The sequence below is a fragment of the Candidatus Rokuibacteriota bacterium genome (assembly GCA_016188005.1).
GTDB lineage: Bacteria > Methylomirabilota > Methylomirabilia > Rokubacteriales > CSP1-6 > UBA12499.
Window position 1 is genome coordinate 1 of sequence record JACPIQ010000116.1, and the last position, 57,671, is coordinate 57,671.

Here is a 57,671-nt window from a genome sequence, read left to right on the forward strand (position 1 = left end):
GCCCCGGCGGTGGCCTGGACGGCCGCCGCCGAGGCGCGGCTCGGGCGCGTCCCGGCGGGCTTCATGCGGGAGCGGGCGCGCCAGGAAATCGAGCGGGCGGCGCGCGCGGCGGGGCTCGACACCATCGAGCTCGGCAGCTGCGAGGAGTGGCTGGCCGCGATCCGCGCCACGATGTGCCAGGGGCGCGGCGGCCACCCGGAGGCCGGGGCGTGACGGCAGGCCCGGGGCGTGAGGCCGTGGGCCCCCGGGACGGTCCCACGGCCTACGCGGTATCGTGGAATCTCACTCGGCGCTGCAACCTGCACTGCGACCACTGCTACATCTCGGCGGGCCCGGGGCCGCGCCCGCCGGACGAGCTGTCCACGGCCGAGTGCCGGCGGGTGATGGACGAGATCGCCGAGGTCAACCCGGACATCTTCCTGATCCTGACTGGCGGTGAGCCGTTGCTGCGACCGGACCTGCCGGAGATCGCCTCGGCGGCCCGGGCCCGCGGCTTCACGGTGGTCGTGGGCACCAACGGGGTGCTGCTGCGGGAGCGGCAGGCGCAGAGCCTCCACGCGGCCGGCGTCCAGGGGGTGAGCCTGTCCCTGGACTCGACGGTGCCCGCTCGGCACGACGCCTTCCGTCGGCGTCCCGGGTCCTGGCAGGGCGCCGTGCGTGCCACCGAGATCTGCCGCGCCGAGGGGCTCGACTTCTCGCTCCACATGTCGGTGACCGAGTGGAATGCCCGGGAGATCCCGGCCATGATCGAGCTGGCGGGCGAGCTCGGGGCGACCGTGCTCAACCTCTTCTTCCTCGTCCGCTGCGGGCGGGGGGAAGGGCTCACCGACATCCCGGCGGCGCAGTACGAGGCGATCCTCACCGACCTCGTGGAGATGGAGCGGGCGGGTGGCCGCCCGGGCGGCCTGCAGGTGCGCACCAAGTGTGCGCCGCAGTACCGGCGCCTCGTCTGGCAGCGGGACAAGGCCTCGCCGCTCCTCGCGGCCTATGCCGAGGGGGCCTGCCCCGCGGGCAAGCACTACTGCCGCATCACTCCGGAGGGCGATGTGACGCCCTCGCCATACATGCCGCTCTCGGTCGGCAACCTCCGGGAGGGCTCCTTCGCCGATCTGTGGCGCTCGGCGCCGGTCTTTCAGGCGCTCCGGACGGCACCGCTCCGGGGACGATGCGGAGCGTGCGAGTTCTCGAAGATCTGCGGCGGCTGCCGCTGCCGCGCGTATGCGGCCTCCGGCGACTATCTGGCCGAGGATCCGGCCTGCGCCTACGAGCCCGGTACCTACGGGGGCGTGCCCGCCGAGGTGCCTGCCGCCTTCACCTTCGGGCTCGAGGTGTCGCGGGAGCTTGCCTGGAGCGAGGCCGCGACCGCCAGGCTCGAGGCCATCCCCGGCTTCGCCCGCGGGATGGTGGTGCAGGCCGTGGAGGCCCACGCCCGGGCCGCGGGGCATTCCGTCGTCACCCCCGAGATGATGGCGGAGGTCCGCCGGCACTGGGGCGGGCGCTTCGCCCAGCGATCGTAGCCCGTGATCAGCCGAGAGGAGACGGCCCGAATGCGTGTGCACGGTGAGGAGGGCGGCCTGGCGCGCCAGCCGGCCGAGAGCTGGCGCCTGTACGCCTGGGCGGTGCTGGGGGGCTCGGTGCTGAGCCTCTGCCTGCTGGCGCTCCCGGCCCTGGCGCAGGAGGTGGGGAAGGCCGTGGAGTACCGCGCCGTGCCCCTCGTCGGCTCGCGGCTGGCGGTCTGGGCCGTGGCCCAGATCCATCTCAACTTCGCCGCCTTCATCCTCGGCGTGCCCATTTTCGCCGTCATCATCGAGATCATGGGGTGGGGGACAGGCGAGCAGCGCTACGACTGGCTCGCTCACGAGCTGGTCAAGCTCACCTTCGCCGCCTTCTCGACCACCGCCCTCCTGGGGGCAGCCCTCCTCTTTCTCCTCATCGGGTACTACCCGAAGGTCTGGACCTACCTGACGGGGATCTTCTTCCCGACCTACTGGGTCTACGTGCTCCTCTTCTTCCTCGAGACCTTCACCGTCTATCTCTGGTACTACGGCTGGGACTGGCTGTCGGGGCCGCGGAAGGCGATTCACGTGGCCCTCGGGGTCCTCTCGAACCTCTTCGGCACGGCGATCCTCGTCGTGGCCAACTCCTGGGTGACCTTCATGATCTCCCCGGGCGGCGTGGACGAGTCCGGCGCCCTCAAGAGCTTCTGGGGGGCCGTGAACAACTTCACCTGGATGCCCATCAACATCCACCGGCTCATCGCCAACATCGTGTTCGGGGGCACCATCTGCGCGGCCTATGCGGCCGTCCGGTTCCTGTCCGCCAAGAGCGACGAGGAGCGGGCGCGCTACGACTGGATGGGGTACATCGGCAACTTCGTGGCGCTGGCGGCCTTCATCGTGCTCCCCTTCGCGGGGTACTACCTGGGGCGCGAGATCTACGCCTACAACCAGACCATGGGCATCACCATGATGGGCGGCTTCATGTCCTGGCTCTGGATCATCCAGGCGATTCTCATCGGGATCCTCTTCATCGGCTCCAACTACTATCTCTGGCTCGGCATGGAGCGCATTCCGGGCTCCGAGCGCTACCGCAAGTACGTGCCGTATCTGCTCATGGTCCTGGCCGCCGGTTTCATGGTCTGGGCCACGCCCCGGAGCCTCATCCTCACGCTCGGGGAGGCGCGGGCCATGGGCGGCACCCACCACCCGATCCTGGGGCTCCTCGGCGTGATGTCGGCGAAGAATACGGCCGTGAACCTGATGATCCTGACGACCTTCCTGTCATTCGTCTTCTACCGCCGGGCGAACAAGGTCTCCCAGCGGTCCTGGGCCGGGCTCGGCATGGCAGTGCAGTGGGTGGCGATCGGGGTGGCGGCGGGGCTCGTCACCTTCTACGGGGTGTACGGCTACTTCGTCGAGTCCATCGTCCGGATCGGCTTTTCGGTGTACCAGGTGGCGGCCGTGCTCGGGGCCATCGTCGTGATCATGGCCATCGACATCCCCATGTTCCGGGGGGCGCGGACGACAGGGGAGATCCGGTGGGGCAGCATCGCGCCCCGGTCGCAGTATGTGTTGATCCTGCTGGCGGTGACCTTCACCTGGCTGATGGGGCTGATGGGCTTTGCCCGCTCCGGGATCCGCCAGCACTGGCATGTCTACGGCGTGCTCCGTGACACCTCAGCGGAGGCGGTGACGCCGGCGCTGGGCTACGCCTCGACCGTGATCACGGGGGTCACCATCGTGTTCTTCGCGCTGGTGATGTTCATCTTCTGGCTGGGAGGGCTTGGCGACAAGGGCAAGGCGGCGGCCCACGCGGCGCCGGCCATGGCCGGCGGTTCGGCTCGGGAGGCCCGGTGATGCAGCTGCCGGTGCCGGTGAAGGTCGGCGTGTTCGCGCTCGCGGTGATGGGGGCCTACACCTACTATGCGAACTCCATCCCGCAGATCCAGTCCAAGCCCCCGGAGGAGCTGTCCCTGGAGGGGGGAAAGGTCACCCCACAGCAGCTGGTCACGGCCGGAGAGAAGCTCTTCAAGGAGAAGGGCACCTGCGAGATCTGCCACAAGATCGGCCAGAAGGGGACGCGGGCGCCGGACCTGGCCGGCGTGGGCGCTGCCGCGGCCAAGCGGCGTTCCGGCGTGAGCGCGAAGGGCTATCTGGTGGAGTCGCTGCTGGATCCCGGCGCCTTCCTCGTGGAGGGGTACCCGAATATCATGCCGAAAGTCGACCGGCCACCCATCGGGCTCAACCGCTCGGAGTTGTGGGCGCTGACGGCCTTTCTGCAGTCCCAGGGGGGGACGGTGGACGTGACGCTGGACGACATCCCGAAGACGGCGGGGGCCCAGGCCTCAGGCGGCGGGGCGCCGGCGGCGGCACTGACGCTGCCGGGCGATGCCAAGGCGGGGCAGGCGGTGTTTGCGGGCAAGGGCGCCTGCATTGCCTGCCACAAGGCCGGCGCCCTCGGGGCCTCGCCCGTGGGCCCCGACCTGACTCAGCTCGCGCGGATCCAGACGCCCGAGTACATCATGGGCAAGATCCTGAACCCGGCCGGCATGGGGACGGTGGCCGGATATCCGCCCGGGGTCATGCCATCGACCTTTGGCCAGACGCTCACGGCCCGCGAGTACCTCGACCTGGTCTCGTTCCTCCTCACCCTCAAGGGTGACGGGGCCGCGACGGCGAAGAGATAGGCGCATGGGCCTCTTCCGCTCGAGGCTGTTCCAGTCGGTGCTGGTCCTCGTCGTGACCTTCGCCGTGTTCCGGTTCGCCATCCGGCCACCGGCGCCCTGGAGCGTGATCACCCTGTACATGGGCGTCGTCCTCCTGGCGCTCCTGGTCTACGTCTCCTCCGACGGGGACTCCTGGCGGGCCTTCGTGGCGCCGCTGCGCGCCCTGCTGGTGGACGACTCTCTGATGCCGATCCGCGTGGTGGCCATGATCGTGCTGCCGCTCGGGCTCGGCTACTACGCCTACAGCCAGGCGGCGGCCACCGTGGAGGCCCCGCCCGAGCTGCGGGCCGTGCACCCCGCGCCGCCGGCGTCGATCTCGTTCCGCGGCAAGCCGCTGGACATCCAGGGGCTCGACAACCCGCTCCGGAAGGACGCGGCCGGCCTCAAGCAGCACGCGGCCGAAGGGGGGAGCATCTACATCAAGAACTGCATGTACTGCCACGGCGACAATCTGGACGGCGCCGGCCCCTTCGCGCACGCCTTCAACCCGCCGCCGGCCAACTTCCAGGACCCCGGGACCATAGCGATGCTGCAGGAGGCCTACCTCTTCTGGCGCATCGCCAAGGGCGGCCCGGGGCTGCCGAAGGAGTCCACGCCCTGGAACTCCGTCATGCCGGCCTGGGAGGACCGGCTCAGCGCGGAGGAGATCTGGAAGGTCATCGTGTATCTCTACGACGCCACGGGGTATCAGCCGCGGCGCTGGGAGGAGGGCGGCGAGCCCAAGCACTCGCGGCTCGCGGTTCCCGTGAAGCTCGCGGGGCTTCCCGGGATGGGCCTGCTGACCCCGCGGGCAGTCGAGGCCCAGCAGGTGGGCGATCCGGCCCAGGGCAAGGCCGTGTATGAGAAGAAGTGCCTGCTCTGCCACGGGGAGAAGGGCGACGGCGCCGGACCCGGCGCGCCGCTGCTCGAGCCGCGGCCGCGCGACTTCACCAAGGGCAAGTTCAAGATCCGCACGAGCGCCTCGGGGCAGGTCCCCACCGACGCCGATCTCTTCCGCATCATCACGGAGGGCATGCCGGGAACCACCATGCCCGGCTGGAAGGGGCTGTCGGAGAAGGACCGCTGGAGCCTGGTCGCCTACCTCAAGACCTTTGCGCCCGAGGCCTTCAAGGAGGCGCCGAAGCGGGCCGTGCTGCCGAAGGAGGTGGCCGCATCGAAGGAGTCGCTGGCCCGGGGCAAGGAGATGTTCGAGGCCATCGAGTGCCACAAGTGCCACGGGGCCGGCGGGCGGGGCGATGGGCCCTCGGCCGCGGAGCTGCGGGATGATTGGAAGCACCCGGTGCGGCCCGCCAACCTGACGAAGCCGTGGAACTTCCGCGGTGGCAGCAGCACGAAGGAGATCGCCACGCGGCTGGCCACCGGGCTCATGGGCACGCCGATGCCGACCTTCATCGACAGCGTGGAGAAACCCGAGGACATCTGGCATGTGGCCAATTACGTGAAGGCGCTCGGGACGGACAAGCCGGCCTTCGCCACGATGCTGACAGTCCGGGCCGTCGCGGGCCCGATCCCGGACGACCCGGCGGCCGCCTTCTGGAGGCAGCAGCCGGCGGCGGTCTTCCCGCTGGCGGGGCAAGTGATCGTGGAGCCGCGCAACGTCAATCCCTCCATCGACACGGTCACGGTGCGCGCCGTCTACACCGGCACCGAGATCGCCTTCCACCTCAGCTGGGACGATCCGACGAAGTCCATGCCCGATGCCACGGCCAAGACCTTCGCCGACCAGATCGCGCTGCAGCTGGCGGCCCGGCCCGCCGAGGGCAGCGAGCGCCCCTACGTGCTCATGGGCGACGGATCGAGCCCCGTCTACCTGCTCCGCTGGGCGTCGGACGCCGGCGTGGGGGAGGCCAGTGCCTCGGGACTCGGCACGCTCGCTCCGCAGACGGGTCAGGCCGTCCAGGCCACGGGCGGGGCGGTCTTTGCCGACGGCCAGTACCGGCTGGTGATCAAGCGGCCGCGCGTCACCAAGGATCCCGGGGATCCCGCGTTCCCGGTCGGGCGGTTCCTCTCCGTGGCGGTCATGGCCTGGGACGGCGGGGCCGGAGAAACGGAGAGCAAGCTGTCGTTCTCGTCGTGGTATTACCTCCGCCTGGAGGAGCCAGGCTCAACCACCCCCTACCTCATCCCCCCGCTGGTGGTCCTCGTCGCCGCCGCGCTGGAGCTGCTCGTGGTCCGGCGCGCGCGGGGGCGGGCTTCCGCGGAGCCAAGGAGACCCAACTGATGCGTCATTGGACAGCTGTGCTATGCGCGTTCGGCCTGGCCGCCGCCCTGGTCTGGGCCGGCTCGACCCCCGTCACCGCCCAGGGGGCGGGCTCCATCGTGGGCGAGGTGAAGTTCTCGGGGACCCCGCCAGCCGCCAAGAACCTCAAGGTCGACAAGGACTCCGAGGTGTGCGGCAGCGACAAGCCGAGCGAGGAGCTCGTGGTGGGCGCCAGCAAGGGGATCAAGAACGCCGTGGTGTCGCTGGCCGGCGCCAAGGGCCCGGCGCCCAAGCCCGCTCAGAAGCCGGCGCTGGACCAGAAGAAGTGCCACTTCGCCCCGCACGTCCTGGTGGTCCCGGCGGGGGCCGAGGTGGACATCCTCAACTCCGACGGCATCCTGCACAACCTCCACACCTTCTCCGCGGCCAACTCCGCGATCAACAAGGCCCAGCCCAAGTTCAAGAAGGTGATGACCGAGAAGTTCGACAAGCCCGAGGTCATCAAGGTACAGTGCGACGTGCACAGCTGGATGTCGGCCTGGATCGTCGTGGCCGACCACCCCTACTACAGCGTCACCGACGAGGGCGGCACCTTCAAGCTCGACAACGTGCCCCCCGGCAAGCACAAGGTGGAGGTCTGGCACGAGAGTCTGGGCAAGCTGAGCCGGGAGGTCGAGGTCAAGGCCGGCGCCCCCACGAAGGTCACCTTCGAGCTGAGCAAGAAGTAGCCGGCGCCCGAGGAGCGGCGCACACTCTCACGGGCGCCTGTGTTGCCGTGAGCGGTGTGCCGCTTCTCGGGCATCATGCGGAGGATCCCATGCTCAAACGGTATCGCGACATCGCGGGAGACGGCGGCTCCAATATCGTGGGACAGGTGGAGGCGCTCACCGGCCGGGTGCGGGCCCGGATGGCCCGGGTCCGCCGACGGCTGGCCGTCACCAGCGGAAAGGGTGGTGTGGGCAAGAGCATGCTCACCACCAATCTGGCGATCCTGCTGGCGGCTGATGGATGGCGGGTCGGCGTGCTCGACGCCGACCTCAACGGCCCCTGTCTCGCGCGCATGCTCGGGATCCGTGGCCCGGCCCTCCGCCTCTCGCCCGAGGGCCTCCACCCCGCCGAAGGGCCGCTCGGCATCAAGGTGCTCTCCATGGATCTCCTCCTTCGTGAGGGGCCCGTGCCGCTCGTCTGGGAAGCTCCGACCCAGGACCACAGCTTCGTCTGGCGTGACACCATGGAAGCGACCGCGCTTCGGGAGCTGCTGGCCGACACGGTCTGGGGAGATCTCGACGTGCTCCTGCTCGACCTGCCACCGGGGGCGCCGAGGTTGCCGGCCCTTGCCGGACTCCTCGCCGACCTCGACGGAGCCCTGGTGGTCACCATTCCGTCGGAGGTGTCCCGGCTCGTCGTCGAGCGGGCCGTGGAGCTGGCGCGAGCCCATGCCGTGAGACTGCTCGGGCTCGTGGAGAACATGGCGGGCCACCTCTGCCCGCACTGTGGCGCCGTCGGGGATCTCTTCGTCCGCGATGACGGCCCACTCGAGGTTCCCGGCCTTCCGACCCTGGCCAGGATCCCCTTCGACCCACGAATCGCCCACTGCGCGGACCGCGGACGCCCGTACGCCGTGGAGCATGCCGACACCGCGGCGGGCCTGGCCTTGCGCGCGCTGGCCACCCAGGTGCGGACGCTGCTCTCTCCGGCGGAGGCGGCCCGGTGAAGCTTCTCTGCGTCGCATGCAACGAGCCCATGCAGGTCAGTTCGGTAGAGGGCCCCGAGGAGGGATCCGTCAGCGTCAGCTTCGGATGTGCGACCTGCGGCCAGCGAGTCGCCCTGCTCACCAATCCCCTGGAGACCCAGCTCGTCCGGTCCCTCGGAGTGAAGATCGGAGGACAGAGCGTGGGTCACGAGCCGCTCGAGGTGGTCCGGGCGAGCCTGGCGCCGCAGAGCCAGGGCGCGCTCCACGCCGCGGAAGGGGAGGCCGTGGTCTGGACCGAGGAGGCCAACGCGCGCCTCCAGCGCCTGCCGCCGATGGCCCGGCCCATGGCGCGCACGGCCATCGCCCGGTACGCGCGGGAGCACGGCGTCACGACGGTGACCCCAGAGCTGATGGACGAGTACCGGGCGCATGCTGGTTTCTGAAGGGGCGACGAGTCGGCGGTGGGTGGTCGTGCCGGTGCTGGCCGCGGCGGTGATGCTGACCGCCTCGGCGCCGGTCCATGCGCAGTTACAGACGCTCCCGCCGGTCAGGGTCGGAGTCATCCAGCCGCTGTCCGGTCCGGCCGCCACCTCCGGCACCTACGTCCGCATGGGCGCCGAGATCGCGCGCGACCGACTCAACGCCCGCGGCGGCGTGCTGGGCGGCCGCCGGCTCGAGCTGGTGATCGAGGACAACAAGTCCGACCCCGCGGAGACGGCGAGCGCGGCGGAGAGGCTCATCGTCCGCAGCAAGGTGCGCGTGATCATGGGCGCGGGTGATGACGCGATGACGCTCGCGGCGATGCCGAAGATCGAGGAGCGCGGGGTCCCCATGGTCGTCGAGAGCGCCAGCGGCGCGCCGATCACCACCCGCGGGAACCCCTGGGTCTTCCGCCTCAGCCCACCCCCGGAGATGCAAGCCTTCGGGTTCGAGCCGCACGTGGGCAAGCTCGGCGTCAAGCGCGCCGATTTTCTCGTGGTCAACAGCGACCGGGGGCGCAGCACGGCCACTGCGTTCGGCGACATGCTGAAGCAGAACGGGGCGGCGGTCGGTGTCACCGAGGTCATGGAGGCGTCCGCGACCGACATGAGCGCCCAGCTCGCGAGGATCAAGGCCACGGGTTCCGACACCCTGTTCCTGGCGAGCGGCGTCGAGCAGATCGCGCTGGCGATGAAGCAGGCGCACGAGCAACGCCTCGCGCGGAGGATCGTCACCATCGGAGACGGCGCCTCCCCCTCCCAGATCGTCAAGCGGGTGGGCGCCGCGGCCGAGGGCACCTACCACATCGTCTCCTCGATCCCCTGGTTCCCCGAGGCGTTGCCAAACCCAAGGATCGCGCGGGAGTTCGTCGACGAGTGGACCAAGCGCGGCCATCCCGGCGAGGGGCTCATGGAGGGGGGCCGGGGTCACGACGGGATCACCACGATCATCGCGGCGATCAAGCTCGCGGGCAAGGACGACGCCGGGATGATCCGCGACGCGCTGTGGCGCGTGTACTTCAGCGGCATCAGCGGTCCCATCAAGTTCGGGAAGGATGGACCGGCCGGGAAGGAGAGCGGTCAGCGCCAGCCCAGCATCTTCGTGGTTCAGATCAGGGACGCGAGGTTGGCGCTCCCGGACTTCGGCGCGAAGAGGTAGACTCGCGCGGCACTCCTGCCCGCTGTCTCACCCCTGACGCCGGCTCGCGCGCCACTCCGCCAGCTCCCTGGCGACAACGGTGGCGCGGCAGTCGGGACAGACGCCGTGGCTGAAGGTGGCCTGCGAGCGCTCCCCGACGTAGGTCTCGATCTGCTCCCAGTAGTTCCGATCGTTGCGAACCTTCTTGCAGTACGCGCAGATCGGCAGCAGCCCGTGAAGCTGCTTGACCTGGCCCAGCGCCATCTCGGCCTCCCGCCGCGCCTGCACCGCCGCCTCGTACAGCCGCGCGTTCTCGATCGCGATCCCCGCCTGGTCGGCCAGCCCCTGCGCCACCGTGACCGCGTCGTCGTCGAACCGATGGCCGCGCGGGCCAAAGACGATGAGGGTGCCCAGCACCCGCGTCCCCATCCTCACCGGCACGCACATGAGGGCCCCGGTCCGGGCCGCCTGCGCCTGCGCCCGGTGCGCCGGCACCAGATAGGGATCCGCCGCCGTGTCCGCCGTCACGTACGGCCGGCCCGTCGCCGCCACCCTCCCGCTGATCGACTCCCCGATCCGGATCCGGTCCCTCGCCATCACCTCCAGCGCCCCCGCCGTCGCCCCCACCCGCCCCAGCCACTCCCCCTCCGCCAGCCGGAACCCCGCCTCCCCCTCGAAAATCTCCGCCGCCGCCTTCGCAATCGACCCCAGCAGCTCCGGCAGGTCCAGCTCCGCCGTCAGCCGACGCGACACCGCCACCAGCGTCCCCACCCGCTGCCGCCGCCCCTCGGACTCCTCCAGCAACCGCGACACCGACGCGTTCGAGGCCTCCAGCTCCCCCCTGGCCGCCTCCAGCGCTGCCGTCCGATCCACCACCCGCTGCTCCAGCCCCTGGTTCAGCCGGAGCAGCTCCCCCTCCGCCCTCTGCCGCCCCGCCTCCGCCCGGATCTGGATCCGGTGCGAGATGCGGACCACCCAGAAGAGGGACAGGTACAGCAAGAGACCCCCCAGCACCGTCGTGGCCCAGATGGTGTTCCGGGACTTCCGGATGTCCTCGTAGAGCCGTTCCGGGACCTTGTAGACCTCCAGCACCCCGATCACGGAGCGGGGGTCCTCGGGGGCGAAGATCGGCACATACACTTCCGCCAGCGTGGAGAAGAACTCACGCTCCTGCACGTTCTCGGGCTTCTGCAGGCTCTTGAGCTGAACCCTGACCTGCCCCCGCAGGGCAGCCACGAGATCGGAGTTGTCGGCAAACCTTCGGCCGATGAGACCCTCGTCTTCGGCCCAGATCACGACGGCGTCACGGTTCCACACCTTGACGCGAACGACCTCGGGAAGCTTGTAGAGCGGGCTCAGGGCCGAGCGGATCCGCGCCCGGTCCAGCCGAAGCGCGGGATCGATGAAGAGCTGCTCCATCCCGTGATCGCTGGCCTCGTAACGGACGAACTGGGCGGTGGTCTGCCACTCGCTGGCCCGCATGTGACGCGCGAGCACATCCGAGGTCACCCATCCGAGTGCACCCATCAAGGCCAGCACGCACCCCAGGCTCAGCACCGAGAAGCGAGTCAGGAGGCTCCAGGCGGGAAGGCGCATCACAAGGTCTCCATGGTTCGGGCAGACCATCCACCTGGCGGCGGGCGGCCCCCTCAGTGTTCCAAGATACTGTAAAGTTTATCCTCTCACAATCGAGCCAAGGGGAGATGCGGATTCTTGGCCAAAGGAGGCTGCGGCCACTGAGGTCCAGCCGCCGGGCCCTGGCGGCAGCGCTCCCCCCCCTTGGAGTGGCGGGACCACTTGGCCGGGACCGGACCGAAGGAAGGCGCCGAGCGCGCGGGAAGGATGCTCAGCCGGCCTTGCCGGGTGCTGGCGAATCCCCTTCGCCGAACGAGCGCTCCAGGTCGACCATGGTCGTGCTCCCGATGTAAGGGCTCTCGGCAACCCGCCGCAGGTCGGGCAGGCGCCTGACCAGCGCCTCGATCTTCCTGATCTCCTCCTCGGCCGCGGCCACGGTCCGGGCCCGCTCCGGGAGTCCGAGGTCCTCCTGCTTCAGCACCTGGATGGCCCCAAGGATCCCGGTGAGCGGGTTGAGAATCGCGTGGTGGAGACCAACGACCACCTGGCCGATCGCCGCGAGGCGCTCCTTTTCCACCAGCTGCGCCTGGGCATCGAGGAGCGCCTGGTTCGAGTCCTTGAGACGCGCCTCCATCTCGACCATCTCCGTGATGTCCCGCGAGACCTCGAGGATCTGGTAGACCTGCCCCGACGCGTCGCGCAGCGGCGCGGCGACGACATCCGCGTAGGTCGTCCGGCCACCCGGCCCGGGCTGGGCGAGCACGCCCCGCTCCACCTGCCCGGTGTAGAGCGTTCGCACGGCGGGGCAGCCGTCGCAGGCCTCGCGCGGCGAGCCCGTCAGCTCGAAGCAGGTCCTGCCGACAGCCCCAGCACCCGCGTGAGCCGTCGCCGCAGCGTTCATCCACACCACGTGCAGCTCGCGGTCGACGATCACCAGCCGATCGGCGATCCCGGCCAGGATGGCTGCCAGCCGCTCATGCGCCTCGCGGATGTCGCGGAACAGCTCCACGTTGGCAAGGGCTATGGCCGCCTCGTGGAGCATGATCTCCAGCGTCTGGAGCGCCGCCGGCGCCGGCGCGACACTGCCAGGCAGGAGGTGGCCCGCGAACAGGTGCGCCGGGCCGCGCTGGGGGAAGACCGGGATGACCACCAGACCCTCCTCAGCCTGGTGGGCCCGCCCGGCGAGGGCCTCGGCGACCAGCGCTCCCGGAGGGGGGAGCACCTCGGCGCCCGGCGGCCAGGACGCGAGCCGCGTGAGCCCGCCACCGGCCTCGGCCCTGTAAAGCGAGGCGTCGGCGAGACGCAGTCCGCTGGCGGCACTCTCGACCACGTGGGCCGCCACCTGGGCGAGATCCAGCGGGCGGAGCACCGACTCGGTGAACTGCTGCAGCAGCGTCAGCTCCTCGTTCTGCCGCTCGAGCCGCTGGATGGCCCGCTCCTCGCTGGCCGAGGCCCGCCATACCACGAGGCCCAGGGCGCCGTAGAGGAACAGCCCCATGGCCCCCGCGACGCCCCAGATCAGCCGCGAGGTGCGCTGCAGGTCCAGCATGACCGCCGTCATGTCCTTGTACGTCTCGATCACGCCGGCCGCCTGGGAAGTGCCCGGGAAGGTGATCGGAACATACGCCTCCGCCACGTACCGCGGGTTCTTCTCGAAGACGTGCTCCGAACGCTTCGGCTCCTCCAGGACCGTCGTCACCCGGCCCCGGAGAGCTGCGAGCAGGTAGGCATTGTCGGGAAAGGCCAGGCCGATGAGCCGGGGCTCGTTCGACCAGATGATGCGTCCTGTCCGGTCATATGCCTTGATCCTGAACACGCCGGGAAGCCCCTCGAGGAAGGTCGCGAAGCCCTCGTGCGCTGAGGGATCGGAGGCGTTCTCGAAGTTCAGCGCGGTGAGGTGCTGGTGCGCCTGGCTCTGCACGATCTCGGCTGTTTGCGCTTCCTCCTGGGAGAGGACGTAGCGCTCGAAGAAGGCGCCGACGAGCAACCCGGCGGCGACGACGACCACCACCACCAGCCCCGCGCTGACGATCAGGTAACCCTTGAAGCGGCTCATTCGCCTTTCCCGCATCCCTGATGATGCTCCAGCCTGCGTCCTGGCACAACGCCAGCGGCGCCCTCTACATTCCCACCTTGTCCCGGTGGCAGTTTCGACAGAGGCCGAGCCAACTGACGGCGCCGAAGTTCCACAGCTTCGGCGCCGGCGCGGCATGGGGGTTGTGACAGCTGGCGCAGGACAGCTCCCGCTTCGGCCGGTTTGGATCGGGCCGGCCGCGGGTGGGATGCCCCTGGCCACTTGGCCCCCAGTTGATCACGTGGCGCCCGTCCGCCTTCTCGAAGTGACAGGTCGTGCAGAGGTTCCAGGCAGCCTTCTTGAGAAAGAACTGGTTGTCCGTGCCGTGCGGGTTGTGGCAGATCGTGCACCGGCCGGTGGAGGTGGGCCCGTGCTGGTAGCGGCTGCCGTAGAAGCGCTCCTTCTGCTCGTCGTGGCAGGAGAAGCAGAGCGGCATGACGGGGTCCGGGGTCGCGTACCGCTGAGGCGACGCAGTCGGGTCATGGCATTTCGTGCAGGCCCACAGCGCCGCCGGGCCGTGCACTTCCTTGGCCTTCGTCAAGCGGGCGTGGCACGAGTAACAGGTGGACTGGTCGGGGCTGGCGGGCCCGGTGTCACCGGGCACCGCCTGGGTGCGGTGACACTCGTGGCACATCGCCTCGTTCCGCGCCTGGTGAAACGGCACGCGCCTGAAGCCCTTCGGCGGCTCCGAGGCCGAGAGGATCGCGGCAGAGTAATAGACTGCGCGAGCCTCGCGCACGGCCGGCTTGCCTGGAGGGCTGGATTCCACCTCGACCACGTTCTGGCCGGCAGCGAGCTGGGCGCTCCAGTGCAGGACACCGCCCCCGGCCGGGCGCGGCTGGTGGGCCGCGGGGCCGAGGTCGGTCCCGTTGAGCCGCGCCCGTACGGCGGAAGGCGCCACTCCCCCGTCGATCCCCACGATCACGTGGATGTTCCCACCCCCCGACACGACCGAGTCCGCCGCCGGGGCGTGCACGCGGACCCCCTGGCCGGCGGCGGCCGGAGCCCAGGCCACGCTGAGCACGATCACGAGCCCGGGAATCGAGCGCCTCATTTCCTTCCTTGGAGCAGTTTCAAGAACGCCCACCGATACCGGGAGACGGCGCGGGCGGCATCGCCGCGCGCCTCGTACGCGCGTCCGAGCTCGTAGTAGCCACGGACAGGCTCCGGGTTGAGCATCACCGCCTCTTCGAGCAGGCGGATGCCCTCGTCGACCTGGCCGAGCCGGATACGCGCGATGCCGACGCCGACGCGCGCGCCCGGCGAGGTCGGGTTCTTCGCGAGCACGAACTCGAACTCCCGCAGCGCCTGAGCCGCTTCGTTCGTGTCGAGGCGGGCGTAGCCGAGCCCGAGGTGGGCCTGGGTGAGGTCTGGCTGGAGCGCCAGGGCCCTCGCCAGCTCGCGCGCCGCTTCCTCGTACCGCCGCTCCGACGCGAGCGCCGTGCCTTGCCTGTACGCGGCCTGCGCCGCCTCGGCGTCTCGCCCGTGCACCTCGCCGACGCTGACCAGGCGTGCCGTCACGTCTGCATCGGAGATCTCGCCCAGCGCCCGAAGGGTGTAGGCCTCGACGAGCCGGCGGTAGTTGCTGTTGCGGCTCGGCACATACGCCTTCAGAACTCCTCGAGCGTCGACCACCGCAGTGCTGGGAAACACGATCACCCCGAACGCGTCAGACGCCTGCCGGTTCCTGTCCGTCGCCGCATCGAGGGGCGGTCGCGGCACGCGCCCGGCGCCGGATCCGGCCTCCGCGAGGGCGACGACCGCCACCCCCTTCGCGGAGAGCGCCGCCGCGAGCGCTTCGAGATCGGCCAGCGCTTCCTCCGAGAACACCTGCCCGGGCCGCCAGAACAGAAGGACCATCGGGCGCCCTGGCGCTGGCACCGCGACGCCCCGGCCGCCGGCGCCGTCGAGCGCGAGCGCGGGGACAGGGCTGTCCACGGGGACGTTCCGGAAGCCGAGCGCCGGACCCGCCAGGCCCAGCGTGGCCAGCACCGCGATCAGGAACGCGCGCAGGTGTCTCATCCGCCAGCCCTCCTAGTAGATGATGACGAGCTTGACGAGCCGGTCACGCGCCGCGACGTCGGCAGAATCGTAGACGACGAGGATCCCCAGCTCGGAGAACGATTCGGCCATGAGGTCGACCGGCAGATAGTGGAGCTTGCCGTCGGCCTTCGTTCCCGCCCCGGCCGCCGCGCGACCCGTCATGCGCAGGAACTCTCCGTACGTGAGCAGCCGCCCGGAGCCGAACACCGCGCGAACATCGCGGTCGAGCGTCCCCCACACCGGAAAGACGAAGATGGACTCGATGGGGCCGTCCGGCGAGGCGTTGACCGCGATGGACTCTGTCCGCAGCGGTGACGGCACGGCGTCGCCACGGAAGAGGAATGCGTCCGCAGTCCGCTGCAGGGCAGTGCCGAGGCGCTCGGTGGCGTCGACGAGGGTGCTCTGGCCCACCTTGAGCCCGAGCCACTCGTGAGCCTTGACCGGCTTCGCCTGGGCCCCGGCGCTCGCCACGGCCGTCGCGTCCGGCCGCCGGCCCGCGCCGTCGCGGACTCTGGCGAACTCCCGCTTCACGGTGGCCAGATGGTCGTCTGGGCTCTCGCGCAACACCTCCGCGACCCGGGGCAGCACTGCCGTGCCACCCTGCTGCAAGAGCGCCAGCGCCGCGAGACGCCGGACGAAGGGATCGGGGTCGGCGAGCATGGAGCTCAGCGCCTCCATCGCCTCGCTGCCCCCGATCTCGCCGAGCGCATCGGCGACAAGCCGCTTGCCCCACCGGTACGCCTCCTTTCGTCGCAGGTACTGCACCAGCGGCGGCACCGCCCGGCGGTCTCTCAGCTCGCCGAGCGCCTCGATGGCGACCCATCGAACATCACGCTTCTCGTCGCGGAGGGCGCCGAGAAGCGCCTCGAGGACCTTCGGGTCCCGCGAGTGCCCCAGCTCGGCCACCGCCGCCATGCGCGTCGCCGTGTCGCGCGTGGTGCCGAGCGTCCGCAGCGCGGCGGCCACGTCGACCGCTGGTGCCTGCGCCAGGGCCGGGCCGGCAAGGAGCCACAGGAACCCCGCCAGGAGAGCGCGTCTCATCCGCTCACCTCCCGTAGGAGAGCGGGAACAGCTCCCGCCGCGTCTGCCACAGGAGCTCGACGCCCTTTCGGTAATGGGCCATCGCTTCCGGCTTCATCCCCCGCTCGTCATACGCCTGTCCCGCCGTCAGGTAGAGGCGCCACTCGAGGGGATTGAGCTTGATGGCGGCGTCCAGCTCCTGCCGGCCCCGCGCGACGTCGCCGCTCCTCAGCAGGAGCACCCCGAGCTGGGCCCGCGCCGGCGCGTACGCGGGGCTGGCCGCCACGGCTTTCTGGAGGAGCTGCCGCGCCGCGTCGGTCTCCTTCCGCGCCGCGCGGAGCGCGGCCAGCTCCGTCAGCGCCGCCGGGCTCGCCGGATCGATCTTGAGCGCCTCGCCGAGCGTCCCCTCGGCCTCGCGCAGGAACCCCTCGCGCTCCTCCGGCGTCAGCCGCAGCGTCACGACGGACTCCCCGTTGAACTGGATCGCCTCGAAGGCGACGGCGCGCTCGCGATAGGTTTGTCCGAGGAGGACGCGCGGCAGCGCAAAACCGGGGTCCAGCTCGATCGCCTTCTTCAAGTTGCCGTCCACCTGATCGACCAGCCCGCGGGCGAGCATCGCCCGCGCCAGATTGAAGTACCGCACGGCCCGGGGATTGGGCTGCTTCCCCTCCGCGACCGCCCGCTTGGCCACCGCCCGTCCCGCCACGGTCGCCTCCACCAGCTCGAAGAACTCCTCCCGCCCGGCGATCGGATACGCCGCGAGATCGGCGAGGATCGTTCCGTCACCACGCATCAGCACGGTCGACGGCACCGCGACGACGCCGTAGCTGTGGAACACCGTGAGGCCGCGGTCGAGGAGCAGGGGAAACGTCACCCCGATCTTCTGGGCGAGGGCGCGGGCCTTCGCCAGCTCCTCGGGCGTGCTGGCCGGGCTCTCGACGTTGACGCCGAGGATCACGAGGGCCGGCTCCGGCGACCGCGCGTGGAGCTTCTGCAGGCGAGCGAGGACCTCCGGCGACTTGTCGCTCCAGCTCGACCAGAAGACGAGGACGATGGCACGAGCGCTGGCGAAATCGTGAAGGGCGACGGCCTTGCCCTCGAAGCTTTCCAGCGAGAAGTCCGGCGCCTTCATGCCGGGCTGGAGCGCCTCCAGGGCAGCCGCCGGCGCCGCCGCGGCCAGAGTCAGCACGACGAGTATGCCGAGTGCGCGTCTCAACATGGTCATCCTCTAGTCCGCCGTAAAGGTCCGGTAGTCGATCGGGTTCTGAACAGTTTGCTTGCGGTTGTAGCCCCGCGGCACGTGGCATCCGGGTGCGCACTTGCCGCCATTGGCGTACTTGACGTAATTCGTCTTCACTTCCCACCCGCCGAAGGGGACGCCCTCACGAATGTGCTTCGGGCGATGGGAGGCATGGGTCTCGTGGCAGGCGCGGCAGGTCCGCCCCTTGATCTGGTTGACGTGGCGGAAGTGGAGGCTCTCGCTGCCGTTCCGGAAGCCGGTCAGCGTGGTCGTGCTGCGCTCGAGGGCGAGGGTGGGCTCATGGCAGCCGAAGCAGAGTCCGTACTGCTCGCGGGCGAACGGCGCGTAGAACTCCTGCGGGTACGGCCGGCGCAGGATGCGGAAGTTGTCGGTGCCGTGGGGGTCGTGGCAGGCCGCGCAATCCTGCTGCCGGATGGGGCCATGCCAGTCCCTGTGCTCGCCGAGGAACGCTTTCATGTTCACGAGCATCTTGCCATCCGTCGCCTTCCGCTCGCGGTCGTGGCAGCGGAGGCAGAGCACCATCGGGGTGTCCTGGAGCTGCTTGGGGAAGTTCGTGAAGTGCGGGTCGTGGCAGTTGAGGCACCGGCGCTCGATCTTCACGGCCTCATGATCCGTCCGGGCCGTCCCCACCTGGGTCTTCTTGTCCGGGTGGCAGCCGAAGCAGAGCTCGGGAACCGACCGCTGCACGCGGTAGGGGTTGGGCGAGGTGTGGGGGTCGTGGCAGTTCGAGCAGTCCAGCCGTGCCGGCACGTGCCCGAAGCGCTTGGGCGTGAACTCCGCGCGCTTCTCCGTGTGGCACGTGTAGCAGAGCTCGGGCCCCTGCTTGACGAGCCGGTACGGGTACGGAGAGGTGTGGGGGTCGTGGCAGGCAACGCACTGGCCCTCCGCCACCGGGCCGTGAACCTCCCGCTCGAGGGTCTTGTCGCGGTCGTGACACTGGTAGCAGAGCTGGCTCGGGGGGCTCTTCCGCAAGCGATACCGGTACGGCGACTGGTGCGGGTCGTGGCAGGCCCCGCAGAGGCCGAAACGCACGGGCCCGTGCACGACCTTCTGCGAGTCCATGCGCTGCTCGTGGCACATGTAGCAGAGGTCCCGCTCCGCCCGCGCCATTCGGAAGGCGTGCTTCTCACCGTCGTACGCCGTCTTCTCGTCCTTCGGCGTGTGGCACTTGGTGCACTCCCCGGCCGCCACCGGGCCGTGAACGTACCGGGCCTGGCCCATCTGGCTGTGACATGCCCCGGTCACGCACGACGGCTTGGCCGCGCGTTGCGCGACCGGGGCCGGCGCGGCGGAGGTGGGCCTGGCAGGGACCGGCGCCCCGGGGGCCGGCTTGGCGGGCGCCGTCGGCGCCTGCGGCGCCGGCGCGCTCGGCGGCGCGGCCTTGGGCTGGGCGTGGGCGGCCGCGGGCAATGCCATGAGTGACGCCGCGAGCCCGCCGAGCAGGACGACGACGCGCACGATCATGGCAAGCGCTCCCGGTGGATGAGGTAGGCGGTGACCACGCGCGCCTCTTCCTCCGTCAACTTGAGGTTCGGCATCCGGGTGTCGAGATAGTGCGAGGGATTGAGCACGAAGCGGTAGACCCAGGCGGGGTTCAGGCGCCGGCCGGCGAGCGTCAGGTCCGGACCGATACCGCCGGGTCTCGAGCCGATCCGGTGGCAGTTATCGCAGAACTTCTCCGAGAAGAGCCGCTCCCCCTCCGGCGCGAGCTTCGGACTGATCGCTGCGGCGGGCAGCGGCTTCAGGGTCTCGTCCTTGAGTCGCGCCATGATGTAGTCGGTCAGCGTCGCGACCCCGCCGTCGGTGAGGCGGAAGTCGGGCATGCGGGCGTCCGAGCCCATGATGGCGTACTCCGGCTTGATCTGTACGGGGCGGCGCAGGAACCCTTCGAGCCACTCTCGCGTGACGCGGCTTCCCTGGAAGCCGAGCGGCGGACCCACTCGCTTGCCCTCCGGGAAGCCAGCGATCCGGTGGCAGCCGACGCAGTTGAGGCGGACGAGGAGGCTGCGGCCCATTGCCGCGTTTGCCTCCCTGTGCTCGTTCTTGGCCGCAGCAAAGCCCGGCTGGGGCGCCCTCTCCCTGCGCGAGGTCAGGTAGTCTCGCAACGCCAGGATCTGGGCTGTCTCGTCGCCACCCAGGATGTCGTCCGGCCCGGACTTGTCGTCGGCAAAGAACGAGGGCATCTTCGTGTTCGGGACGATCTTCGACGGGTCCCGGAGCCACCGCACGATCCAGTCGGGATCCAGCCGGTCCGGCACGCGCTCGAGGTTGGGGCCCCATTCCTCCGGCTTGCCGGCCGGCTTGCGATCGCCGTCGAAGTGGCAGCTGAGGCAGTCCAGGTAGTCCTTGCTCATGAGCTTCAGCGCGGCCTCGCGGGCGGACGCGCTGAGGGTCCCCCGGTGGCGGTGCGCCGGCGGCAGGGGGGAAGCCGAGCGGTCCTTCAAGCTCGCGAGCCCCTCGGTCAGCGCCACGGCTTCCTCGTCAGTCAGCCTGAAGTTCGGCATGCGGGCCCGGATCGCGGGACGGATCGTCTGGGGCGACTTGAGGAACGCGAACAACCAGTCCGGCCTGACACGGTCGCCCTCGGCGGTGAGGAGCGGGGCCTCCTGGCGGACCTGCGTGGTGTGGCCCGGGATGTCATGGCACACGGGACACCCGAGTCGCTCGATGAGGGCGCGCCCCGTCTCCTGCGCCTCGACGGGAGCGTTCCATGGCAACGCGAGGACGGCGACGATGACGGCCAGCCCCGCGAGGAGCAGGCTCAGGAACGGCGTCAGCCTCGGCCGCCACCTCACCCCAGCACCGCCCCTCACTTGTTCGCCACCGCGGTCACCCGGTCGTAGCCGCGCGACACGTGGCACCCGGGCGTGCAACGGCCGCCGGTGTCGGTCTTCTGGTAGTTCGTCGGAACCTCCCAGCGGCCGAAGGACACGGACTCGCGGATCTGCTTGGGCCGCTTCGAGGCGTGCGTCTCGTGGCACGCGCGGCACGTGCGCCCCTTGTCCGGCCGGTTGACATGGACGAAGTGGAGGTTCTTCTCCCCGTTGCGGAAGTTGGTGAGCTTCACGGTCGAGGCCTCGAGGGCGAGAGTGGGCTCGTGGCAACCGAAGCAGAGGGCGTACTGCTCACTGGAGAACGGCGCATAGAACTGCCGCGGGTAGGCGCGGCGGAGAATACGGAAGTTGTCGGAGCCGTGCGGGTTGTGGCACGCAGGGCAGTCGCCCTGGCGGATGGGACCGTGGATCACGGGGTTGTCGGCCAGCCAGGCCTTCATGTTCATGATCTTGCCGGTTGGCGTTTCGAGCTCCTTGTCATGACAGCTCAGGCAGAGCTGGGCGGCCACCGCGCGCAGCTGCTTCGGCTGGTCGGCCGTGTGCGGGTCGTGGCAGTTCAGGCACTTCTTCTCGATCTTGTAGGCATCGTGCTGCGTGCGCGCTCCGGCGACATGCTTGCCCTGGGCCTGATGGCACGAGAAACAGAGCTCGGGGACCGGCTTGCGCGTGCGCGCCGGGTTGTCCGAGGTGTGGGGATCGTGGCAGCCGTTGCAGTTCTCGCGCGCCGGCTTGTGGCTGAACTTCCGCGTCGCGAACTCCTGCTTGCGCTCCTCGTGGCAGCCGAGGCAGAGCGTGTTGCCCTGAGCCGTGAGCCTCACCTTGTCCTTGCCCTGGTGCGGGTCGTGGCAGGCCGTGCACTCGCCCAGGGCGACGGGACCGTGCACCTCCCTCGACGTCGTCTTGTCGTCCTTGTGGCACTTGAAGCAGAGCTTGGAAACCGGCGTTTCCTTGAGGCGAAAGCGATTCGGGGACTGATGAGGGTCGTGGCAGAACGAGCACTGCCCCCACTGGACCGGCCCGTGGACCACGGGCAGCGTGTTCTTCCGCTCGTGGCACGTGTAGCAGAGGTCGGCGCCATGGGCCACCAGCTCGAAGTCGCCCTCCGAATCCTTCGCTTTGGACGGGTGCGCCACGTTGGGCTTGGGGGTGTGACAGGCCTTGCACGCGCCAACGACCACCGGGCCGTGCACATACCGGTCCACCCCCATCTTGGCGTGACAGCCGCCGGTCGTGCACGAGGACCCGGCCGGCGGCGCACCCTTGGCGGGCGGACCGGGCGTGGGTGCTGCGGTGGCCTGGGCCGGCTTGGTCGAGCCACCGCGGGGCTGGGCAGAGGCCGCCAGCGCCAGGGCGAGCGCCAGCACCGAGCAGGCGCCCACTGCGACCCAGCGGCCGATCACAGCCTCGCCCCGACATCATCAAGTCCATGCCGCTGTCTTGCGCTCACACCTGCCTCCCAGGGATCACCAGCAACGGCTATGCCGATCCCCGGGCCCCAGGTGGCTTGATCTTCGGGCACTTACCCGGCTGGCAGCCGGCGGTAAACTCACTGTGAGGGGGAAGCTTCCCCAATAGTGGGTGAAAACACCCAGTCGGTGCTCTCACGCGTCATCCCGAAAGCGTCCCACCCCCCGAGGGAGCCGGGCTTGGCCGTTCGGCATCCCGCTTGCTACTCTCCTCGGGACATGAGGCCTCTCATCACCGCGGTACTGGCTGTAGCCCTCGTCCTCCCGCACCCCGCGTCAGCGGTATGGTCGGGCCTGAACGAACAGCAGGTTCAGGAGGCGCTCTCCCTCGCCACGGCCGCGTACGAGCGCTGGCGCAAGGAGGGAGGGGCCATCGACGACGTGGACCGCGAGTACCTGGTCAGTCTGGGGCCCGACACCGGCAGCGCGATCCTCTTCACCGAGTTCTCGACTCTGACGCTGGAGCATCGTCGGTGGCTCGCCATCGGACGGAAGATCGAACCCAAGGAGATCGAGCTGATTGCGGAGCGGTTCCGGAACCAGTTCAAGTTCTCCGTGACCCTCGTGGGCGAGAGCCGGGACTTCCTGCGCCAGTACCAGGTGCGGCTCCTCCAGTCCGGGGTGAGCAGGGAGCCGCTCAAGGCGGAGGTGTTCCGCGGGGTGCGTCAGGGAACGTCGAATCGCTGGGTCGCCCTCGGCGAGTACACCTTCTCGGTCGAGAAGCTGGACCTCGCCGGCGCCTTGAGTCTGGTGTGCCAGACCGCGGGGGGCAAGGAAATCCGCTTCGAGTTCGATCTCTCCCGGCTGCGATAGCCCGCCGGGAGGATCGCCTTTCTCTCAGGACCGCGGCGCCCCGTCCAGCGCCTGCCGGGCTCTCCTGGCCCAGTAGCCTCGCGGATCCAACCGCAGGTACTCGGCGAAGTGGGCCCGCGCCCGGGCCGCCTGGCCCCGCCGCTCGTGGATCAGCGCGAGACCGTAGTGGGCGTTGGCGAAGGCCGGGTCCGCCTCGAGGGCACGCTGCTGCTGGACCATGGCCTCGTCGAGCCGCCCGAGGTCGAAGTACACGTAGCCCAGGTTGCTGAGCGCGGCCGGACTCCGCGGGCTCAGCTGAAGGGACAGGCCGAAGGCCGCGATCGCCTCGTGGTGCCGGCCTTCCCGGTAAAGCTGAACGCCACGGCGGAAATGCTCCTCGGCCTTGACCCGGGTGAGTACCCGCGGAAAGGCCGCCTCGAGGCGCTCCGCACGCTCGGCGCGCCCGGTGCGGCGATAGGCAGCGAGGAGGACCGGGTACGCCTCCAGCAGACTTGGGCTTCGTTCGAGCGCCCGCTCCAGGCTGTGAATCGCCCGCCGGTCGTCGCCGGCCTTGGCAGCGAGAATGCCGATGTTGTAGAGCACATCGGCCGTCTCGTCGAGGGCGGCGGCCTTCGTGTAGTACTCGAGCGCACGGGCTGGCTGGGCCAGACGAGCATGGGCGAAGGCCAGCCCCTGGTAGACGTTGGCGAGGTGGCTCCAGGGGCCCGGGAAGTCGCGCACCCGGCCCAGGACCTGGATGGCCTCGGCATGGCGGCCGCCGTCGTTGTAGAGGAAGCCCAGCAGCGCCAGTCCCATGGAGGAGCCGGTGTCGGCGACGTTGCGCTTCAGCTCGGCCTCGATCGCCGCCGGCGGCACGCCTGCCCGGAGCTGGCGCCGCAGGTGCAGGGCACCGTTGACCGGCCTGACATGTCGGTACTCGTCCCGCTGGGCCACAGCGGCCAGCGGCCCCGCGCGGTGCACGTAGACCAGGACCAGATCATCCCAGTAGACGAGTGCCCAGGGAGCCGAGTTCCATCCCAGGTCCATGTCGGGAACATCGCTCCCCAGCCCGGAGGGCAAGACCGGATAGTCCACGAGGGCGATCTCGAACCCATAGGTTGACCGCAGCTTCTCGAGCCGCACCGGATTCTCCCGGACGACCATGGCCTCATCCAGCAGCCCGGCTGGCACGTGACCCCGGCCGTCCGTGAAGGGCGCAAGCCTCGGGAAGTCGCGCCAGGCGATGTAGCCGCCCCAGTGGAAGACGTTGAAGACTCGTCCGGAGGCGCCGACGCGCTCGAGGTAGCGGAGGGCGCCGTCGGGAATCATCACGGCGTTGATCCCGAAGCCGGGCTCCTTCAGAGAATCTCCCAGGGGCCCCGTCCGCGTCGCCCAGAGCCCGAGCACCGCCAGCCCGAGGCCCGCGGCTGCGACCGCCGCCGGGAGCGTGAGGCGACGGGCCCAGGCCTCCCCCAGACGCCCGATCAGCGCGCGAAGGTGGCGGGCCAGCACCGGCGCGCTCACCACCGCGAAGAGGAACATGAAGCGCCTGGCCGAGAAGGCGAGGTAGGCGAAGGGAAGGACCAGGAGCAGGGACACGATGGACAGACGCTTGACGGTCAGGGCGAAGGCCAGCCCCAGGAGTGCCGCGATCACGAAGGGCGCGTTCTGCTGGCCGAAGCGCGGCGGCTGGAGCTCGCTGATCTCGTGGAGGAACCAGGGGGCTCCGGCGAGCCGGAACGGTGCCAGCAGCGGGTCGACTCCGTAGGGGTTCAGGAGAGAAACCAGGATGACAGCGGTGAAGACCGCGGCCACGACCCGGAGCTGACGGGGGGACGGCGTGCCCGGCAGCGCGAGGCCCCACCGGGCGCGCGCAACCGACTGCAGCGCCCCGCCGGCCAGGACGGCCACGAACGGCACGACGCCCACCACGATGCTCGGGTGCATGTTCACCCAGATGACCTGGAGCGCCGGCAGCGCGTACAGGTAGCGGCGTCCCTCGTAGAGATAGGCATCGAGCGCATAGACCGTGAAGGCCAGGAACACCATCAGTACGAGGTCCGGGCGCTCGACGAAACGGTGTCGGACGACGAGGAGCATCGGGACCAGGACCACGCACGCGAGAGCCACGGCCAGGAGCTCGCGCCCGGGCGGATCGCGGGGGCAGAGGCAGCCCTTCAGCAGGATCCAGAAGGCCAGCGTGGCGACGGCCGCCTTGAGGAGGATCACCCCCGCGAGCCCGCCGGCGGCCTGGACGAGGTAGAGCAGGAGCCCGAAGAGCCACTCCGGGTTGTAGTACGGCAACGCGGCGCCTGGATAGCTGAAGGGCTCGGTGGCCGGGAAGCCCCGCTCCTGGACGATGGCCCGTCCCAGGGCCAGGTGCGTCCAGGCGTCGGTATCCTCGATCTTCACGACCCCGAGGACGAGCACGCACGCCAGCAGCAGTCCGGTCAGGAGTCGCTCGATGTCAGGCCTCCGTGCGGTCGAATCCCTCGCGCCTCAGCGAGGTGAGCGAGACCGACAGCAGCATCTTGAAGGCGTAATAGACGGGCCGCAGGCCCGAGTGCATCGAGCGGCCGCCTCGCCTGCCGTACATGCGTACGGGAACCTCCTGGATCCGGAAGCGGGAGCGCTGGAGCATGAGCAGCACGTCGGCGTCCGGATAGTCCGACGGGTAGCGGTCCGCCGCCAGGAAGCGCACCACGTCACCGGAGAGCGCCTGGAACCCGGAGGTGACGTCAGTGAGCCGGGTGCCACCCAGCAGGAAGGCGAGCCGGGAGAAGAGCTGCATCCCGATGCGCCGGATGAGATCGGGACGATAGTCATCCTTGCCGAGGAACCGGGAGCCCAGGGCCACGTCCGCCCCTCCGCCGGCGATGGCCTCCACGAGGGCGGGGATATCGGCCGGCTCGTGCTGGCCGTCGCCGTCGAGCTGCACCACGCAGTCGTGACCGTGGCGGAGGGCGTACTTGTACCCTGTCTGGAGCGCCACTCCGTAGCCCATGTTGAAGGGGAGCCGCACGACACGCGCCCCGGCCGCTCGGGCGATCGACGCAGTCCCATCCGTCGAGCCGTCGTCCACCACGACGACCGGAACCCCGGGAACCGCGGTCCGGATGGCGCCCACCACCCGCGCGATGGACGCGGCTTCGTTCAAGGCGGGGATGAGGACGATGGGGTTCATGACCATCCCTCGCTCATTCCGTGGGGCCTTTCACCCACTTCCTCCATGGTGGAACCATTATCGAGCCATTCTAGTGCATTCGGGGTGCCACCCCCCTCGGGGGGCCGGGGCCATCCCGGGAACGCCCGGGTGGGAGACGGCCGCCACAGAGAAGGCTGCGGGGAAGCCGCCGCGCAGCAGCGGGGTCGCGGCGACGTGGGAGGGAAGAGCCTCCCGGCGCCCCCGTGTCGTCGCCCGAGGGTCGCTGGCGCTGGCATCGGGAATGCTGCTCTCTACGAAACGGCGGCGGACCTGGGCGGAGGAGCGGGCGGCACACTGCCGCCGGCTGCATGAGCGAGGGGGGTGGCGGAGGCCAACCGTCGCGAGGGACGAGAGCTTGCAGGAATGACGGAGACGCTCCGCGGAATCGTGGCTCCTGCACGATGCCGCAGCCAACGGCCTCGAACTCGCGGCTCCGTAAGGGACATCGCCACGGGTGGCGACTCAGCATGTTCCGCCCGGGGGGACCCACTGCCCCCGCCGGGCACATTATCTACGTATCTCTGTATCTCTGAGACGGCACACGAGAGAATGAGCACGACATGAGAGCCGCGAAGGCCCCACTCGAGCGCCGGACGCCGACCAGTCAGAAGGGCCATGAGCGCCGCCGCGGAGCAGCCCGGCGTGCCACGATCCGCCCGTCCTCGCTCGGTCTCCCCTGCAGGCAGCGGCGTCTTCTTTCGCCTCCGCTGAGCTTGACGATCGGCCCTGCATGAGCTGGACAGCCGACGCGCAGCGGTTCGTCCAGTCGTACGACACCGCGGCGGGACGGCAGGCCTTGCGCAACCTGGCGGGGTTGGGGTCATTCACCGCGATCTCCCAGGCGTGCGCATTCGGCGTCCTCCTGCTTCTCACGAACGGTCTCGGCCCGGAGGGCTTCGGGACGTATGTGTTCGGGACAAGCGTGCTGGCGTACCTGGTGGTCGTCGGCGGGGTCGGGCTGGGCAACGTCGTCGTCCGCGACCTGAACCTGCTACCTGAGGACGCAGACAGGACGACGACGGCGTTCGTCGTTATCACCGTGGCCGGCGCCGCGATCGCTGGAGCAGCGGCGGCGGTCGTGGCAGCGCTCGCGCCCGTGTCCACCGCCGAAAGACATGTGCTGCTCATCGTTGCGATCGCGGCCGTACCGATGTGCCTGAACTTGAATCCCCTGTACGACTCCCACCATCGCCAGGCCTTGTCGGCGGCGTTGAGCATCCCTGGTGATGTGTTGATGCTGGGTGGGGTCGCGGGCCTCCATTACGCGGGGCTTCTCACGGCGCCGGGCGCCGCGCTGTTGCTGCTCGGAAAGCACGCGATCACGATGATCGCCCAGGCGGCTATCTACCACCGGAAGGTTCGACCGTTCCGCTGGGCATGGGATCCGAGATGGGCGCGCTCCCTGCTCCGTTCGGGCCGATTCATGTTGACTGCCGGCCTGGTCTACATGGTTCCCTTGCAGGGCGGAGTGATCCTGGCGAGGCTACTCCGCGGAGAGCGGGACGCTGGTCTGTACGGGGTTGCGTTCCAGATCGCCTCGGCGTACCTGATCGCCGGAACGCTGGTAACCCGGATCGTTCAGCCCCACATCGCCGGACCGTATGGGCTGGATCGCCTCTTCGTGCGGAAGCTGATTCTGAGCATGGGGGGAACCCTCATCATGCTGTGGCTCGCGGGTGGGGGGGTCGCCTGGCTGCTGATCGATCGCCTCCTGGACCCCGCATACGCTCCGGCGTTCGGCCCGATGCTCGTGCTGCTCACGACCGCCACGGTCGCCATCGCGACGTGGGCCGTCAACCTGTATCTCTTGCGGTTGCACCGCGAGCGGACGTTGCAGGCGGTGTACGTAGGTGCCGCGGCGGTGTATGTCGCCCTTGCCCTCCTGTCCGCGGGCAGCCCGCTGGCTCTCTTCGCAGCGGCCTCCCTGGCGGTGTTCACGATGGTGGCTGCCGTCGTGGTCCCGGCGGCTCGTCGCGCGGCCCACATGCCGGGAGGTTGTTGAACAGTGTGGCGCGATCCTCGTCCCGTCACGAGCCCCTTGCGGAGATCGGCGGGCGCTCCGCACGCTCACATCGCGACCTGCCGGGTGGAGCCGATTACCCCGGCGCCCTGCGGGAATGCGGGCATAGACACACAGGGATGAACGTGACTGACGCCCTGCGTTCTGGGGAAGGGGCAGACGATGAGCCGGCTGCGACAGCGTCTCACTGAACAGTACGCCAGGCACTACCTCCGGCTCAACACGGCCTCCGAAGGGCCTCGGTTGCCGCGGCCTCAGTACCGCTTCTTTGACCGCACTTTCGCTCATGTAGTCAGAGCGCTGCCTCCGGCCAGCCGGGTGCTGGACCTCGGGTGTGGCACCGGGCAACTCCTCCAGTGGCTGGCGCACCAGTCGAATCTCGTGCCGATCGGCGTAGACACCTCGAGCGCGCAGGTGAGCATCGCGCGAGCGAAACTGGCCGGCATCGAGATCCATGCAGCCGACGGCCTCGGTTTCCTCCGGGAGCGTGCGGGGGCCTTTCACGCGATCTTCTGTGTCGATGTGCTCGAGCACATCCCGGGAGACGATGTCCTCCTCGAGTTGATCGAATTCGCCGTCGAGGCGCTCAAACCCGGCGGTGCTTTCGTGTGCCGGACACCCAATGCGGCAAATCTCTTTGCCTGCTACTCGCGCTACATGGATCTGACACACGAGCGCTGCTTCACCAGCAGCTCGATCATCCAGTTGCTCGAATCGGCCGGCCTGGAGCGATGTCGCGTCTTTCCCACGCGCCCGGGTACATTTCGAGGGCAGCTCGCGCTTTCCATCGAGCGCATCCTGCACCGAGTCCTGTTCGCCCTCACGGGGAGAAGTGGTGAAACCGGCTTCTCGATGAACCTCAACGCCCTCGGATACAAGAAGAGCGACGACCGGTGACGCGCGCCGAGCGCCCGCTCAGAATTCTCCACGTCGTCTACCACATGAACCCGGGTGGAATAGAGACGTGGCTCCTGCACGTCCTTCGACATGTCGCCCGCGATCGATTCCGCATGGACTTCCTCGTGCACACGCCTGAGAAGAGCTGGTACGAGGACGAGATCCGCGCCCTCGGGGGGGGCGTGCTCCGCTGCGTGCGTCCGATCAAGCTCCCGCGGCACCTGTTGCAGTTCAGTCGGGTCTTGCGGGATTCCGGCCCCTACGACGTGGTGCACAGTCACGTCGGCTACACGGGCTACATCCTTCGACTGGCGCGCTACGCGGCCGTTCCGGTTCGCATAGCGCACTCGCACAGCGGTGCCGCGTACCTCCGACCGAGCCGCGCTCCACTCACGAATCTCTTCCTGAGGCTCACCAGCGCCTGGGTGCTGCGGGATGCTACGCTGGGCCTCGCGGCGAGTGACATCTCCGCGCGCGCCCTGTTCGGGGAGGACTGGCGGAAGGACCCCCGCTGGCGTGTCTTCTATTGCGGGGTGGATCTGGCACCCTTCGAATCGGCTTTCTCGCGCGCTGAAGTCCGCGGTGAGTTCGGCCTTGACCCCGACGCCTTCGTGATCGGCCACGTGGGGCGATTCTATCCGGTGAAAAATCACCGCTTTCTCATCGACGTCGTGGCGGAGGCCGCGAAGCGCGAGCCTTCGACGCGCCTCCTCCTCGTGGGTGACGGGCCACTTCGACCAGACATCGAGAGACGGATCGCCGCAGCCGGGCTCCACGGACGCGTAGTCCTCGCGGGACTGCGTGGTGACGTCCCCCGCTTGATGCTGGGGGCCATGGACGCCTTTGTTCTCCCCTCGCTGTATGAGGGGCTGGCGCTTGCCCTTGTCGAGGCGCAAGCGGCCGGCCTTCCGTGTATCGCCGCGGAGTCGATACCACCAGAGGCCGACGTTTGTGCGCCGCTGGTCATGCGATTGCCGTTGCAGGCATCCGCCTCCCGATGGGCCGAGGTCATCCTTGCCACGCGCCAGGGCAGCAGGCCGCGGCCGCGTCAGGCACTGGAGGCGGTCCGCCGCAGCCCTTTCAATATCCGCGAGGGCGTCGAAGAACTCCAGAGACTGTACACGGGCGCAGTGCGCTCGGCGGCTTCCTCAAGCGAAACACCCAGGACTTATTCTGACAATCGTGGCACCTGACCTCGGTGTCGACCACGCCAATGGGGAGGGAGGGGAGAAAGGGGGGCCGAGGCGATGACGACAGCGCAGAAGATCATCGAGACGAAGGCGGGGGTGCTGGAGCTGGGTCGGGGAGCTGTGCAACGTGGCCCGCGCGTGCCGGATCATGGGCTGTAGCCGGCGCAGCTTTTCCGGTTTCAGAGCGCCTGCTCGGGAGGGACGCCGGACCGAACTTCTGGCAGTACGTCGACCAGCACTGCGTCGGGATGTCGATCGCTCTCGGCTGGGCGCGGCGGCACGCCGAGGCCTTCCGTCGGTTGCGCACCGCAACGGTCGCCCGGGGCTGGAATCGCGATACGCACATGACGGCATTCAAACTGGCCTACACGTGGCTCGCCCTGCGGCTGCGTTGGGGTACCTTCGGGGCCCCGGCGGACCGAGTTGGGGCATGCCTCGACTGCCTCGACGCCATCCGGACCCTGTGTGACCGCGCCGTGGCGCGCTCCTGGACGGGCTGAGATGCCTCCCGTCGCCAGCATCGTCGTCTGCGTGTACAACCGGGCCAGACAGGTCTCCGCCTGCCTCGACAGCCTGCTCGCGCTGACCGGGTCGACTGTCGAAGTGGTCCTGGTAGACGATGGGTCAACAGACGAGACGCCGAGGGTGCTCGACGCCTATAGGGAGGCCCACCCCGACCGACTGATCGTGATCGAGAGGAATCCTCAGAATCTCGGCGTGGCGAGTGCGAGGAACTCAGGCATCCGCGTTGCCGCTGGTGAGTTCGTCGCCTTCACGGACTCGGATTGCACCGTCGACCCGGGCTGGTTGACAGCACTCCTCCAGGGGCTCACGGGCCCCATGGTCGCGGCTGTCAGCGGCACCGTTGTCGATCACCCGCCGAGGACCGCGGCGGAGCGAGCCTACGTGGGCACATGTCGCATTAGCCAAACCCCGTGGCAGCGGCGCGCGCTGGTCGGCAACAACATGGTGTTTCGCCGCAAGGTTCTCTGCCAGTACCTTTTCGACCAGAGCCTTCGCTACGGGTGCGACGAGGATGATCTCGCGTGGAGATTGCAGTCCGACGGGTATGAGATCCGCTTCGCTCCCGGTGCCATCGTTCACCACAACCACCCCATGACGCTCCGTCAATACTGGCGCACTGCGATCCGGCAAGGACAAGGGTCAGCCCGGTTCTGGTACAAGCGGGGGGCGTACATCGGCCGCGACATCCTTCCAATCACGCTCGCCGCCCTCACCCTCCCGCTCGGGTTGCTCGCGACCCGGCTGCTTCTCGTCCCCGCCATCTTCGGTCTCCTCCAGCTCATGGCGCTCGTCTACAACCAGTTCGCCCTCAAAGGCAAGAACGTCGCCACGGCCATCGGCGTGCTGCCGGTTGAGGTAGTGTACTGTGCCTGCAAGACCCTGAGCGTCTACCGGACTCTGGCCCGCATCCTCAGCGGGTCCGAGCCCGAGATCCGCGAGTCCAAGCAGCGCTGGTGGGCCGCCCACCAGAATCCGCGCCCGCCGCTTCAGCCCTGACTCACTTCCGGAAGAGACGCCCAATGATGTATGTCGAAGAGCGGCTGCGCGTTCATCGACGCCGGGACGCTCCCCATCACCACGAGGGCCAGGAGCCAGCGTTCCCCGTCGGACATCGGGAGCAGCCTGACGATCGCGAGGCTGCTCGCGCAGACGAGTAGCGAGCTTGCCGCGGTCAGGATGAGGAAGGAGGTGGCGATGGCATCTATGTCGTCCGGGCGTTGTACGCCCTCACGAATGACGACGGCTGTGCACCCGAGGCTGCCGAAGAGGGTCAGGTAGGTCTGCGTCGTCAGGGCGAAGATCAGCGTCCCGAACGCCTCCACCCCGAGTGCTCGCGTCAGGACCAGGAGGACTCCGAGCGTGCTCAGCTGCCAGAGGGCCGTCCAGCCAGTGAGACCGAGCAGGTTCCCAAGGGCTCGTCGCCCAGCCTCGGTGAGGTATGAGCCAACGAGCGTGCGCCCCCCCGCCAGGAACCGGCTGGGCAAGTGCCACGCTCCGGGTCGGGTTCGCCCGGACTGCCGGTTGCCTCCTTCGCTCAACACTCTCCCTGGAGCCGTGCGCAAGGTCTCCCGCGAGGTCCCACGACCGCGTCGCGGAAGCGGACGGCGGCGCCGCCTGGCGCCCTACTGGATGTCGCCCGAGGAGGGCGGCGTGTAGCGATGCTTGTCGTCGCCATCCATGGTGGTGCCACCGGTGCCGCCGCTCGGTTGGTGGCACACCAGGTAGCACCGTCGCTGCCGGGTCGCAGTGTTGAAGCACCACTCGGGCTTGGTGCGGCTGCCCAGGCGCAGGATATTCGGATGGAAGTTGATGAGCCGGGTCGTGGAGAGCGCGACCATGTTCGGGTTCGTGGTGAGGGTCCCGGCCCCGCAGTTGGTGCTGGTCACCCGGTATTGAGTGTTCGACGCCTCCACGTTGGAGTGGATGTTGTAGTGGCAGCTCTTGCAGAGCGGCCGCGACTTGTCCACGCGGTCGATCAGGTGCACCCAGTGGAGGTTGTCCTTGCCGCCGGCCTCATCGTAGAAATTCGTCCGCGCCCCGTCCCCGGTCCGGCGCGCGGTCAAGCGCGTCACGTCGTGACAATGGAAGCAGAGGTCGAAGTTGGCCGAGGACCAGGAGCTCGGGCCCGGGAGCACGTTCCGGACCCGCGCCCGGAGCAGGTTGAAGCGGTCGGAGCCGTGCGGTCCCTTGGGCTGGGCCTCGTTCGCCGGGTACTGCGACACCACCCCCGTGAACGAGGGGCCGGAGAAGAAATTGTTGTTGTGGCAGTCCGTGCACCGGATCACCGAGGAGGTCGAGAGCCCGTTGGGCGAGAGCTGGGCGTTGAGATTCGACGAGGTGTTCTTGCCCGCGCCGGCGACAGGATGGTAGGAGCTGTTGGCCGTCTGGAACTCCGTGCGCTTGTTGCCCGTCGGGATCGAGCCTGAGGGGTCGCCGGACACGCTGGTGCCGATGACGGTCGAGTAGGTGTCCCCGTGGCACCTGAAGCAGATCTCGTACTCGTTGATGTTGCGGTCCAGGGTGACATCCTGGACGGCGGCGCCGGACAGGTCGATCGCCCGCATCCCCTCGTACACGCCTCCGGTCCCCGCCGTGCCCCGCGCCCTCACGCGGTGCGGGTTGTGGCAGTCCGTACACTCGACGTGCTTGCTGGTGTTGAGCACCGCCTCGGCCGTGGGCGTCGACGTCGTGAACACGGGCTCGTGCCCCAGGTAATCGGCGATCGGATGGCGCCTGGCCTTGGCGAACTGCGTCTTGATGTCGAAGGTGATGCCGCCCTGCGCGGTGGGCGCGTGGCACCGGTAGCAGGTTTCCTCGATCGCTGGCGCCCCGCCGGAGGTCGCGCCCTCGCGGAGCAGTCGCGGCGCGCCGGGCTTGGTGTGGGGCGTGTGGCAGGCGCTGCACGACAGCTCCGCGACGGATGTCCCCGAGCCAGCGGGGAAGAACTTCGTGGTGGCGGACTCGTGGCTGGAGCTGGACCAGCCTGGCTTGACGTGACAGGTCAGGCACAGGTTGTCGGTGCGGCCCGTGAGCGGCTTCTTGAGGAACTTGGGGTTCAGGACCAGGTGGGGATCGTGACAGGTCGTGCACTGGACCGAGTCGCGGACCCCGATGGTGACGCCCTCGTACAGGCGGATGGGGCCCGTGAGCGCGCTCGGGGCCACCAGCTCGCCATCCGCCGTGGTGAGGGACTGATTGAAGATGAACGATACAGGGTGGTCGTTGGTGAGATTCGTCCCGATCAGGGTGCTCCCCGCTGGGAGAACGCCTCCGGGACCCGTCCCTTGCATGTTGATGGTCGCGGACTGGGCACCGAGGTTGTTCACGCTACCGATGGCGATGGTGCCGTCGTGGCACGACAGACACAGGCGCGAGTAGCCGTTGGGCTGGGCGACGGTGGCCTGCAGGGAGCCGCTGGCGTAGGGGGTGTAGGTGGCCCCCGACAGCGAGCGGTTCCAGAGGGGGGCCACGGGGTTGGCGTTGTGCGGGGTGTGGCAGAAGACGCAGATCTGCGTCTCGCTCAGGGCCCGGACGGGGCCCGGCCCGCTCACCGACAGGTTGTGCTTCGAGGACACCATCCCCTGGCCGCTCGCCTGGGCGCAGGACATGGCCACCAGCGCCAGAGCCAGCCCGAGCGACCGGATCACGGCAGACCTCTCACGTACTGGAACATCTGGACCCGGTTGTTGTAGCTGTCCGCCACGTAGATCCGGTCCTGCCCGTCGATGTGCAACCCGGTGGGCAGCCAGAAGTTGCCAGGAGCATGCCCCGTGGCTCCGATCCCGAGCAAGAACCGCCCCGTCACGTCGAAGATCTGCAGTACATCGTGGATTCCCTCGACCACGTAGACGTGCCCCTCCGAGTCCAGTGCAAGGCCCTTGGGTTGGGCGAAGTCACCGCTTCCGTCGCCGTGGCGACCGAAGTGCCCGCGGGGCTGGCCGTCGGCAGAGAAGATCTTGACCTGGAAGTTCATCGTGTCCGCGACGTAGATGACTCCGGCTCGGTCCACCGAGATGTTGGTGGGATAGTTGAACCCTGCGGCGCCCGCTCCCCGCTGGCCGATGGTCCCGAGCCGCTTCCCCGCAGGGTCGAAGACGGCCACCTGATGAGCCAGGGTGTCGACCACGTAGACGCGGTCCCCCCTGGGGGACACTGCCAGGCCTGTGGGTCGCAGCAGGTCCTGGCCGAACTCGCGCAGCAGCTTCCCGCTCCGGTCGAAGGCGCCCACCCGTCGCATCTGGGAGTCCGAGATGTACACGCTGCCGTCGGGGGCCACGGCAATCCCGATGGGCGTCTCGAAAGGCTGCTTGCCCATCTGCTTGATGGCGCTGTACTTCTGGGCCTGGACGTCGAAGATGTGGATCACCCGCGCGGCAGAATCGGCGACGTACACCCGGCCAGCCCGGTCCGCCGCGACGCCATAGGGCCGCTGCAGGCGAATCTCCTCTCGCCCCGCAAGGACCTCCCACAGCCGCCCGAGCCACGACTTCGGCGCCTCGATGTCCTCCGGCCGCGAGAGGCTACCGACATACCGGACCCGTGCGGGCTCCGGCGGCGGCGGCCAGACCAGAACCGGCACCGCCGCGGGGGGCGGGGGCGTGGGGCCGCAGGCCGCGGCGGCCAAGAGGATCGAGAGCACGAGGCCCGCCCGGCGCGATCTCATGGCCACGCGAAGCTGTAGCTCAGCGGGCGGGTGATCCTGAGGAAGACGCGGCTGCGCTCGGTGTCCGTGTCGGGGCGGGTCAGCACGGATTGCTCGAAGTCAAGGGTGATGCTCCAGATACGGAAGCGATAGGACACAGATCCGCGCACGCCGTGGCGGACTTCGTCGACGACCGGCTCGCGCTCGAGAAAGCCTTCCACTTGCCCCTGCAGCGTCCCGAGCCTCACCGTGGCCTGGCCCCGGATGGCGTCGGAGTCGAAGTCGCCGGACTTGTCCTCCAGCTGGACCTGACGGACGCCCCGACGGCCGGAGAGCGACAGCGTGAGCCAGTACAGCGGGGCGGCGTCGATCCCACCCTCCCCGGCATAGCTCGTCTCCTCCGTCGGCACCCTCCCCCCTCCGCTCGTGGCGCGGTGCGTGTACTCCGAGGCCGCCCGCAGCGTCAACGGCGGCGCCACGGTGACGACGGCCTCCAGGCGGGCCCGCTGCCCGTCCTGCGTGCCGTCACCCTCCTGGCGGTCCAGCCCGACCGTCCCCTCGAGCGTCGTCCTCGGGATGACGAGGCTGGTCACACCGAGACTGCCCGACTGCGAGACGAACGGCTCGGCGGACCCGCCTCGCTCGAAGAGGTTCACGTAGTAGTCAGCGGTCAGGGTGTGGCGCGGGAAGAACGTGCTTCCAGCTCCCAGGTGACCGCGGTGGCTGATGGTGGCGGCCTGCTCGCCCCCGGTGATCTGTGTCCCGTAGTCGGCGGCCGTGCGTAGATGCGGCAGCGGGGTGGCGCTCACCCCGCTGAAGAGGCCGCCGAACCAGTCGATCCCCTCAGTCCCCACGAGCCCGCCATTGGCGCCACCCGTGACGGTGAGGTTGGGGGTGATCCGCTTCGTCAACGTTCCGTCGGCGGCGACGGACTGCGTCGTGCTTCCCGCGCGTTCATCGACCGTGTAGCGCATCGTCGCGCCGCCGTCGAGCGTCGGGGACAGCGGGCCCGCCAGGCCGAGGGCGCCGGACGCCTGCTGCTCCAGCTCGGACCGCCGGTACGTGAGGCTGGGAGTGAGGAATCCCTGTGCGCCGATGCGCACCCGGTCCTGGTACTGGAGGGAGTGAGTGAGGTCCTGCTCCGGCAGGCCCTCCGCGCCTGTCCCCTGGCGGTTCCGCTCCACGCTCTCCAGACGGTAGCTCACCGTTGGGGTGGCGCGCTCGAAGCTCTTCCGGAGATCCAGCGAGGCACTCATGCGCGTCTCGTCAAGGACCAGGCCGGGGCCGATGGTCTCCACCGTCTCCCGCCTGAAGGCCACCGAGCTCTCCGGCAACAGCGCGCTGCCCCGGTAGTTCCAGCCCACCCCCTGCCGTTCGGTGGTGACGGTGGTGAACAGGGAGATCCCGCTCTGGCTGAACGTGCTCTCTGCCACCGAGCGCGAGGCCTCGATGTCGAACGAGTGCGGCGACTGCGGAAAGAAGTTGAGCCTGATCTGGTATGGATCGAGAAGGACGGACTCGCTGCTCGCACCCGACCCCTCCGTGGACTGGTCGGCATACGTCCCGGCCGCGGAGAACACGAGGAAGCGCGGGCTCCAGACGAACCCGTCCAGGGTCGGGCTGTAGAGGCTCCCCCAGCTGAGAGTCTGCGCCGTGCTGTCTCCGGTTCGCAGCCGATCCAGACCCCCGGTCGTCTCGATCCGGCCGGAGAGCCTGACCTGCACCTGTGCGCGGGCGATATCCACCGGCCCGAGGGCCGCTCCCATGAGTGCCACGGCCACGGCCACCGCGCGCCATCCCACAAGTAAGGGCCCTCTTCCCAGGGTCCGGAATCCTGACCGGGCACAGGAGGTCTCCCAGTGTCTGAACGGAATCGTCGGGCGATCTTCCGTTGCCCTCTTGGCGGCCCAGAGTAGCACGGAGGTGAGACGGGCCCCACATCTTGTGTTGCCGGCCCCGGGTCGGCTCGCCGGGCGCTCCCAGGCGGCCACAAGGCGGGTCCCGCTGCCGTACGATCAGGCCCGATCCGGCCGCGCATTGGCCCCGGCGGGACGGCGATGGGCCGGACTCACGCAGGATGGCCGTGTCATGTCGACGGTGGATAGCACGAGGCCGGCGGGGCCATGGACCCCGCCGGCCGGCTGCTGCGAGGGCCTACCCTCGCTGCTACCCGTCCTTCTTGTGGCAGGTCAGGCAGAGAGCGCTGCCGGTATTGTCCACACGGAGGAAGGTCTGGGTGTTGGCCCGGTGCGGATCGTGGCAGGAGGCGCACTGCACCTTCCCGCTGTAGAGCCTGACGCCGCCGGTGCCGATGAGCTCGCCCGTGACCGTCTTGAAGCCGACGGTATAAGCCGGGGCCCCGTTCCCGTCTGTGGCGCTCGGGCTCCTGGCATCGATATACGTCATCGAGACGGGATGGTCGTTCGACAGATCGGTGCCGATCAACGTGATGCCGACCGGCATCTTCTTGTTAGTCGTGCCCTGGAAGGTCCAGTTGCTCGTGCCGTCCGCGCTCGGGGTCTCCGTGAAACCGCCGGACCCTGGCAGGTTCCGGAGAGCGTCGAAGGCGATGGTGCCGTCGTGGCAGGACAGGCACGCCAGCGACACGCCCGAGGGCTGGGTCGGCTGGGCGTCCAGCGTCGCGCTGTTGTACAGCGTGTATCCCCCGGAGGTGTTGATGGCCCGGTTCCACAGCGGAGCGGCCACGGTGGTATCCGCGCCGTGTGGCGTGTGACAGAAGACGCACACCTCGCCCGTCCCCGACGTGACGTGGATGGCGCCGGTGCCCGATGTCGAGAGGTTGTGCTTGGTCTGGAGGATGCTCGTCAGCCCGGTGTCCTGGGCCCACGCCCCTCCCGCCGCGATCAACCCCAGCGCCACCGCCCCCGCCAGGACGATGACTGCCTGCCGCATGACCGCTCTCATGGTGTGTCCCTCCCCGTTCATGCCTCGGTTCACCGCTTCACTCCTGGCCTCCATGGCCAGATTCCCTAGCGCGTCGCCTCGCGGCTACGTCCTGCAGGTGCTGCCGATTCACCCACCGGCTCGAAGACCTGGACCCTGCGGTTGTACTGATCGACCACGTAGATGCGGTCGCGTTCGTCGATGTGGATTCCCGCCGGCAGCCAGAATTCGCCGAACTTGCTGCCGAGGCCGCCGACGAAGAGGAGCAGCTGCCCCTCCTGGTTGAAGATCTGGAAGTTGTTGAACGCGGCGTCGGTGACGTAGACGTTCCCGCCGCTGTCCACCGCCACCCCCTTCGGCCTGGCGAACTGCCCGAAGTTCGCGCCGACCTCGCCGTACTTCCGGAGGAATTCTCCCTTCGGGGAGAACACCTGGACCCGGAAGTTCATCGTGTCGGTCACGTACAGGGCTCCGCCCTTCATGTGCAGATGCGTGGGGAAATTGAACTTGCCGGGCTCGGTGCCCCGTTCGCCGAACTCGAAGAGGAAGCGGCCGCTCTGCGTGTCGTACACGCGCACCTTGTGGCGGCCCGCGTCGGCGACGTACAGGCGCCCGGCGGTGCGGTCGATCGCCAGCCCCGCGGGCGAGTAGAACTCCCCCTGGGCGCCGATGGCCAAGGCGACCTTGCCGCTCTCGTCGTAGGCGAAGACCCGGTCCTGGCTCGTGTCGGAGACGAAGACGTACCCGCGGGCGTCCACCGCCACCCCGGACGGAGTCTTGAGCTGGCCCTGGCCGTCGGTGCCGAGGTACCGCACCTGCTGCTTCTCCTTGTCGAAGACCCAGACCCGCCCGCCGCCGGTGTCGGTGACGTACACGCGTCCCTTGTCGTCCGACGTCACCGCGTACGGCTTCCCCATCCCCTCACCCTGGTTCCCGCCGGGCCCGGCCACGACGTCTTTGAGCCAGTTCGTGGACGGAGGCTTGAACTGGTCGGAACGGTAGAGGGTCTCGACGTACCGGATGCGGGGCTGCTCGGGCGGCAGCGGCCAGACGAGCTCGACGGGCTTGGGTGGAACCGCCGTGGCACAGCCCGCTGCGGCGATTGCCAGCACCAGGATCCCTGCCCCTCGGCTCACTGCGTCCGGCCCCATTGCGAACCTCATGGGGAGGCAGGACTGCAAGGAGTGTTCCCGGGGTGGGGTTGTCGCAGGAGCCTTAGGTTTTCCGGGGGTTGAGGGCTGGGGAAATTCCCTCTGGGCGAGAACCCCCGTCCGGGCTGGGGGGCTTCCCCCGGTCGCTGCGCGGAAATCCTCAGCTGTCGCTGATGTCGGCGCGGGTCGCGAGGTCGAACTTCTTGACCCGGTAGCGCAGCTCGTCCCGCGTCAGCCCGAGGAGTCTGGCCGCATGGGTCTGGTTGCCGTGTGTCAGCTCCAGGGCCTGCCGGACGAACTCGCGCTCCACATCCTCGAGCACGACTCCCGTCGAAGGGATCTGGAAGCGCGGCTGCTCGCGGGGGGGGTCCGCCGGGCGCGCGGCAATCTCCGGCGGCAGATCTCCGGGGGTGAGCTCCCCCGACTCCACGAGAATCATGGCGCGCTCGATCACGTTGCGGAGCTCGCGCACGTTGCCGGGCCAGTCGTAGTGCACGAGCAGCCGTTCGGCCGGGGAGCCGAGCCGCGGCACCCGCTTCTTGAACTCACGGCCGAAGTGCTCGAGGAAGTGCCGCGCCAGGAGCGGGATATCCTCCCGGCGCTCCCGGAGCGGGGGAATCGTGATCGTGACGACCTGGAGGCGGTAGTAGAGGTCCTTGCGGAACGCCCCCTCGTCCACCGCGGCGCGCAGGTCCTTGTTCGTCGCCGCCACCACGCGGATGTCCACGCTGATGTCCTTGGTCCCGCCGACACGGCGGAAGCGGCGCTCCTCCAGCACGCGGAGCAGCTTGGCCTGGAGCGCGGGCGTCATGTCTCCGATCTCGTCGAAGAAGATCGTCCCGCTGTGCGCCAGCTCCAGCAGCCCCTTCTTCTGCACCTTGGCGTCGGTGAAGGCACCCCGCTCGTGCCCGAACAGCTCGGACTCGAGCAGTGTCTCCGGCATGGCGGTGCACGTGATCTCCATGAACGCCTCGTCGGCGCGGGCGCTCTCGTAGTGGACGGCCTTCGCCAGGACATCCTTCCCGGTGCCGCTCTCCCCCTGGATCAGCACGGTGGTCGCCCCGCTGGCGCTGACCTTGCGCGCCAGCGACACCACGTCCTGGATGGCGCGGCTCGTGCCGACCAGGCGGTCGAAGTGAAAGGGGTACAGATGCTTCTCGCGGAGGAACTCCACCTTCTGCCTGAGCTGCCGGGTCTCGAGGGCATTCCTGAGGGTCACGCCCAGGTTCTCGAAGTCGATGGGCTTGGCGATGTAGTCGTAGGCACCGAGCCGCATGGCCTCCACGGCGGTGCCGACGTCGGCGTAGGCGGTCATGATGATCACCTGAATGTCGGGATGGCTCTCCTTGACCTGGCGGAGGATCTGGATGCCGTCGGTGTCGGGCAGCTTGAGGTCCAGCAGGAGCAGGTCGGGAACCTCGTCCCGGACGGCCGCGACTGCGCGCGCGCCGTCCTCCGCCGTCTCGACGTCGTAGCCGTGCTTCTCGAGCGTCTGCTCGAGGGACCAGCGGATCAGGCGCTCGTCGTCAACGACCAGCACTCTGGATGGCATGGGTGTCACTCCTCGCCCCGTTGACCGGAGGCGTTGCGGGCAGCGCGATCGTGAACGTTGTGCCGTGCCCCAGCGAGCTCTCGACCGTGATGCGGCCGCCGTGCTGCTCGATCACCCGGGCGGCAATGGCCAGCCCGAGCCCCGTCCCCTGGGCCTTGGTCGTGAAGAACGGTTGGAAGATGCGGGTGAGGTGCTCGCTCGCGATGCCCCCTCCCGTGTCGCTGATCCGGACCTCCACCGAGCGCGCCCGGGCCGGCGGCACGCGGGTCTCCAGCGTCAGCCGGCCCCCCTGGGGCATCGCCTGCCGCGCGTTGACGAGGATGTTGAGGAAGGCCTGGTGGAGGAGGCTCGGATCGACGTAGACGGCCGGGAGCGAGCCGTCCAGTCGGCGAACGATCTGGATGTCCCCGCGTGGAAGGAACTGCAGACTCTGCTCCAGCAGTCCGTTGATCTCCACCGCGATCCGCTCCGGCGTCACTGGACGGGCGTGCTGGAGAAGCTCCGTCAACGTCCTGTTCATGCGGGAGATCTGGGCCTGGACATCAGCCAGCAGGGCGGCCCGCTCGTCCCCGGGCGCCAGCCGGCTGCCGAGGACGTGGAGCGCGCCCGAGATGCCCGCCAGCGGGTTCCGGAGCTCATGCGCGAGCCCCGCCGCCAGCTCGCCCACCGTCGCCAGCCGGTCCGACCGGAGCAGCTGCTCCTGCTGGCGTTCAAGGGCGTGCTGGCGCCGCCGGGCCTGCTCGGCCACCACGCCCATGCACAGGCCGACGAGGCCGAAGAACGCCACCCGCAGCGCGAACCCCGGCTGCGGCGGGGGCCAATCGCCCGCGAGGGCGTAGAGACCTGTCGCGGCAGCGGCAGTTGCCAGCCCCGTGAGCAGGCCGAAGTAGAAGGCGTGGAGCGCGATGAGGAGCGTGAAGGCGAGGTGCAGGTCGCTCGAGAACCCGCCGGTGATCCGCACCAGGAAGAAGACCACGGCCAAGTCGAAGACGAGCGCGACCTTGTACAGGAGCGCGATGCGCCCTGGACGTATCGCATTCAGGACATAGATGCCGACGCTGAACGCCAGGAACATCCCCAGGATCGGAAGCCGGGGCGCTCGTGTCCAGTCCGGCGCCAGGGCCCACCACAGGGTGCCCGCCGCCAGCGTCGCCGCGCGGAGCCCAAGGAACCAGAGGTCGAGCGGCTCGAGCCCCACGCGGCGGCCCCAGCGCGCGAGCTGCGCTCCGACGTCCTTCATCCGCGCCGCCCGCCTGCGGCAATCTGGCGCCGGGCTTCGGCCAGCATGGCCCGCGCTCGGTCCGCGTCCGGGCCACTCGGCACGAGGGCCAGGAAGGCCCCGAGGGCCTCCTGGGCGGCGGCATAGTCCTTCTTCCCCGTGAAGAGGAGGTTTGCGCGGTCCCAGTGGGCGTGAGCGTACTTCGGATCGAGGCGGATCGCCTCCTCGATGCGGGCGAGCGCCTCGTCCAGGTGCTTGCCCTGGTAGAGGATGAGGCCCATGTGCGTCATGGCCTCGACGTTCCGCGGCTCACGGGCGAGGACCCGCTTGTACGCCCAGATGGCCGCGGGGATCTGGCCCTCGTCCAGCCCCAGATGGGCGAAGGCCAGCAGCTTCTTGCTCGGCGCGTCCTCGCGTTCGACCTCCTTGCGCAGCATCTCGAGCTCCGCGCTGATGGCAGGGGCAATGGCCGCCCCGCTCACCGCTGCGGCCGGTCGGGGTGCGGCCGCGCCCTGGTTCGACGTCGAGCGCCCGAGGACCAGGCCCATGGTCACGCCCAGGACCACGAGCAGCCCTGCGCCGAGGGTGAGCGCCAGCGGGCTGCGCAGTCGCCCTGCCAGAGTTTGAGGCTTCGAGGCCGCCGCGGTCGATTCCCGCCGCGCCTCGAGGTCGCCCGGCGCCGTCATCAGGCCCCCCCCATGCCGATAGGGTCCCCATGATACTCGGAGTCATGCCTTAGCCGCTGCTTTCCTGGGTGGATATGCCAGACCGATGCCAGCGCCCTCCGGCAGAGAAGATCCTACATGAATCAAGCTGTTAGGAGCCATCGCGGACCGAACGACACCGGACTGGGACTAAAGACCGCGGTGAGGCTGACCCACCTGTGGGGAAAATTCCCCATGGCTCCGAGATGGGTCCGCCGGCCGGAGCTCACTGTGGGTGCCTCCCACCTGACGTGGCGCGGTGCTCCTCGGGGTGGGCGTGCCAGGGGGCGATCGTGACACCCCTCAGCCCCCGGCTTCGGGGCGTCAGCATCGTGCGCCGAGCATCCCGGGAACGATCCACGCGAGCGAGATGCCATCACCTCTGCCGTGCGCCCTCTCCTTGCCGATGGCCATGTTGCGAAGCATCGGGCGCGAGCACGAGGCGGCCAGTTGACCACACTCTGGTGGGCCTGCCCCACCGACGGGGAAATTTCCCCGCTTCATGGAGCCCGCTGTCGGTTGTCCCCGCGTCGAATGGGGTCTATGATGCCGGGGTTCCCCGCAGATCCCCCGGCAACTGGACCCTTCAGCTCGAGGAGGCGGTCATGGGCAGGATGAAGAAGGCACTGTGGCTCAGCGTCGGGATGCTCACCGCCCTGCTGCTCGGGCAGGCCCAGGTGGCGCATGCGCAGAAGAAGACGCTCGTGGTGGCGCTCAACCAGGACCCCGACATCCTCGACCCGACGCTCTCGCGCACCTACGTGGGCCGCATCATCTACGCCCACATGTGCGAGAAGCTGTACGAGATCGACGCGGGCCTCAGGATCGTCCCCCAGCTCGCCGCCGACTTGCCGCAGTTCAGCGACGCCGGCAAGACGGTCACCATCAAGCTCCGCCCGGGCGTGAAGTTCAACGACGGCACCGCGATGAACGCCGAGGCCGTGAGGTTCTCCCTCGACCGCCACCGCGCGATGAAGGGCTCCAACCGGCGCAGCGAGCTGGACTCGGTGACCGCCGTGGAGGTCGTCGATCCCCTGACCGTGCGCCTGCGTCTCAAGGCGCCGTTCTCCCCCATCGTGGCGACGCTGGCCGATCGCGCGGGCATGCCCGTCTCGCCGGCCCAGGCCAACAAGCTCGGCGACAAGTTCGGCACCGCGCCCGTGTGCGTCGGACCCTGGAGCTTCGTCGAGCGCGTGCCCCAGGACCGGATCGTGCTCGAGAAGTCCGCCCACCACTTCGACCCCGGCCAGGCCCGCTTCGACCGCCTCGTCTTCCGCGTCATCCCGGACCACAACGTGCGGCTGGCCAACCTGCGCTCGGGCGACATCGATCTCATGCACCTGGTGAGCCCCACCGACGCCGCCAGCCTGCGGAAGGAAGGGCGCTTCGACCTGCCGAGCGTCACCGGCCTCGGCTACCAGGGGATCACCCTCAACTATCACCTGAACTACATCGTGGCCCACGCCAAGAACCTCAAGGGCTACAAGAGGGCGTGGTCCGGACGGTGGCGGCGAAGCTGCCCATCACCATCGAGCTCGCCGGCCTCTCCCTCCTGATCGCGCTCGCGATCGCCATCCCCGCCGGCGTCTTCTCGGCGGTGCGGCGCAACACGATCTGGGATCTCCTGGCCAACGGCGTCTCCCTCTGCGGGCTCTCCGTGCCGTCCTTCTGGCTCGGCATCATGCTCATCCTGCTGTTCTCGGTGCGGCTGCGGCTCCTGCCCGCCTCCGGGTTCGTGCCGCTGTTCCAGGATCCCCTGGCCAACCTCGAGCGCATGATCATGCCGGCCTTCGTGCTGGGCGCGGGGCTGGCCGCCGTCCTCATGCGCCAGACCAGGAACAGCATGATCGAGGTGATGAGCGCGGACTATATCCGCACCGCCTACAGCAAGGGCCTGGCGGGCCGCGCCGTCGTGTTCCGCCACGCCATCCGTAACGGCCTCATCCCGGTGGTCACGATCCTCGGGCTGCAGACCGGGGCCCTCATGGGCGGGGCGGTGGTGACGGAGCAGATCTTCGTCGTGCCCGGCTTCGGGCGGCTGATCGTGGAGGCCGTGTTCACGCGCGACTACCCGATGGTCCAGGGCGTCGTGCTCATCACGGCGTCCGCCTACGTCCTGATCAACCTCCTCGTGGACGTGGCCTACTCGCTCCTGAACCCCCGCATCCGCATCAGGGGCGGCGAGACATGAGCCGGCTCCAGCGGGGCTGGCTGCGCGCCCGCCGACGGCCCGTGGCGGTGGTGGGAGCCGTCGTGGTGCTCCTGTTCACGGCACTGGCGCTCGGGGCCCCATGGATCGCGCCGAGCGACCCGCTCCGCACCGACTGGAGCCAGATCCGAAAAGCCGCGACCTGGGCGCACCCCTTCGGCACCGACGACCTCGGACGCGACACCTTCTCGCGCGTCATCTGGGGCACGCGCATCTCGATGCAGGCGGGGGTCTTTTCCATCCTCCTCGCCATCGCCATCGGGGTGCCGGTGGGCCTCGTGGCCGGCTACTACCGCGGCGCCTTCGACCAGCTGATCATGCGACTCACGGACGCGTGGCTGTCCTTCCCGTTCCTGATCCTGGCCATCGGACTCGTCACCATCCTCGGTCCCTCGCTCACCAACGCCACCGTGGCCATCGGGCTCGGCGCCACGCCCACCTATATCCGGCTCACTCGCGGCCTGGTGCTCGGCACGCAGGCGGAGGACTATGTCCAGGGGGCGCGGGCGCTGGGCGCCGGCGACGGGCGCGTCATGGCGCGGCACATCCTGCCCAATATCGCGAGCGCCCTCCTCGTGCAGGCCACCGTGTCGATCCCCGGCGCCATCATCGCCGAGGCCATCCTGTCCTTCCTCGGCCTGGGCGTGCAGCCACCCAGCCCGAGCTGGGGGACGATGCTCAGCGCCGCCCAGCAGTTCCTCGAGGCCGCGCCGTGGATGGCCTGGTGGCCGGGGCTCGCCATCTTCTCGCTCACGCTGTCGTTCAATCTGGCCGGCGACGGGCTGCGCGATCTCCTCGACCCCAAGGACTACTGATGCTCACACGCTGACCGCTGGGTCCGCTGTTCCGCAGCCTGCTGATCCCTGGTGATTCGAACCCCGTCGCCTCGCCGGCGCCGGGCACATTCCTTCCCCCGTCCGGTCAACCCCTTGGCCCCTTCGTTCGTCCGTATGAGTAAGAGGGCTGGCGGCTCGTCTAACGCGCGTGGACCCATCTTCGGGATACGAGGCGTTGGTCCAGACCCACTCCGGCCGCCTGCAGCGGCTGTGCCAGCTGCTCCTGGCTGATGGTCAGGAGGCGGAGGAGGTCGTGCAAGAGGTGTTCGTGAAAGCATTCGAGGCGGAGAGGCGGCACGGACCCCCGGCGGACTGGGGGCCGTGGCTGACGCGGATCGCCGTCAACACCTGTCGGGACCGTCGCCGGGCCGGCTGGTGGAGGCGGTTCCGGCGCTGGAGCGAGCGGATCGAGGAGATGCCCATCGCCGACGGCGGACCGACACCGGAGGACGCGGCCATCAGTGACGAGACGAGGCGGCGCGTGTGGCTGGCGTTTCGGGCCTTGCCCGACCGGCAGCGCGAGGTGTTCGTGCTGCGCCATCTGCAGGGGTGGTCGGGGCCGGAGATCGCCGCCGCGCTGGAGCTCAGCGTCGGCAGCGTGAAGCGCCATCTCTTCCGGTCCATCCATCGGCTGCGCGAGACGCTCGGGGGAACACCATGACCCGGTGCCTGCCCGACAAGAGCTTGACGCAGGTGCAGGCCGGCCTGGGCAGTGAAGCCGAGCAAGCCCATGTGCAGTCCTGCCCGGGCTGCGCCCAGCGCCTCAACGCCCTCGCGCGGGATCTGGCCGTCATCAGCCGCGTGCTGGCGACTACCGCCGAGCCGGCGACCCGGACCCTGCGAACCGCAAGACGATGGCTGCCCGCTGCCGTCGGCGCCTCGGCCCTCGCGGTGGCCGCCCTGCTATGGATCGAGGTCGCGGTCTGGCGGGCGATGACGTTCGTTCCCCCCACGATGCGGTCCGAGGAGGCTGCGGCCATCCTGACCGAGGTCTCCGCCGCCCTGTTCTCCGTTCGCGGGTATACGACGACCCGGGCGGAGGCCGATGAGCTCGTGCCGAGGCTCGAGAGCGAGGAGGACGCCGAGAGCGACTGCGATGGACCGGACTGGCTGGTGACACCGGGCTGCGGCCCGGCCGCGCTCACCCCCACCGCCACGTCAGAGTGGGGATGGGCAGAGGAATGATCATGACTGACGATACTCCATCGGGAGGAAAGACATGAAGAGGCTGAGCGAGATGAAGACGATGCTTCTTCGGCCAGCGGGCTGGGCCTTCGTCGTGCTGGCGGCGCTTCTCGCGAGCGGCGCCCAGCCGGCGGCCGCCCAGGGCATGGGCCCTGGCATGGGGCACGGCTGGGGGCGCGACAGCGGACTGGCGCTCCCCTTCCTGATCCGCGCGGTGAACCTCACCCCGGAGCAGAACACCAGGGTGCGGGCGATCCTGTCCTCGCATCGCACGGCGACGCGGAGTACGATGGAGCAGCTGAGAAAGGCGCAGGAGGAGCTGGCGGACAAGCTGATCACGCCAGGGCAGGTCCAGGCCGCCGACGTCCAGCCGCAGCTCCAGCAAATCGGGCAGCTCCGGGAGCAGCTCCTCCACGACAGCGCGCAGATCGCCCTTGACGTCCGGGCGATCCTGACGCCGGAGCAGCTGGCCAAGGCGGGTCAGGTGAAAACCCGCATGCAGCAGCTCCGGGTGGAGATGCGCCAGCTCTTCGAGCAGGCTCGCCCCTGAGGGCCCGAGGAGAAGACGCAGGAGGAGAGTCGCCATGAAGACAGTGCTCGGCCGATTGGGCATGGCGTGCTGTATCGCCGTCGCGCTGGTGGCCGCGACCGCGAGCCCCAGCGACGCGTGGGGCCGAGACCGGCACTCCCGGGGGGGGCCGCATTTCTGGGGGGGGGCGCATGTCCGGGGGGGCCCGAGCTTCTGGTGGGGCCCCCGCGTCTACCTCGGCCCCCCGGTGCTATGGGCGCCTTCCCCGTATCCGTATTACAGCCCCCATTATTACAGCCCCCCGGTGGTGGTCGAGTCGCCGCCGGTATATGTCGAGCAGCAGCCGGCGACGCCTGGGTACTGGTACTACTGCCAGAATCCGAATGGCTACTACCCATACGTCGCGCAGTGTCCCGGCGGGTGGACCCCGGTAGCGCCTACACCACCGGCACGGTAGGCGCCGAGGGGGCAAGACATGCCGGCACGCGTGACTGCGATCGGGCTCGTGGTGTTGCTCTTCACCGGGTGCGCGACAGTCCCGACGGGACCGAGCGTGATGGTGCTTCCGGGCACGGGGAAGTCCTTCGAGCAGTTCCAGGCCGATGATGCGGTGTGCCGGTCATGGGCCCTTCAGCAAACCGGAACCGAGCCGGGGACGGCGGCCACGCGGGACACGCTGACCGGCGCTGCCGTGGGCGCGGTGGTCGGCGCCGGGCTCGGCGCCGCCATCGGCGCCGCGGCCGGGCATCCAGGGGCAGGGGCGGCGATCGGCGCCGGCGGAGGCCTCCTGGGCGGAACCGCCATCGGGGCCAGCGCCGGCCAGTCCACGGGGTACAGCGTGCAGCGGCGCTACGACATGGCCTATCAGCAGTGCATGTACGCCAAGGGCAACCAGATCCCCGGCGTCAGGCGGGCCGCTCCACCGGCCTACTTGGCGCCCCTGCCTCCGCCGCCGCCGCCGGGCCCCCCTCCCCCGCCCCCACCGCCTCCATCGTAGTCGGCGGTTGCTGAGGGCGGAGCCTGCGACATGCGCCCCGCGGGGGAGACACCGCCCCTGCGCGGCTCAGGAGGCGTGAGGCTCACGCACCCCGCGCTGCCTGCTCCCACAGCCTCGCCGCGCGCCACCGCCTGGATGGCTTCGGTCTGAAGGCGCGTCTCCATGATGGCGTTGGCTTTCAGCTTCTGCACGAACTCCCAGCCGTACAGCTCCAGCCACGCCTTGATCAGGAGCGTCGTCGAGGCGGCATTCTCGGGCGCTCCGAGCGCCAGCTTGTCCTCTGTGAAAGCCGCATGCACTCCTTGTCGTTCAGATGACGCCGTCGCGCCGGAGGGCGGCGAGCTCCTCTGCGCCGAGGCCGAGAAGCGCGCCGTACACCTCCGCGTTGTGCTGCCCCTTGTCGGGGCCCGCCCACTTGATCGTGCCCGGCGTCTTCGAGAGCTTGGGGACCACGCCCACCATGGCGAGCCGCCCCACCCGCGGGTCGTCGATCTCGACGATGTTGCGCTCCCGGAAATGCGGGTCGGCCGCGATGTCGGCCACCGTATAGAGCTTCTCGGCGGGGATGCCGGCCTCCTCCAGCTGCCGCAGGAGTTCCGCCGCGGGACGCGTGCTCACCCACGCCGCGACCATCTTGTCCACGTCGTCGGCGCCGGCCACCCGGTCCGCGGAGCGGGCGTAGCGCGGGTCCTGCGCCAGCTCCTCGCCCCCCATCAGCGCCGCCAGGCGCTTCCACAGGGAGTCCGTGCCGGCGTTGAGCACGACCCAGGCCCCGTCCCCCGAACGGTAATTCCCCGCGGGCGACACGCCGGGATGCCGGTTCCCGCTGCGCTCGCGCACCAGTCCGATCTTCTGGTAGGCGGTGAGCATGCCCTCCGAGCCGCGGAAGATCCCCTCGTAGAGGGCCAGGTCGATCTCCTGCCCGCCACCCCCGTTCCGGTCGCGATGGTACAGCGCGAGCATCACCGCGAAGGCGCCGAAGGAGGCCGCGAGATAGTCGCCCAGAGCAAAGCCCTGGCGAACCGGCTCCGCGTCTGGAAACCCCGACACGTAGGTCAGGCCGGCGAAGGCGGATGCGACCCGGTCGAAGGCCCCCTTGTGCCGGTATGGCCCAGTTTGCCCGTAGCCCGAGACCCGAAGCAGGACGAGCCCGGGGTTCTCCTGCGCCAGCGACTCGTAGCCGAGGCCCCACTGCTCCAGCGTGCCGGGGCGGAAGTTCTCCGCGAGGACGTCACAGCCGGCCGCGAGCTGGCGGAGGATCGCCTGGCCGCGCGGGAGCCGGAGGTTCAACGTGATCGATTTCTTGTTGCGGGCTTCCTGGAGCCAGAGGAGGGGCCGGCCCTCGTAGCGAGGGCCGAACTGGCGCAGGAGGTCCCCCGTGGCCGGCTCTTCCACCTTGATGACCTCGGCCCCGAATTCTCCGAGCAAGGTGGCCGCGACCGGCGCCCCCAGAACGGTGGCCAGGTCGAGCACACGGATACCGGTCAAGGATTGCGGTGTCGGATCCAGCTGGTCCTCCTCTTCTCTCGCGTTCTGCCGCGTGTGCCGGCCGGGGCAAGACCGCGCTCTGGCTCAACTATGGTGCCGGGAGGGGGAATCGAACCCCCACGGGCGTTGCCGCCCAAAGGGTCTTGAGTTCTGGAAGGTATCTTACACAGTTGCCGCAAACGGACAAGCTGCCCTTCTCCCCTTTGCCCCCTTTCATGCCGATTGGTGCTGGCACAAGGTGGGCAGCCCTCAAGGAGAGAAGGCGCAGCCCCCGCGCGTCATCGCCACCGTCCAGGACCCGGCCGGTCGCGCGCACGATCCTCGCCCCCCTCGGCCTCCCCTGCGCCCTTCAGCCTGCCGGCCCCGCCCCGCGCTCGCACCACGCCCGTTCCTTGACGGCGCACCCGCAGCGGGAGCAGGATTGCCGCAGCCCACAGGGCGATGACGGCTGCCGATGCGCGCTGGGCTCCCTCATGGGGCTGAGCTTGCCCGGGGGCCGGGCCAGAGGGTCCACGCGGCCGGCCGCCCGAATCGCGTTCATGATGGCCAGGTACTCCCGGGAGGGGCTCATCGAGGAGGGAGGGACGCGATGACGGACACGCCGATGACCGAGCAAGGGCCGATCCTGGACCAGAGCCTCCGCGAGGGGGCCATCGCCGTCCACGTGCATGCCGATCCGTGCAGCCTCATCGCGCGGAACCAGGATTTCTGCCCCCCCTCGGCCCGGCCGATCGGCCTCGACGACACGGCGCCGGCACCGGGCGGCAACCGCTGATGAGCGGCCCCTGGCCGGCTTTCACGGCGGCGGCGGTGCAGGCGGCGCCCGTGTACCTCGACCGCCAGGCCACCGTGGACAAGGCCTGCGCCCTGATCCGCGAGGCCGGGCGCGCCGGGGCCAGGCTGGTGGCCTTCCCCGAGGTCTTCGTCCCCGGCTTCCCCCACTGGATCTACCTCGATCGCCCGCAGCCCAACGAGCGCTACTTCGTCGAGCTGGTGAGGGAAGCGGTGCAGGTGCCGGGCCCCGAGACTGAGCGCCTCGGCCAGGCGGCGCGGGAGGCCGGTGCCCACGTGGTGATCGGGGTCAACGAGCGGAGCCCCCGGAGCATGGGGGAGCTGTTCAACACCAACCTCCTCTTCGGGCCCGACGGCTCGCTCCTGGGGCGGCATCGCAAGCTGATGCCGACCTATGCGGAGAAGATGGTGTGGAGCTTCGGCGACGGCTCGACGCTTCGCGTGTACGACACCGCGGTGGGGCGGCTCGGCACCCTCTGCTGCGGGGAGAACACCAACCCGCTGGCCCGGTTCGCCCTCATCGCGCAGGGCGAGCAAGTCCACGTGGCCAATTACCCCGCGCGGCCGGCGGGAGACCCCTATGACCTCACGCGGGCCATCGAGATCCGCTCCGCCGCCCATGCCTTCGAGGGCAAGTGCTTCGTGCTGGTGGCGGGGAGCCTCATCAGCGCCCCCATGCGCGAGCGGCTCGGCGACACGGCCGAGAAGCGCCGGCTCCTCGGCGACGGGAGCATGACGTTCACCGGCATCCTCGGCCCGGACGGCCGCGTCATCGCGGGGCCCGCGGCGCCGGACCGGGAGGAGATCGTCTACGGCAAGATCGAGCTCGAGGCGATCATCCGGCCCAAGATCCTCCACGACGTGGCCGGCAACTACAACCGCTTCGACGTGCTGTCGCTCCAGCTGAACCGCGCGCCCCTGGCGGCGATCCACGAGGCGATGCCGGCGCTGACGGACTCCGAGGGCCCGGGGCCCGACACCCGGGCGCTGCTGGACGAGCTCCGCCGCCGCGTGGGCTCGGCCTCCCACGAGGAGCTCCGGGCGCTCGTCGCCTCGCTGCTGGCGGCCCTGGACGCCGGGTAGCGCCTGCGCCTCCCCGGCAGGGACATGTCCCACAGGAGACTGACACGATGGGAACAGGGAACTCCGCCTGGCTCTGGTTTTCGGCCGTCGCGACGGTGTCTGTGGCACCGGTTCTCATCTCGATTCCCTTCTTCGCCAAGAATTTCCAGGTCAAGCCGGAGGCCTTCACGACCTGGTACTTCGCCAGCGTCTCCGTCGGCGTCGCGGTGTGGCTCTGGCTGGCCGGCCGTGCGGCGGACCTCCGCCCCGGGGGAGCCGTCGCGGCCCTGGGCATCGTGCTGGTCGGGCTGAGCTTCGGCGCGGCCGCGAACGGGTTCCTTTTCCACGCGGTGTCCGTGGCGCCCAATCCCGGGCTCCCGTCTGTCATGTACAGCGGCGCCAGCGTCATCGTCTTCTTCGCATCCGCGGCCCTCGCAGATCGTCTCCCCAGGCTCTTCGACCAGGTGAGCACGGACATCGACCGGTTTCTGGGCATCCTGCTCATGATTGCCGGCGTCTTCCTCATCGCCGGAGGATGGCCGCTCGTGAAGGGGGCCCTCACAAGGAGTTCGTTCTGATGCCTCGGCCCCGTGTGCGGCACACGGGTTCTTGAGGCGCCGGACCCGCTCGCGCGCGAGCGCCTGATATACTCGGCCGGTGCGTGCCGCCGATCTCCCCCTGGTCGATGTCACGATCCTGGACCTCACCCGCGTCCTCGCCGGGCCCTACTGCACCCGCTTGCTGAGCGACCTGGGCGCCCGCGTCATCAAGATCGAGCGCCCAGGCGAGGGCGACGAGATGCGGCGCGCCTACCTGCAGCTCGAAGGCAACCGCACGGACCAGAGCACCTATTTCACCCGTGTGAACGCGGGCAAGGAGAGCGTCGCCGTCGACATGTCACGTCCCGACGGCCAGGCCATCATCCGCGACCTGGCGCGCGTGGCCGAGGTGGTGGTGGAGAACTTCATGCCCGGCGTGGTGGCCAGGCTGGGCTGCGACTACGAGACGCTCCGGGCGGTGAAGCCCGACATCATCTACTGCTCCATCTCGGGCTTCGGCCAGACGGGGCCGTGGCGCGCGCGACCCGCGCTCGCCCACACCATCAACGCCATCTCCGGCCTCATGCACCTGGAACAGGGCGAGGAGCCGGCGCCGCGGGCCTCCAACCTGCAGGCTGCCGACGTCCTGGCCGCCACCCATGCCGCCAGCGCGATTCTGGCGGCGATCATCCGGAGAAGTCGCACCGGCAGGGGCGCACACCTCGATGTCTCCATGCTCGAGGCGCTCATCGCCGCCGACAGCGTGACCTATGCCGCCGTGCTCAACGGCGGCGAGGAGCACGGCAACCCGCGCCCCGGCATGGTCGTCGCCCCCATCGGCGACGGCTGCGTGGCCCTGCAGTTCGTGGGCGCCCCGCAGCTCTGGCCCCGCCTGCTGGCCGTCATGGGGCGGCCCGACCTGGATCAGGACCCGCGCTTCGATAGCGACGAGAAGCGGCGTGTCAACTGGGGCGACCTGCGGCAGATCGTCGAGTCGTGGCTCGCGACGTTCCGCACGATGGCGGACGCCCTCAAGGCGCTCTCGGATGCGCGCATCCCGTGCGCACCGGTACTCCGCCCGGCCGAGGTGATCGCCGAACCCCACCTGTCCGAGCGGCAGTTCTTCCCGACGGTGACGCATCCGGCTCGTGGCGCCGTGCGCGTGACGGCCAGCCCCTTCCACCTCGACGGCGTGCCGGTGCATCCCCGGGGGCCCGCGGCCTACCGCGTTGGCGAGCATACGCGGGCGGTGCTCGGCGACCTGCTCGGCTACCCGGCGGAGCGCATCGACCAGTTGCGGCGCTCAGGGGTCGTCGACATCCCGTAGCCGCGCGTCCTGCCAGGACCCGACTCGCAATCCCGGCCCGACCCACCCCGCCCGGTCGATGGCCGGCATGCCTTGGCGGGCCGCTGCAGGGCCGCGTCGATCCGTGCCAGCACCGCCGGCTCGTCCCCGGGGATCCGCCGGTGAAGGAGAACACCTGCGTGGCGCCCGCTCGACCTTGCTCGGAGCCGTGCGTCCGCCACTGGTGGTGCCGGGAGGGGGAATCGAACCCCCACGGGCGTTGCCGCCCAAAGGTTTTTGAGACCTTCGCGTCTGCCAGTTCCGCCACCCCGGCCCGAGCCGCGCCGCCAGTGTAAACGTCAGGCATCGACGGGCACAAGCACTGCTCCCGGCATCCTCCACACGCCCGCCGCGCTGACCGGTCGGAAGCGCCTCGGCATGGGCGTGGCGAGATCCCCTTGACGCGCCCCCGTCGCCGGGTTTACCGTTTGGCTCATGTTCGTGATTCTTCTTGCCTATGGGCCTTGTATCCGGGGAGATCGGGGGCCCCGTCTATCCCATGCTCCAACCGCGTTCCGCCTCCCAGGCCGAGGCGTCTTCTAGCGGGGTGAGCGCACCCCTCGCGCCCTGCTCCATCGCGCAGAGGGGCCTCGAGCACCCCGGGGAAATGCCCTCAGAACGGCCTGCACGGAGAGATCGCGATGCGATCTCTGCTGACCGCCCCGAGGGGTCCGAGTATGCGAAGCGGGTCCCGGAGAGCGACTGGGCCCTGAAGGTTGCGTTCATACCGACAGTAGGACGAGGCATTCCGCCGGAGGAACATACGATGGTGTGTCGCCAGTGCCAGCAGGAGAATCCGCCGAAGGCGAAATTCTGCAACGGCTGCGGGGCCGGGCTCGACTCGGCCTGCCCCGGCTGCGGCCAAGCGAACCCGCCGGCGAGCCGGTTCTGCAACGAGTGCGGCCACCCGCTGGCCGCCGGCGCAGCGCCCCGTGCGGCGGCCCCCGCGCAGCCCGCCGCGGCGGCGCCCCGGTTCGCCTCGCCAGAGGCCTACACCCCGAAGCACCTGGCCGAGAAGATCCTCACCTCCCGGACCGGCCTGGAAGGCGAGCGCAAGCACGTGACGGTGCTCTTCGCCGATCTGAAGGGGTCGATGGAGCTGCTCGCCGATCGCGATCCCGAGGACGCCCGCCGGCTCCTCGATCCGGTGCTCGAGCACATGATGGAGGCGGTCCACCGCTACGAGGGCACCGTCAACCAGGTCATGGGCGACGGCATCATGGCGCTGTTCGGCGCCCCCGTGGCCCACGAGGATCATGCGGTGCGGGCCTGCTACGCGGCGGTCAGGATGCAGGAGTCCGTGAAGCGCTATGCCGAGGAGGTCCACCGCACGATCGGCGTGCCGGTCCACATCCGCGTCGGGCTGAACTCGGGGGAGGTGGTCGTGCGCTCCATCGGCAGCGATCTGCACATGGACTACACGGCCGTCGGCCAGACCACCCACCTGGCGGCTCGCATGGAGCAGATGGCCATGCCCGGCTCGATCCTCATGGCGCCGGACACGCTCCGCCTGGCCGAGGACTACGTGGCCGTGAAGTCCCTCGGGGAGCGGCAGGTGAAAGGGGTCGACCACCCCATCGAGATCTACGAGGTCACGGGCGCCGGGACTGTCCGGTCCCGCATGCAGGCCGCGGCCGCGCGCGGCCTGACCCGCTTCGTCGGGCGCGACATCGAGCTCGAGCAGCTCCGCCAGGCCCTCCAGCGCGCCGGCTCCGGCCACGGGCAAGTCGTGGGCATCGTCGGCGAGGCCGGCGTGGGGAAGTCCCGGCTGTACTGGGAGTTCGTCCACTCCCACCGGACCGAGGGCTGGACGATCGTCGAGAGCGCGTCCGTCTCCTACGGCAAGGCGACGGCCTACCTGCCCACCATCGATCTCCTCCGCTCGTACTTCCAGCTCGAGCCTCGTGACGAGCCGCGCAAGATCCGCGAGAAGGTCACCGGCAAGCTGTTCTCGCTGGATCGCTCCCTCGAGCCCGCCCTGCCCGCCCTGCTCTGGCTCCTCGAGGTGCCGGTGGACGAACCCGAGTGGCAGCACCTCGCCCCGGCCCAGCGCCGCCAGCGGGCGCTGGACGGCGTCAAGGCGCTGCTCCTGCGCGAGAGCCAGGTACAGCCCGTCATCGTGATGTTCGAGGACCTGCACTGGATCGACGCCGAGACCCAGGCCCTGCTCGACGCCCTCGTCGAGAGCGTGCCGACGGCGCGCCTGCTGCTGCTCGTCAACTACCGGCCCGAGTACGAGCACCGGTGGAGCGGGAAGAGCTATTACCGGCAGCTCCGTCTCGACCCGCTGCCCCCGGAGAGCGCCGAGGGGCTGCTCACCGGCCTGCTCGGCGAGGACCCCAGCCTCCGGGCGCTCAAGCCTCTCCTGTTCGAGCGCACCGAGGGCAACCCCTTCTTCCTCGAGGAGAGCGTCAGGTCCCTCGTCGAGACGAAGTTCCTCGCGGGCGAGCGCGGAGCCTATCGCCTCACGAAGGCGCTGGAGGGCCTCCAGATCCCGGCCACCGCGCGGGCGATCCTGGCCTCGCGCATCGACCGCCTCTCCCCGGACGAGAAGCGCCTGCTCCAGGCGGCCTCGGTGATCGGCAAGGACCTGCCCTTCGCGCTGCTCCAGGCCATCTCGGAGGAGAGCGAGGACGGCCTCCGCCACAAGCTCGCGCGGCTGCAGACGGCCGAGTTCCTCTACGAGGCCCGCCTCTTCCCCGATCTCGAGTACACCTTCCGCCACGCCTTGACGCTCGAGGTGACCTACGGCACGCTGCTCCACGACCGCCGGCGGGCGCTCCACGCCGGGATCGTGGAGGCCATCGAGCGCCTCTCTCCCGACCGGCTCGCCGAGGAGGTCGAGCGGCTCGCCCACCACGCCCTGCAGGGTGAGCTCTGGCCCAAGGCCCTGCGCTACCTCCGCCAGGCAGGCAGGAAGGCCAACGCGCGCTGCGCCTTCCGCGAGGCGGCGGCCCACTTCGAGCGGGCCCTGCTGAGCCTCCGGCACCTTCCCGAGGACGCGGACGGGACAGCCAGGGCCATCGACCTGCGCTTCGACCTCCGCAACGCGCTCATCCCGCTGGGCGACCTCGATCCCCTCCTCGACCATCTGCGCGAGGCGGAGCGGCTCGCCCAGACCATCGGCGATCAGCGCCGCCTCGGCCGCGCCTCGTCGCTCCTGAGCAACTTCTTCCAGCTCACGGGGGATCATGCCCTCGCCATGGAATCGGGACGGCGCGCCGAGGCCATCGCCGCTGAGCTCGGCGACCGCAGCCTGGAGGCGGCCGCCAATCTCTACCTGGGTCAGACCTGCTGCGCCATGGGCAACTACCGGCAGGCCGTCGAGATCCTCACCAGGAACGAGGTCGCGCTGGCCGGCGAGGCAGGCGGAGAGCGGCTCAGCGAGGCCGCCTTCCGCTTCATCACCAGCCGCACCTGGTCCGTGTGGTCCCTGGCCGAGCTGGGGCAATTCGCCGACGGGCTCGCCCGCGGCCGGGAGGCGGTCCGGCTGGCCGAGGAGGCCGATCACGCCGGAGCCCTCGTCAGCGCGTACCAGGGCCTCGGGTTCCTCCACGTCAGCCGCGGCGAGGCCGACCAGGCGGCGGCCGTGCTCGGCCGCGGCGTCGATCTCTGCCAGGCCGCCGGCATCCCCGCCATGTTCCCGCTCATGGCCAGCAGCCTGGGCGCCGCCCATCTCCTGGCGGGGCGGGTCGACGAGGGGCTGGCGCTCCTTGAGGAGGCGGTCGCCCAGGGTGCGGCCCGCCGGATGATGGGCTGCCAATCGCTCCGGGTCGCCCAGCTCGGCGAGGGACTCCTCCTTGCCGGCCGACTGGACGACGCCAGCGCGGCCTCGGACCAAGCCCTGGAGCTGGCCCGCGCTCACGAGGAGCGGGGGCAC

At 69.6% G+C, this 57,671-nt stretch carries 48 protein-coding genes and 1 tRNA gene (1 of these 49 running past the window's edge); 27 read left to right on the plus strand and 22 right to left on the minus strand.

What is annotated here, in order from left to right:
• The 9 genes from HYV93_22365 to HYV93_22405 form a co-directional block, all read left to right on the plus strand.
• On the plus strand, positions 1–213 hold a 213-nt coding region (locus HYV93_22365; protein ID MBI2528714.1), incomplete at its 5' end, for a PCP reductase family protein.
• Between the two features lie 23 nt (positions 214–236).
• Complete coding sequence (locus tag HYV93_22370) at positions 237–1,517, plus strand: radical SAM protein (protein MBI2528715.1); 1,281 nt, start codon at positions 237–239, stop codon at positions 1,515–1,517.
• 30 nt (positions 1,518–1,547) lie between these two features.
• The gene (locus HYV93_22375; GenBank protein MBI2528716.1) at positions 1,548–3,356 is read left to right on the plus strand and encodes a cytochrome ubiquinol oxidase subunit I; all 1,809 of its coding nucleotides are present in this window, start codon (positions 1,548–1,550) and stop codon (positions 3,354–3,356) included.
• Positions 3,356–4,186: a c-type cytochrome gene (locus HYV93_22380; GenBank protein MBI2528717.1), complete on the plus strand. Its 831-nt coding sequence runs from the start codon at positions 3,356–3,358 to the stop codon at positions 4,184–4,186. The genes HYV93_22375 and HYV93_22380 overlap by 1 nt, the downstream gene beginning before the upstream one ends.
• Positions 4,187–4,190: 4 nt before the next feature.
• Positions 4,191–6,446, plus strand: coding sequence for a c-type cytochrome (locus HYV93_22385; GenBank protein ID MBI2528718.1), 2,256 nt, complete (start codon positions 4,191–4,193; stop codon positions 6,444–6,446).
• Positions 6,446–7,153 carry a carboxypeptidase regulatory-like domain-containing protein gene (locus tag HYV93_22390; GenBank protein ID MBI2528719.1) on the plus strand — a complete coding sequence of 236 codons (708 nt, stop codon included), beginning with the start codon at positions 6,446–6,448 and terminating at the stop codon, positions 7,151–7,153. Before HYV93_22385 ends, HYV93_22390 begins: the two co-directional genes overlap by 1 nt.
• 89 nt (positions 7,154–7,242) lie before the next feature.
• The gene (locus HYV93_22395) at positions 7,243–8,139 is read left to right on the plus strand and encodes a P-loop NTPase (protein MBI2528720.1); all 897 of its coding nucleotides are present in this window, start codon (positions 7,243–7,245) and stop codon (positions 8,137–8,139) included.
• Positions 8,136–8,561, plus strand: coding sequence for a PCP reductase family protein (locus HYV93_22400; protein MBI2528721.1), 426 nt, complete (start codon positions 8,136–8,138; stop codon positions 8,559–8,561). Before HYV93_22395 ends, HYV93_22400 begins: the two co-directional genes overlap by 4 nt.
• Positions 8,548–9,756, plus strand: coding sequence for an ABC transporter substrate-binding protein (locus HYV93_22405; protein MBI2528722.1), 1,209 nt, complete (start codon positions 8,548–8,550; stop codon positions 9,754–9,756). The genes HYV93_22400 and HYV93_22405 overlap by 14 nt, the downstream gene beginning before the upstream one ends.
• A gap of 27 nt (positions 9,757–9,783) precedes the next feature.
• On the opposite strand, the gene HYV93_22410 is transcribed toward HYV93_22405, so the two are convergent.
• The 9 genes from HYV93_22410 to HYV93_22450 all read right to left on the minus strand — a co-directional run bounded on the left by HYV93_22410 (position 9,784) and on the right by HYV93_22450 (position 21,942).
• Entirely contained in the window at positions 9,784–11,331 is a 1,548-nt protein-coding gene (locus tag HYV93_22410; protein ID MBI2528723.1) for a GAF domain-containing protein, read from the minus strand.
• 250 nt (positions 11,332–11,581) lie between these two features.
• A complete protein-coding gene (locus HYV93_22415) occupies positions 11,582–13,366 on the minus strand; it encodes a PAS domain-containing protein (protein ID MBI2528724.1) in 1,785 nt (594 codons plus the stop codon).
• 64 nt (positions 13,367–13,430) lie between these two features.
• Positions 13,431–14,438, minus strand: coding sequence for a hypothetical protein (locus HYV93_22420; protein MBI2528725.1), 1,008 nt, complete (start codon positions 14,436–14,438; stop codon positions 13,431–13,433).
• Positions 14,435–15,406 (minus strand): tetratricopeptide repeat protein, encoded by a 972-nt coding sequence (locus HYV93_22425; GenBank protein MBI2528726.1) that lies wholly within the window; start codon positions 15,404–15,406, stop codon positions 14,435–14,437. Before HYV93_22425 ends, HYV93_22420 begins: the two co-directional genes overlap by 4 nt.
• Before the next feature lie 12 nt (positions 15,407–15,418).
• The gene (locus tag HYV93_22430; GenBank protein MBI2528727.1) at positions 15,419–16,468 is read right to left on the minus strand and encodes a HEAT repeat domain-containing protein; all 1,050 of its coding nucleotides are present in this window, start codon (positions 16,466–16,468) and stop codon (positions 15,419–15,421) included.
• A gap of 4 nt (positions 16,469–16,472) precedes the next feature.
• Entirely contained in the window at positions 16,473–17,666 is a 1,194-nt protein-coding gene (locus HYV93_22435; protein MBI2528728.1) for a redoxin domain-containing protein, read from the minus strand.
• Positions 17,667–17,675: 9 nt separating this feature from the next.
• A complete protein-coding gene (locus HYV93_22440; protein ID MBI2528729.1) occupies positions 17,676–19,172 on the minus strand; it encodes a hypothetical protein in 1,497 nt (498 codons plus the stop codon).
• The gene (locus tag HYV93_22445) at positions 19,169–20,503 is read right to left on the minus strand and encodes a c-type cytochrome (protein ID MBI2528730.1); all 1,335 of its coding nucleotides are present in this window, start codon (positions 20,501–20,503) and stop codon (positions 19,169–19,171) included. Before HYV93_22445 ends, HYV93_22440 begins: the two co-directional genes overlap by 4 nt.
• Before the next feature lie 14 nt (positions 20,504–20,517).
• A complete protein-coding gene (locus HYV93_22450) occupies positions 20,518–21,942 on the minus strand; it encodes a cytochrome c3 family protein (protein ID MBI2528731.1) in 1,425 nt (474 codons plus the stop codon).
• A 285-nt stretch (positions 21,943–22,227) separates the two neighbouring features.
• Between HYV93_22450 and HYV93_22455 the strand changes: the two genes are divergently transcribed.
• Positions 22,228–22,821 (plus strand): hypothetical protein, encoded by a 594-nt coding sequence (locus HYV93_22455; GenBank protein MBI2528732.1) that lies wholly within the window; start codon positions 22,228–22,230, stop codon positions 22,819–22,821.
• A 24-nt stretch (positions 22,822–22,845) separates the two neighbouring features.
• On the opposite strand, the gene HYV93_22460 is transcribed toward HYV93_22455, so the two are convergent.
• Together HYV93_22460 and HYV93_22465 are read right to left on the minus strand one after the other, a co-directional pair.
• Positions 22,846–25,230 carry a tetratricopeptide repeat protein gene (locus HYV93_22460; GenBank protein ID MBI2528733.1) on the minus strand — a complete coding sequence of 795 codons (2,385 nt, stop codon included), beginning with the start codon at positions 25,228–25,230 and terminating at the stop codon, positions 22,846–22,848.
• A gap of 37 nt (positions 25,231–25,267) precedes the next feature.
• Positions 25,268–25,984, minus strand: coding sequence for a glycosyltransferase family 2 protein (locus tag HYV93_22465; protein ID MBI2528734.1), 717 nt, complete (start codon positions 25,982–25,984; stop codon positions 25,268–25,270).
• 817 nt (positions 25,985–26,801) lie between these two features.
• Here HYV93_22465 and HYV93_22470 point away from each other — a divergent pair.
• From HYV93_22470 to HYV93_22490, 5 genes are all read left to right on the plus strand, one after another.
• Positions 26,802–28,007, plus strand: coding sequence for an oligosaccharide flippase family protein (locus HYV93_22470; GenBank protein ID MBI2528735.1), 1,206 nt, complete (start codon positions 26,802–26,804; stop codon positions 28,005–28,007).
• 180 nt (positions 28,008–28,187) lie between these two features.
• Complete coding sequence (locus HYV93_22475) at positions 28,188–28,922, plus strand: methyltransferase domain-containing protein (GenBank protein ID MBI2528736.1); 735 nt, start codon at positions 28,188–28,190, stop codon at positions 28,920–28,922.
• Positions 28,919–30,115 carry a glycosyltransferase gene (locus tag HYV93_22480; protein MBI2528737.1) on the plus strand — a complete coding sequence of 399 codons (1,197 nt, stop codon included), beginning with the start codon at positions 28,919–28,921 and terminating at the stop codon, positions 30,113–30,115. Before HYV93_22475 ends, HYV93_22480 begins: the two co-directional genes overlap by 4 nt.
• A 341-nt stretch (positions 30,116–30,456) precedes the next feature.
• Positions 30,457–30,612 (plus strand): hypothetical protein, encoded by a 156-nt coding sequence (locus tag HYV93_22485; GenBank protein MBI2528738.1) that lies wholly within the window; start codon positions 30,457–30,459, stop codon positions 30,610–30,612.
• A 1-nt stretch (position 30,613) separates the two neighbouring features.
• The gene (locus HYV93_22490) at positions 30,614–31,633 is read left to right on the plus strand and encodes a glycosyltransferase family 2 protein (protein MBI2528739.1); all 1,020 of its coding nucleotides are present in this window, start codon (positions 30,614–30,616) and stop codon (positions 31,631–31,633) included.
• On the opposite strand, the gene HYV93_22495 is transcribed toward HYV93_22490, so the two are convergent.
• The 9 genes from HYV93_22495 to HYV93_22535 all read right to left on the minus strand — a co-directional run bounded on the left by HYV93_22495 (position 31,624) and on the right by HYV93_22535 (position 42,791).
• On the minus strand, positions 31,624–32,121 hold the full coding sequence (locus HYV93_22495; GenBank protein MBI2528740.1) for an oligosaccharide flippase family protein: 498 nt from the start codon (positions 32,119–32,121) through the stop codon (positions 31,624–31,626). The genes HYV93_22490 and HYV93_22495 overlap by 10 nt on opposite strands.
• Positions 32,122–32,259: 138 nt before the next feature.
• A complete protein-coding gene (locus HYV93_22500) occupies positions 32,260–34,284 on the minus strand; it encodes a hypothetical protein (protein MBI2528741.1) in 2,025 nt (674 codons plus the stop codon).
• On the minus strand, positions 34,281–35,306 hold the full coding sequence (locus HYV93_22505) for an SMP-30/gluconolactonase/LRE family protein (protein MBI2528742.1): 1,026 nt from the start codon (positions 35,304–35,306) through the stop codon (positions 34,281–34,283). Before HYV93_22505 ends, HYV93_22500 begins: the two co-directional genes overlap by 4 nt.
• Positions 35,297–37,066, minus strand: a complete 1,770-nt coding sequence (locus HYV93_22510) for a hypothetical protein (GenBank protein ID MBI2528743.1) — start codon at positions 37,064–37,066, stop codon at positions 35,297–35,299. The genes HYV93_22505 and HYV93_22510 overlap by 10 nt, the downstream gene beginning before the upstream one ends.
• Positions 37,067–37,445: 379 nt before the next feature.
• On the minus strand, positions 37,446–38,225 hold the full coding sequence (locus tag HYV93_22515; protein MBI2528744.1) for a cytochrome c3 family protein: 780 nt from the start codon (positions 38,223–38,225) through the stop codon (positions 37,446–37,448).
• 44 nt (positions 38,226–38,269) lie between these two features.
• Positions 38,270–39,334: an SMP-30/gluconolactonase/LRE family protein gene (locus HYV93_22520; GenBank protein ID MBI2528745.1), complete on the minus strand. Its 1,065-nt coding sequence runs from the start codon at positions 39,332–39,334 to the stop codon at positions 38,270–38,272.
• A 160-nt stretch (positions 39,335–39,494) separates the two neighbouring features.
• Positions 39,495–40,886 (minus strand): sigma-54-dependent Fis family transcriptional regulator, encoded by a 1,392-nt coding sequence (locus tag HYV93_22525; GenBank protein ID MBI2528746.1) that lies wholly within the window; start codon positions 40,884–40,886, stop codon positions 39,495–39,497.
• Complete coding sequence (locus HYV93_22530) at positions 40,861–42,126, minus strand: hypothetical protein (GenBank protein ID MBI2528747.1); 1,266 nt, start codon at positions 42,124–42,126, stop codon at positions 40,861–40,863. The genes HYV93_22525 and HYV93_22530 overlap by 26 nt, the downstream gene beginning before the upstream one ends.
• Positions 42,123–42,791, minus strand: a complete 669-nt coding sequence (locus HYV93_22535) for a tetratricopeptide repeat protein (GenBank protein ID MBI2528748.1) — start codon at positions 42,789–42,791, stop codon at positions 42,123–42,125. The genes HYV93_22530 and HYV93_22535 overlap by 4 nt, the downstream gene beginning before the upstream one ends.
• A 623-nt stretch (positions 42,792–43,414) precedes the next feature.
• Between HYV93_22535 and HYV93_22540 the strand changes: the two genes are divergently transcribed.
• From HYV93_22540 to HYV93_22570, 7 genes are all read left to right on the plus strand, one after another.
• Positions 43,415–44,365, plus strand: coding sequence for a hypothetical protein (locus tag HYV93_22540; GenBank protein MBI2528749.1), 951 nt, complete (start codon positions 43,415–43,417; stop codon positions 44,363–44,365).
• Positions 44,302–45,000 (plus strand): ABC transporter permease, encoded by a 699-nt coding sequence (locus HYV93_22545; GenBank protein MBI2528750.1) that lies wholly within the window; start codon positions 44,302–44,304, stop codon positions 44,998–45,000. Before HYV93_22540 ends, HYV93_22545 begins: the two co-directional genes overlap by 64 nt.
• Positions 44,997–45,833 carry an ABC transporter permease gene (locus HYV93_22550; GenBank protein ID MBI2528751.1) on the plus strand — a complete coding sequence of 279 codons (837 nt, stop codon included), beginning with the start codon at positions 44,997–44,999 and terminating at the stop codon, positions 45,831–45,833. Before HYV93_22545 ends, HYV93_22550 begins: the two co-directional genes overlap by 4 nt.
• 196 nt (positions 45,834–46,029) lie before the next feature.
• Positions 46,030–46,515, plus strand: a complete 486-nt coding sequence (locus HYV93_22555) for a sigma-70 family RNA polymerase sigma factor (GenBank protein MBI2528752.1) — start codon at positions 46,030–46,032, stop codon at positions 46,513–46,515.
• The gene (locus HYV93_22560; protein ID MBI2528753.1) at positions 46,512–47,039 is read left to right on the plus strand and encodes a hypothetical protein; all 528 of its coding nucleotides are present in this window, start codon (positions 46,512–46,514) and stop codon (positions 47,037–47,039) included. Before HYV93_22555 ends, HYV93_22560 begins: the two co-directional genes overlap by 4 nt.
• A gap of 34 nt (positions 47,040–47,073) precedes the next feature.
• Positions 47,074–47,589 (plus strand): periplasmic heavy metal sensor, encoded by a 516-nt coding sequence (locus HYV93_22565; protein MBI2528754.1) that lies wholly within the window; start codon positions 47,074–47,076, stop codon positions 47,587–47,589.
• Between the two features lie 454 nt (positions 47,590–48,043).
• Positions 48,044–48,565 (plus strand): glycine zipper family protein, encoded by a 522-nt coding sequence (locus tag HYV93_22570; GenBank protein ID MBI2528755.1) that lies wholly within the window; start codon positions 48,044–48,046, stop codon positions 48,563–48,565.
• A gap of 309 nt (positions 48,566–48,874) precedes the next feature.
• Here HYV93_22570 and HYV93_22575 read toward each other — a convergent pair whose 3' ends face one another.
• On the minus strand, positions 48,875–50,074 hold the full coding sequence (locus HYV93_22575) for a CoA transferase (protein ID MBI2528756.1): 1,200 nt from the start codon (positions 50,072–50,074) through the stop codon (positions 48,875–48,877).
• 568 nt (positions 50,075–50,642) lie between these two features.
• Here HYV93_22575 and HYV93_22580 point away from each other — a divergent pair.
• The 4 genes from HYV93_22580 (at position 50,643) to HYV93_22595 (ending at position 53,773) form a co-directional block, all read left to right on the plus strand.
• Positions 50,643–50,828: a hypothetical protein gene (locus tag HYV93_22580; GenBank protein ID MBI2528757.1), complete on the plus strand. Its 186-nt coding sequence runs from the start codon at positions 50,643–50,645 to the stop codon at positions 50,826–50,828.
• A complete protein-coding gene (locus HYV93_22585; GenBank protein MBI2528758.1) occupies positions 50,828–51,928 on the plus strand; it encodes a carbon-nitrogen hydrolase family protein in 1,101 nt (366 codons plus the stop codon). The genes HYV93_22580 and HYV93_22585 overlap by 1 nt, the downstream gene beginning before the upstream one ends.
• A 47-nt stretch (positions 51,929–51,975) precedes the next feature.
• On the plus strand, positions 51,976–52,485 hold the full coding sequence (locus HYV93_22590) for a hypothetical protein (protein ID MBI2528759.1): 510 nt from the start codon (positions 51,976–51,978) through the stop codon (positions 52,483–52,485).
• Positions 52,486–52,564: 79 nt separating this feature from the next.
• The gene (locus HYV93_22595) at positions 52,565–53,773 is read left to right on the plus strand and encodes a CoA transferase (GenBank protein MBI2528760.1); all 1,209 of its coding nucleotides are present in this window, start codon (positions 52,565–52,567) and stop codon (positions 53,771–53,773) included.
• A gap of 203 nt (positions 53,774–53,976) precedes the next feature.
• Here the strand turns inward: HYV93_22595 and HYV93_22600 are convergent.
• A tRNA-Leu gene (locus HYV93_22600) sits at positions 53,977–54,065 on the minus strand.
• 492 nt (positions 54,066–54,557) lie between these two features.
• On the opposite strand from HYV93_22600, the gene HYV93_22605 reads away from it, so the two are divergent.
• On the plus strand, positions 54,558–57,671 hold the 5' portion of the coding sequence (locus HYV93_22605; GenBank protein ID MBI2528761.1) for an AAA family ATPase. Its footprint extends 282 nt past the window's final position; 3,114 of the gene's 3,396 nt are visible here — the first part of the coding sequence; its start codon is at positions 54,558–54,560; the stop codon falls past the right edge of the window.

What these genes read in the sequence shown, in the direction of transcription:
- HYV93_22455 (MBI2528732.1), top strand. Translation starts at nt 22,228, where the DNA reads ATGAGGCCTCTCATCACCGCGGTACTGGCTGTAGCCCTCGTCCTCCCG.
- HYV93_22525 (MBI2528746.1), bottom strand. Translation starts at nt 40,886, where the DNA reads ATGCCATCCAGAGTGCTGGTCGTTGACGACGAGCGCCTGATCCGCTGG.
- HYV93_22390 (MBI2528719.1), top strand. Translation starts at nt 6,446, where the DNA reads ATGCGTCATTGGACAGCTGTGCTATGCGCGTTCGGCCTGGCCGCCGCC.
- HYV93_22590 (MBI2528759.1), top strand. Translation starts at nt 51,976, where the DNA reads ATGGGAACAGGGAACTCCGCCTGGCTCTGGTTTTCGGCCGTCGCGACG.
- HYV93_22535 (MBI2528748.1), bottom strand. Translation starts at nt 42,791, where the DNA reads ATGACGGCGCCGGGCGACCTCGAGGCGCGGCGGGAATCGACCGCGGCG.
- HYV93_22550 (MBI2528751.1), top strand. Translation starts at nt 44,997, where the DNA reads ATGAGCCGGCTCCAGCGGGGCTGGCTGCGCGCCCGCCGACGGCCCGTG.
- HYV93_22425 (MBI2528726.1), bottom strand. Translation starts at nt 15,406, where the DNA reads ATGAGACACCTGCGCGCGTTCCTGATCGCGGTGCTGGCCACGCTGGGC.
- HYV93_22515 (MBI2528744.1), bottom strand. Translation starts at nt 38,225, where the DNA reads ATGAACGGGGAGGGACACACCATGAGAGCGGTCATGCGGCAGGCAGTC.
- HYV93_22540 (MBI2528749.1), top strand. Translation starts at nt 43,415, where the DNA reads ATGGGCAGGATGAAGAAGGCACTGTGGCTCAGCGTCGGGATGCTCACC.
- HYV93_22440 (MBI2528729.1), bottom strand. Translation starts at nt 19,172, where the DNA reads ATGATCGTGCGCGTCGTCGTCCTGCTCGGCGGGCTCGCGGCGTCACTC.
- HYV93_22490 (MBI2528739.1), top strand. Translation starts at nt 30,614, where the DNA reads ATGCCTCCCGTCGCCAGCATCGTCGTCTGCGTGTACAACCGGGCCAGA.
- HYV93_22570 (MBI2528755.1), top strand. Translation starts at nt 48,044, where the DNA reads ATGCCGGCACGCGTGACTGCGATCGGGCTCGTGGTGTTGCTCTTCACC.
- HYV93_22475 (MBI2528736.1), top strand. Translation starts at nt 28,188, where the DNA reads ATGAGCCGGCTGCGACAGCGTCTCACTGAACAGTACGCCAGGCACTAC.
- HYV93_22465 (MBI2528734.1), bottom strand. Translation starts at nt 25,984, where the DNA reads ATGAACCCCATCGTCCTCATCCCCGCCTTGAACGAAGCCGCGTCCATC.
- HYV93_22375 (MBI2528716.1), top strand. Translation starts at nt 1,548, where the DNA reads ATGCGTGTGCACGGTGAGGAGGGCGGCCTGGCGCGCCAGCCGGCCGAG.
- HYV93_22560 (MBI2528753.1), top strand. Translation starts at nt 46,512, where the DNA reads ATGACCCGGTGCCTGCCCGACAAGAGCTTGACGCAGGTGCAGGCCGGC.
- HYV93_22580 (MBI2528757.1), top strand. Translation starts at nt 50,643, where the DNA reads ATGACGGACACGCCGATGACCGAGCAAGGGCCGATCCTGGACCAGAGC.
- HYV93_22485 (MBI2528738.1), top strand. Translation starts at nt 30,457, where the DNA reads ATGACGGCATTCAAACTGGCCTACACGTGGCTCGCCCTGCGGCTGCGT.
- HYV93_22585 (MBI2528758.1), top strand. Translation starts at nt 50,828, where the DNA reads ATGAGCGGCCCCTGGCCGGCTTTCACGGCGGCGGCGGTGCAGGCGGCG.
- HYV93_22415 (MBI2528724.1), bottom strand. Translation starts at nt 13,366, where the DNA reads ATGAGCCGCTTCAAGGGTTACCTGATCGTCAGCGCGGGGCTGGTGGTG.
- HYV93_22395 (MBI2528720.1), top strand. Translation starts at nt 7,243, where the DNA reads ATGCTCAAACGGTATCGCGACATCGCGGGAGACGGCGGCTCCAATATC.
- HYV93_22430 (MBI2528727.1), bottom strand. Translation starts at nt 16,468, where the DNA reads ATGAGACGCGCTCTCCTGGCGGGGTTCCTGTGGCTCCTTGCCGGCCCG.
- HYV93_22565 (MBI2528754.1), top strand. Translation starts at nt 47,074, where the DNA reads ATGAAGAGGCTGAGCGAGATGAAGACGATGCTTCTTCGGCCAGCGGGC.
- HYV93_22410 (MBI2528723.1), bottom strand. Translation starts at nt 11,331, where the DNA reads ATGCGCCTTCCCGCCTGGAGCCTCCTGACTCGCTTCTCGGTGCTGAGC.
- HYV93_22420 (MBI2528725.1), bottom strand. Translation starts at nt 14,438, where the DNA reads ATGAGGCGCTCGATTCCCGGGCTCGTGATCGTGCTCAGCGTGGCCTGG.
- HYV93_22520 (MBI2528745.1), bottom strand. Translation starts at nt 39,334, where the DNA reads ATGGGGCCGGACGCAGTGAGCCGAGGGGCAGGGATCCTGGTGCTGGCA.
- HYV93_22435 (MBI2528728.1), bottom strand. Translation starts at nt 17,666, where the DNA reads ATGTTGAGACGCGCACTCGGCATACTCGTCGTGCTGACTCTGGCCGCG.
- HYV93_22385 (MBI2528718.1), top strand. Translation starts at nt 4,191, where the DNA reads ATGGGCCTCTTCCGCTCGAGGCTGTTCCAGTCGGTGCTGGTCCTCGTC.
- HYV93_22405 (MBI2528722.1), top strand. Translation starts at nt 8,548, where the DNA reads ATGCTGGTTTCTGAAGGGGCGACGAGTCGGCGGTGGGTGGTCGTGCCG.
- HYV93_22380 (MBI2528717.1), top strand. Translation starts at nt 3,356, where the DNA reads ATGCAGCTGCCGGTGCCGGTGAAGGTCGGCGTGTTCGCGCTCGCGGTG.
- HYV93_22530 (MBI2528747.1), bottom strand. Translation starts at nt 42,126, where the DNA reads ATGAAGGACGTCGGAGCGCAGCTCGCGCGCTGGGGCCGCCGCGTGGGG.